This is a genomic window from Streptomyces sp. NPDC001415, assembly GCF_053597395.1.
In genome coordinates this window covers 1-56,441 of record NZ_JBSFIE010000015.1, presented here as the reverse complement: position 1 = coordinate 56,441, position 56,441 = coordinate 1, and the positions used below count along the sequence as shown (strand labels likewise).

Annotated in this window: 52 protein-coding genes and 3 pseudogenes (1 of these 55 running past the window's edge); 39 read left to right on the top strand and 16 right to left on the bottom strand. The window is 70.9% G+C overall.

The genetic code is table 11. The annotated features are described in order from the left end of the window. From infC to ACWC2B_RS21050, 10 genes are all read left to right on the top strand, one after another. Positions 1-204, top strand: the final stretch of a protein-coding gene (gene infC, locus ACWC2B_RS21095) for a translation initiation factor IF-3 (RefSeq protein ID WP_438296929.1). The gene continues 489 nt to the left of window position 1, outside the view; the window shows 204 of its 693 coding nt (coding positions 490-693); the start codon falls outside the window, past its left edge; it ends in the stop codon at positions 202-204. Positions 205-307: 103 nt separating this feature from the next. Further along, entirely contained in the window at positions 308-502 is a 195-nt protein-coding gene (rpmI, locus tag ACWC2B_RS21090; protein WP_053723558.1) for a 50S ribosomal protein L35, read from the top strand. Between the two features lie 104 nt (positions 503-606). Then, positions 607-990, top strand: coding sequence for a 50S ribosomal protein L20 (rplT, locus tag ACWC2B_RS21085; protein WP_003970214.1), 384 nt, complete (start codon positions 607-609; stop codon positions 988-990). A 159-nt stretch (positions 991-1,149) separates the two neighbouring features. After that, entirely contained in the window at positions 1,150-2,004 is an 855-nt protein-coding gene (locus ACWC2B_RS21080) for a TrmH family RNA methyltransferase (protein WP_450718920.1), read from the top strand. Positions 2,005-2,070: 66 nt separating this feature from the next. Next, complete coding sequence (locus tag ACWC2B_RS21075) at positions 2,071-3,183, top strand: ATP-binding protein (RefSeq protein ID WP_450718708.1); 1,113 nt, start codon at positions 2,071-2,073, stop codon at positions 3,181-3,183. A 148-nt stretch (positions 3,184-3,331) separates the two neighbouring features. Continuing rightward, a complete protein-coding gene (pheS, locus tag ACWC2B_RS21070) occupies positions 3,332-4,453 on the top strand; it encodes a phenylalanine--tRNA ligase subunit alpha (protein ID WP_450718706.1) in 1,122 nt (373 codons plus the stop codon). Next, positions 4,453-6,981 carry a phenylalanine--tRNA ligase subunit beta gene (pheT, locus tag ACWC2B_RS21065; RefSeq protein WP_450718704.1) on the top strand — a complete coding sequence of 843 codons (2,529 nt, stop codon included), beginning with the start codon at positions 4,453-4,455 and terminating at the stop codon, positions 6,979-6,981. Before pheS ends, pheT begins: the two co-directional genes overlap by 1 nt. 243 nt (positions 6,982-7,224) lie before the next feature. Next, positions 7,225-8,298, top strand: a complete 1,074-nt coding sequence (locus ACWC2B_RS21060) for a PP2C family protein-serine/threonine phosphatase (protein ID WP_450718702.1) — start codon at positions 7,225-7,227, stop codon at positions 8,296-8,298. 249 nt (positions 8,299-8,547) lie between these two features. Then, positions 8,548-9,885: a transcriptional regulator gene (locus ACWC2B_RS21055; RefSeq protein ID WP_450718700.1), complete on the top strand. Its 1,338-nt coding sequence runs from the start codon at positions 8,548-8,550 to the stop codon at positions 9,883-9,885. Positions 9,886-9,936: 51 nt separating this feature from the next. Then, entirely contained in the window at positions 9,937-10,473 is a 537-nt protein-coding gene (locus ACWC2B_RS21050) for an NUDIX domain-containing protein (RefSeq protein ID WP_450718698.1), read from the top strand. 12 nt (positions 10,474-10,485) lie between these two features. Here the strand turns inward: ACWC2B_RS21050 and ACWC2B_RS21045 are convergent, their stop codons facing one another. Both ACWC2B_RS21045 and ACWC2B_RS21040 read right to left on the bottom strand, forming a co-directional pair. Then, positions 10,486-10,743, bottom strand: a complete 258-nt coding sequence (locus ACWC2B_RS21045) for a hypothetical protein (protein WP_450718696.1) — start codon at positions 10,741-10,743, stop codon at positions 10,486-10,488. Between the two features lie 192 nt (positions 10,744-10,935). After that, positions 10,936-11,796, bottom strand: coding sequence for a 3-hydroxybutyryl-CoA dehydrogenase (locus tag ACWC2B_RS21040; protein ID WP_450718694.1), 861 nt, complete (start codon positions 11,794-11,796; stop codon positions 10,936-10,938). Positions 11,797-11,959: 163 nt separating this feature from the next. Here ACWC2B_RS21040 and ACWC2B_RS21035 point away from each other — a divergent pair, with 163 nt between their 5' ends. Beyond that, positions 11,960-13,219: a glycoside hydrolase family 10 protein gene (locus tag ACWC2B_RS21035; protein WP_450718692.1), complete on the top strand. Its 1,260-nt coding sequence runs from the start codon at positions 11,960-11,962 to the stop codon at positions 13,217-13,219. Between the two features lie 19 nt (positions 13,220-13,238). Here ACWC2B_RS21035 and ACWC2B_RS21030 read toward each other — a convergent pair whose 3' ends face one another. Further along, on the bottom strand, positions 13,239-13,433 hold the full coding sequence (locus tag ACWC2B_RS21030) for a DUF1918 domain-containing protein (protein ID WP_450718690.1): 195 nt from the start codon (positions 13,431-13,433) through the stop codon (positions 13,239-13,241). A gap of 52 nt (positions 13,434-13,485) precedes the next feature. Next, on the bottom strand, positions 13,486-14,418 hold the full coding sequence (locus tag ACWC2B_RS21025; protein WP_450718688.1) for a DMT family transporter: 933 nt from the start codon (positions 14,416-14,418) through the stop codon (positions 13,486-13,488). On the opposite strand from ACWC2B_RS21025, the gene ACWC2B_RS21020 reads away from it, so the two are divergent. From ACWC2B_RS21020 to ACWC2B_RS21005, 4 genes are all read left to right on the top strand, one after another. Further along, a complete protein-coding gene (locus ACWC2B_RS21020) occupies positions 14,417-15,850 on the top strand; it encodes an aminotransferase-like domain-containing protein (protein WP_450718686.1) in 1,434 nt (477 codons plus the stop codon). The two genes, ACWC2B_RS21025 and ACWC2B_RS21020, sit on opposite strands and share 2 nt — an antisense overlap. A 293-nt stretch (positions 15,851-16,143) precedes the next feature. Next, positions 16,144-16,746: a carbonic anhydrase gene (locus tag ACWC2B_RS21015; RefSeq protein WP_450718684.1), complete on the top strand. Its 603-nt coding sequence runs from the start codon at positions 16,144-16,146 to the stop codon at positions 16,744-16,746. Positions 16,747-16,951: 205 nt separating this feature from the next. Next, a complete protein-coding gene (locus tag ACWC2B_RS21010) occupies positions 16,952-18,460 on the top strand; it encodes a SulP family inorganic anion transporter (protein WP_450718682.1) in 1,509 nt (502 codons plus the stop codon). 129 nt (positions 18,461-18,589) lie between these two features. Beyond that, entirely contained in the window at positions 18,590-19,021 is a 432-nt protein-coding gene (locus ACWC2B_RS21005) for a GNAT family N-acetyltransferase (RefSeq protein ID WP_450718680.1), read from the top strand. Positions 19,022-19,102: 81 nt separating this feature from the next. Here the strand turns inward: ACWC2B_RS21005 and ACWC2B_RS21000 are convergent, their stop codons facing one another. Then, a complete protein-coding gene (locus ACWC2B_RS21000; RefSeq protein ID WP_450718678.1) occupies positions 19,103-19,660 on the bottom strand; it encodes a sugar O-acetyltransferase in 558 nt (185 codons plus the stop codon). A gap of 186 nt (positions 19,661-19,846) precedes the next feature. On the opposite strand from ACWC2B_RS21000, the gene ACWC2B_RS20995 reads away from it, so the two are divergent. Together ACWC2B_RS20995 and ACWC2B_RS20990 are read left to right on the top strand one after the other, a co-directional pair. Next, positions 19,847-20,212: a YciI family protein gene (locus tag ACWC2B_RS20995; protein ID WP_450718676.1), complete on the top strand. Its 366-nt coding sequence runs from the start codon at positions 19,847-19,849 to the stop codon at positions 20,210-20,212. Between the two features lie 13 nt (positions 20,213-20,225). Next, positions 20,226-20,694 (top strand): annotated as a pseudogene (locus tag ACWC2B_RS20990) (DUF6596 domain-containing protein); the annotation flags it as partial. Between the two features lie 69 nt (positions 20,695-20,763). On the opposite strand, the gene ACWC2B_RS20985 reads toward ACWC2B_RS20990, so the two are convergent. From ACWC2B_RS20985 to ACWC2B_RS20955, 7 genes and pseudogenes are all read right to left on the bottom strand, one after another. After that, on the bottom strand, positions 20,764-21,954 hold the full coding sequence (locus ACWC2B_RS20985) for an NAD(P)/FAD-dependent oxidoreductase (RefSeq protein ID WP_450718674.1): 1,191 nt from the start codon (positions 21,952-21,954) through the stop codon (positions 20,764-20,766). A gap of 129 nt (positions 21,955-22,083) precedes the next feature. Next, positions 22,084-23,028 carry an RNA polymerase sigma factor SigJ gene (sigJ, locus tag ACWC2B_RS20980; RefSeq protein WP_450718672.1) on the bottom strand — a complete coding sequence of 315 codons (945 nt, stop codon included), beginning with the start codon at positions 23,026-23,028 and terminating at the stop codon, positions 22,084-22,086. A 111-nt stretch (positions 23,029-23,139) separates the two neighbouring features. Further along, positions 23,140-23,583, bottom strand: a complete 444-nt coding sequence (locus ACWC2B_RS20975) for a nuclear transport factor 2 family protein (protein WP_450718670.1) — start codon at positions 23,581-23,583, stop codon at positions 23,140-23,142. Positions 23,584-23,745: 162 nt separating this feature from the next. Further along, positions 23,746-23,976, bottom strand: coding sequence for a hypothetical protein (locus ACWC2B_RS20970; protein WP_450718668.1), 231 nt, complete (start codon positions 23,974-23,976; stop codon positions 23,746-23,748). Next, the gene (locus tag ACWC2B_RS20965) at positions 23,973-24,521 is read right to left on the bottom strand and encodes a hypothetical protein (RefSeq protein WP_450718666.1); all 549 of its coding nucleotides are present in this window, start codon (positions 24,519-24,521) and stop codon (positions 23,973-23,975) included. The genes ACWC2B_RS20970 and ACWC2B_RS20965 overlap by 4 nt, the downstream gene beginning before the upstream one ends. Before the next feature lie 221 nt (positions 24,522-24,742). Then, positions 24,743-24,832: pseudogene (locus ACWC2B_RS20960) on the bottom strand (VOC family protein); the annotation flags it as partial. 713 nt (positions 24,833-25,545) lie between these two features. Continuing rightward, positions 25,546-26,661: an alpha/beta hydrolase gene (locus ACWC2B_RS20955; protein WP_450718664.1), complete on the bottom strand. Its 1,116-nt coding sequence runs from the start codon at positions 26,659-26,661 to the stop codon at positions 25,546-25,548. Positions 26,662-27,052: 391 nt separating this feature from the next. On the opposite strand from ACWC2B_RS20955, the gene ACWC2B_RS20950 reads away from it, so the two are divergent. The 9 genes from ACWC2B_RS20950 to ACWC2B_RS20910 all read left to right on the top strand — a co-directional run bounded on the left by ACWC2B_RS20950 (position 27,053) and on the right by ACWC2B_RS20910 (position 38,029). Further along, on the top strand, positions 27,053-27,895 hold the full coding sequence (locus ACWC2B_RS20950; RefSeq protein ID WP_450718662.1) for a TnsA-like heteromeric transposase endonuclease subunit: 843 nt from the start codon (positions 27,053-27,055) through the stop codon (positions 27,893-27,895). Next, positions 27,895-29,943, top strand: coding sequence for a transposase (locus ACWC2B_RS20945; protein ID WP_450718660.1), 2,049 nt, complete (start codon positions 27,895-27,897; stop codon positions 29,941-29,943). The genes ACWC2B_RS20950 and ACWC2B_RS20945 overlap by 1 nt, the downstream gene beginning before the upstream one ends. Before the next feature lie 53 nt (positions 29,944-29,996). Then, positions 29,997-31,214, top strand: coding sequence for a TniB family NTP-binding protein (locus tag ACWC2B_RS20940; protein ID WP_450718658.1), 1,218 nt, complete (start codon positions 29,997-29,999; stop codon positions 31,212-31,214). A gap of 8 nt (positions 31,215-31,222) precedes the next feature. Further along, complete coding sequence (locus ACWC2B_RS20935; protein ID WP_450718918.1) at positions 31,223-33,076, top strand: TniQ family protein; 1,854 nt, start codon at positions 31,223-31,225, stop codon at positions 33,074-33,076. A gap of 107 nt (positions 33,077-33,183) precedes the next feature. Beyond that, positions 33,184-34,215 carry an N-acetyl-gamma-glutamyl-phosphate reductase gene (gene argC / locus ACWC2B_RS20930; protein ID WP_450718916.1) on the top strand — a complete coding sequence of 344 codons (1,032 nt, stop codon included), beginning with the start codon at positions 33,184-33,186 and terminating at the stop codon, positions 34,213-34,215. Further along, the gene (gene argJ, locus ACWC2B_RS20925; RefSeq protein ID WP_450718656.1) at positions 34,212-35,369 is read left to right on the top strand and encodes a bifunctional glutamate N-acetyltransferase/amino-acid acetyltransferase ArgJ; all 1,158 of its coding nucleotides are present in this window, start codon (positions 34,212-34,214) and stop codon (positions 35,367-35,369) included. The genes argC and argJ overlap by 4 nt, the downstream gene beginning before the upstream one ends. Next, the gene (gene argB / locus ACWC2B_RS20920; RefSeq protein ID WP_450718654.1) at positions 35,366-36,286 is read left to right on the top strand and encodes an acetylglutamate kinase; all 921 of its coding nucleotides are present in this window, start codon (positions 35,366-35,368) and stop codon (positions 36,284-36,286) included. The genes argJ and argB overlap by 4 nt, the downstream gene beginning before the upstream one ends. A 35-nt stretch (positions 36,287-36,321) precedes the next feature. After that, on the top strand, positions 36,322-37,479 hold the full coding sequence (locus ACWC2B_RS20915; protein WP_450718914.1) for an acetylornithine transaminase: 1,158 nt from the start codon (positions 36,322-36,324) through the stop codon (positions 37,477-37,479). Between the two features lie 7 nt (positions 37,480-37,486). Next, complete coding sequence (locus ACWC2B_RS20910; protein ID WP_053723584.1) at positions 37,487-38,029, top strand: arginine repressor; 543 nt, start codon at positions 37,487-37,489, stop codon at positions 38,027-38,029. Between the two features lie 33 nt (positions 38,030-38,062). On the opposite strand, the gene ACWC2B_RS20905 is transcribed toward ACWC2B_RS20910, so the two are convergent. Beyond that, positions 38,063-38,752 carry a L,D-transpeptidase family protein gene (locus tag ACWC2B_RS20905; RefSeq protein WP_450718652.1) on the bottom strand — a complete coding sequence of 230 codons (690 nt, stop codon included), beginning with the start codon at positions 38,750-38,752 and terminating at the stop codon, positions 38,063-38,065. A gap of 275 nt (positions 38,753-39,027) precedes the next feature. Between ACWC2B_RS20905 and argH the strand changes: the two genes are divergently transcribed. From argH to ACWC2B_RS20890, 3 genes are all read left to right on the top strand, one after another. After that, positions 39,028-40,455 (top strand): argininosuccinate lyase, encoded by a 1,428-nt coding sequence (gene argH / locus ACWC2B_RS20900; RefSeq protein ID WP_450718650.1) that lies wholly within the window; start codon positions 39,028-39,030, stop codon positions 40,453-40,455. A gap of 70 nt (positions 40,456-40,525) precedes the next feature. Continuing rightward, the gene (locus tag ACWC2B_RS20895; protein WP_450718648.1) at positions 40,526-41,077 is read left to right on the top strand and encodes a TetR/AcrR family transcriptional regulator; all 552 of its coding nucleotides are present in this window, start codon (positions 40,526-40,528) and stop codon (positions 41,075-41,077) included. 38 nt (positions 41,078-41,115) lie between these two features. After that, positions 41,116-42,609, top strand: a complete 1,494-nt coding sequence (locus tag ACWC2B_RS20890; RefSeq protein WP_450718912.1) for an MFS transporter — start codon at positions 41,116-41,118, stop codon at positions 42,607-42,609. Positions 42,610-42,706: 97 nt separating this feature from the next. Here the strand turns inward: ACWC2B_RS20890 and ACWC2B_RS20885 are convergent. Next, positions 42,707-43,434 (bottom strand): annotated as a pseudogene (locus ACWC2B_RS20885) (lysophospholipid acyltransferase family protein). A gap of 210 nt (positions 43,435-43,644) precedes the next feature. Here ACWC2B_RS20885 and ACWC2B_RS20880 point away from each other — a divergent pair. The 3 genes from ACWC2B_RS20880 to ACWC2B_RS20870 all read left to right on the top strand — a co-directional run bounded on the left by ACWC2B_RS20880 (position 43,645) and on the right by ACWC2B_RS20870 (position 45,939). Continuing rightward, a complete protein-coding gene (locus tag ACWC2B_RS20880) occupies positions 43,645-44,805 on the top strand; it encodes a glycerophosphodiester phosphodiesterase (RefSeq protein ID WP_450718646.1) in 1,161 nt (386 codons plus the stop codon). A gap of 99 nt (positions 44,806-44,904) precedes the next feature. After that, on the top strand, positions 44,905-45,399 hold the full coding sequence (locus tag ACWC2B_RS20875; RefSeq protein WP_450718910.1) for a sigma-70 family RNA polymerase sigma factor: 495 nt from the start codon (positions 44,905-44,907) through the stop codon (positions 45,397-45,399). A 36-nt stretch (positions 45,400-45,435) separates the two neighbouring features. Beyond that, positions 45,436-45,939 carry a GNAT family N-acetyltransferase gene (locus ACWC2B_RS20870; RefSeq protein WP_450718908.1) on the top strand — a complete coding sequence of 168 codons (504 nt, stop codon included), beginning with the start codon at positions 45,436-45,438 and terminating at the stop codon, positions 45,937-45,939. Here the strand turns inward: ACWC2B_RS20870 and ACWC2B_RS20865 are convergent. Beyond that, positions 45,936-46,352 carry a hypothetical protein gene (locus ACWC2B_RS20865; RefSeq protein ID WP_450718644.1) on the bottom strand — a complete coding sequence of 139 codons (417 nt, stop codon included), beginning with the start codon at positions 46,350-46,352 and terminating at the stop codon, positions 45,936-45,938. The two genes, ACWC2B_RS20870 and ACWC2B_RS20865, sit on opposite strands and share 4 nt — an antisense overlap. 2 nt (positions 46,353-46,354) lie before the next feature. Beyond that, positions 46,355-46,714, bottom strand: a complete 360-nt coding sequence (locus tag ACWC2B_RS20860) for a hypothetical protein (protein WP_450718642.1) — start codon at positions 46,712-46,714, stop codon at positions 46,355-46,357. Positions 46,715-46,785: 71 nt separating this feature from the next. On the opposite strand from ACWC2B_RS20860, the gene ACWC2B_RS20855 reads away from it, so the two are divergent. The 7 genes from ACWC2B_RS20855 (at position 46,786) to cobT (ending at position 56,358) form a co-directional block, all read left to right on the top strand. Further along, positions 46,786-47,433: an HAD-IA family hydrolase gene (locus ACWC2B_RS20855; protein ID WP_450718640.1), complete on the top strand. Its 648-nt coding sequence runs from the start codon at positions 46,786-46,788 to the stop codon at positions 47,431-47,433. A 400-nt stretch (positions 47,434-47,833) separates the two neighbouring features. Further along, positions 47,834-48,886 carry a methionine ABC transporter ATP-binding protein gene (locus ACWC2B_RS20850; RefSeq protein ID WP_450718638.1) on the top strand — a complete coding sequence of 351 codons (1,053 nt, stop codon included), beginning with the start codon at positions 47,834-47,836 and terminating at the stop codon, positions 48,884-48,886. Next, a complete protein-coding gene (locus tag ACWC2B_RS20845) occupies positions 48,883-49,551 on the top strand; it encodes a methionine ABC transporter permease (RefSeq protein WP_450718636.1) in 669 nt (222 codons plus the stop codon). Before ACWC2B_RS20850 ends, ACWC2B_RS20845 begins: the two co-directional genes overlap by 4 nt. Before the next feature lie 69 nt (positions 49,552-49,620). Then, positions 49,621-50,484, top strand: a complete 864-nt coding sequence (locus tag ACWC2B_RS20840) for a MetQ/NlpA family ABC transporter substrate-binding protein (RefSeq protein WP_450718634.1) — start codon at positions 49,621-49,623, stop codon at positions 50,482-50,484. A gap of 184 nt (positions 50,485-50,668) precedes the next feature. Then, complete coding sequence (locus tag ACWC2B_RS20835; RefSeq protein ID WP_450718906.1) at positions 50,669-51,325, top strand: GNAT family N-acetyltransferase; 657 nt, start codon at positions 50,669-50,671, stop codon at positions 51,323-51,325. 103 nt (positions 51,326-51,428) lie between these two features. Further along, positions 51,429-52,643 carry a precorrin-6y C5,15-methyltransferase (decarboxylating) subunit CbiE gene (cbiE, locus tag ACWC2B_RS20830; RefSeq protein WP_450718632.1) on the top strand — a complete coding sequence of 405 codons (1,215 nt, stop codon included), beginning with the start codon at positions 51,429-51,431 and terminating at the stop codon, positions 52,641-52,643. 340 nt (positions 52,644-52,983) lie between these two features. Further along, a complete protein-coding gene (cobT, locus tag ACWC2B_RS20825) occupies positions 52,984-56,358 on the top strand; it encodes a nicotinate-nucleotide--dimethylbenzimidazole phosphoribosyltransferase (RefSeq protein WP_450718630.1) in 3,375 nt (1,124 codons plus the stop codon). Positions 56,359-56,441 lie beyond the last annotated feature (83 nt).

The following is a 56,441-nucleotide window of genomic DNA, read 5'->3' as shown; positions in this document are numbered from 1 at the left end:
CAGGACGGCCGAAACATGATCATGGTTCTCGGTCCGCACAAGAAGAAGACCGAGGCGATGGCCGAAGCCCGTGAGGCCCAGGCGGCCCGCAAGGCGGAGCGCCAGGGCCAGTCGGCCCAGACGGAGGAGTCCGCCGAGGACGAGACCGTCGCCGAGGCGCCCGTCGCCGAAGCCGTGGCCGAGGAGCACCCCGCCGAGGCCTGATTCCGGGACAGCCCGTTCCGGACATCAACCGATACATATGACGCTCCCGAGCGCCGGTCCCCGGACCGGCTGGGAGCGCCACTGACGAGGAGATAACGGCGCTATGCCGAAGAACAAGTCGCACAGCGGTGCCAGCAAGCGCTTCAAGATCACCGGCTCCGGCAAGGTGCTCCGTGAGCGCGCCGGCAAGCGCCACCTGCTCGAGCACAAGTCGTCCAAGAAGACCCGCTCGCTGACGGGCACGGTCGTCCTGGCTCCGGCCGACGCCAAGAAGGTCAAGAAGCTTCTCGGCAAGTGACGTTCCTCCGCCTCCGGTTTCCGGAGGCGGAACGTCGAGACCGGGACCTATTCGATTTCGGGTCGTGTGAGTCCAACCACGGCCCCGCTACAAGGAGTTAACAAGTGGCACGCGTCAAGCGGGCAGTAAACGCCCACAAGAAGCGCCGGGCAATCCTCGAGGCGGCCTCCGGCTACCGCGGTCAGCGTTCGCGCCTGTACCGCAAGGCCAAGGAGCAGGTCACCCACTCGCTGGTCTACAACTACAACGACCGCAAGAAGCGCAAGGGCGACTTCCGTCAGCTGTGGATCCAGCGCATCAACGCCGCTGCCCGCCAGAACGGCATGACGTACAACCGCCTCATCCAGGGTCTGAAGGCCGCCAACATCGAGGTGGACCGCAAGATCCTGGCCGAGCTCGCGGTCAACGACGCCAACGCGTTCGCCGCGCTCGTCGAGGTGGCCCAGAAGGCCCTCCCGAGCGACGTCAACGCCCCGAAGGCCGCGTAAGCGCCTGACGGCTTGTTGAACCGGACCGGACCCGCAGGCCAACGGCCTGCGGGTCCGGGTGCGTTGCGGGGGCTTTTCCGGGGGCGCGGCCCCCGTCCCCCCGCTTCCGGGGGCTGCGCCCCCAGGCCCCCACTCCCTTCGTAGAGAGACCGCGTGTACATGCCCACCCCCGAGCTGATCTCCCCGCGCTCCCCCCGCGTCGCCGCCGCCCGCCGGCTCGCCCGGCGCAACTTCCGGGGCAAGGAACGCCGGTTCATCGCCGAGGGACCGCAGGCCGTGCGCGAGGCCGTCGAGCACCGCAGCGACGGCGAGCCCACCCTCGTCGAGCTGTTCACCACCGTCGAGGCCGCCGAGCGGTACGCCGACATCGTGTCCGCCGCCCTCGACGCGGGCGCCCGCGTCCACTACGCCGACGACGAGGTGCTCGCCGAGGTCTCCCAGACCGTCACCCCGCAGGGCCTGGTCGGCGTCTGCCGCTTCCTGGACTCCCCGTTCCAGGAGATCCTCGACGCGAAGCCCAAGCTGGTCGCCGTGCTCGCGCACGTCCGCGACCCCGGGAACGCCGGCACCGTACTGCGCTGCGCGGACGCCGCGGGCGCCGACGCGGTCGTCCTCACCGACGCCTCCGTCGACCTCTACAACCCCAAGTCCGTTCGCGCGTCGGTCGGTTCGCTCTTCCACCTGCCGGTCGCCGTGGGCGTCCCCGTCGAGCAGGCCGTCCAGGGCCTGCGCGACGCGGGCGTACGCATCCTGGCGGCCGACGGCGCGGGCGAGGACGACCTCGACGCGGAGCTCGACGCCGGCACCATGGGCGGGCCCACCGCGTGGATCTTCGGCAACGAGGCCTGGGGCCTGCCCGAGGAGACCCGCGCACTCGCGGACGCCGTGGTGCGCGTGCCCATCCACGGCAAGGCCGAAAGCCTCAACCTCGCCACCGCCGCCGCCGTGTGCCTCTACGCCTCCGCCCGTGCGCAGCGTGCTGCCGGAGGGTGCCGCTCCGTCACCTCGTACTAGTAGTGTTGCGGGCTCGGGGGCCCACTCAGCGCTTCGGAGAGGTGGGATAGGGGGATGGCTGTCGGCATGAGCAGCTTCGGCAACAGCACCGCGCTGTGCCCGTCCGGCCGTCCTGATGTCCTCGGCTTCGACCCCGACGACCTGCCCGACGGCATCGTGGTCGCCGACGACAAGGGGCAGGTGATCTGCTTCAACGCCGCCGCCGTCAGGATCACGGCGGTCGCGAAGCACGAGGCGCTCGGCTTCCCGCTGGAGCAGGCGCTGCCCCTGGAGGACCTCAAGGGCCGCCGCTGGTGGCAGCTCACCGATCCCTACGGCGGCCTCGCCATCCGGGTCGGCCAGCCCGAACGCAATCTGCTGCTGCCCGGCGGCCGCGAAGTGCTGGTCTCCGCACGCTACGTACGCGAGCACCCGACCGGGCCGGTGCGCCGGGTCGTGGTCAGCCTGCGCTCCACCGAGGCCCGGCGGCGCACCGAACGCTCGCACGCCGAGCTCATCGCCACCGTCGCCCACGAGCTGCGCTCGCCACTGACCTCGGTCAAGGGCTTCACCGCGACGCTGCTCGCCAAGTGGGAGCGGTTCACGGACGACCAGAAGCGGCTCATGCTGGAGACCGTCGACGCCGACGCCAACCGCGTCACCCGGCTCATCGCCGAACTCCTCGACATCTCGCGCATCGACTCGGGCCGGCTCGAAGTGCGCCGCCAGCCGGTCGACATCCCGGCCGCCGTCGGCCGCCACCTCCAGGCCCATGTCGCCTCCGGACAGTCCCCGGACCGCTTCCTGGTCCGCATCCAGCGGCCGCTGCCCGATCTGTGGGCGGATCCGGACAAGATCGACCAGGTGCTCGGCAATCTGCTGGAAAACGCGGTGCGCCACGGCGAGGGAACCGTCACCATTGAGGTGGCACCAGCGCCCGTCCGCATCGACGAGCACGACGAGAAGGGAACGGCCGTCACCGTGAGCGACGAAGGCCCCGGCATCCCCGAGGAGTCGATGGGCCGTGTCTTCACCCGCTTCTGGCGGGGGAGCAAGCGCGGCGGGACCGGGCTCGGCCTGTACATCGTCAAGGGCATCGTCGAGGCGCACGGCGGCACCATCACAGTGGGCCGCGGCCCCGGCGGCGGCGCCCAGTTCCGATTTATCCTGCCCGTCGCGGCTCCGGCGTATCTCCAGTAGATCGCCCTCCGAGCCGCCCACGGGCGCAACCGCATTCCCGCACCCCGTTAGACTCGACCTTTGGCGCGTTTGTGTCCGCGCGCTATCGCGGTATCGCTGTCGCGGTCGCGGGGACCCCCAGCCAAGCCAATCGGAAGCACGGGAAGAGATGTCGGCACCCAATAAGTCGTACGACCCTGTTGAGGTCGAGGCGCTGAAACCGGAAGAGATCGAGCGCATGCGGGACGAGGCGCTCGCCGCCTTCGCGGCCGCCGGTGACCTCGAAGCGCTCGCCCAGGCGAAGACCGCGCACACCGGTGGCACCTCGCCCCTCTCGCTCGCCAACCGCGAGATCGGCGCGCTGCCGCCGCAGGCCAAGGCCGCGGCCGGCAAGCTCGTGGGCATGGCCCGCGGCGCCGTGAACAAGGCCCTGGCCGCACGCCAGGCCGAGCTGGAGGACGAGCGGGACGCCCGGGTCCTGGTCGAGGAGGCCGTGGATGTCACGCTGCCCCACGACCGCGTACCGGCCGGCGCCCGCCACCCGCTGACCACGCTCTCCGAGCGCATCGAGGACGTCTTCGTGGCCATGGGCTACGAGGTCGCCGAGGGCCCCGAGGCCGAGGCCGAGTGGTTCACCTTCGACGCGCTCAACATCGGCCCGGACCACCCGGCGCGCACCGAGCACGACACGTTCTTCGTGCAGGGCCCCGAAGGCTCCGCGAACTCGGGCGTCGTGCTGCGCACCCACACCTCGCCCGTGCAGATCCGCTCGATGCTCGACCGCGAGCCTCCGGTGTACGTGATCTGCCCCGGCCGGGTGTACCGCACCGACGAACTGGACGCCACGCACAGCCCGGTGTTCCACCAGGTCGAGCTGCTCGCCGTGGACGAGGGCCTCACCATGGCCGACCTCAAGGGCACCCTCGACCACATGGTCAAGGCGCTGTTCGGCGAGGACATGAAGACGCGGCTCCGGCCGAACTTCTTCCCCTTCACCGAGCCGTCCGCCGAGATGGACATGGTCTGCTACGTCTGCCGCGGCGAGTCCGTCGGCAACCCGGACCGGCCCTGCCGCACCTGCTCCAGCGAGGGCTGGATCGAGCTCGGCGGCTGCGGCATGGTCAACCCGAAGGTGCTCACCGCCTGCGGTGTGGACCCCGAGAAGTACAGCGGATTCGCCTTCGGCTTCGGCATCGAACGGATGCTGATGTTCCGCCACAACGTCGAAGACATGCGAGACATGGTCGAGGGTGACGTCCGGTTCACCCGGCCGTTCGGGATGGAGATCTGATGCGGGTCCCGCTTTCCTGGCTGCGGGAGTACGTCGACCTCCCCGCCACCGAGACCGGCCGCGACGTGCAGGCCAAGCTCGTCGACGCCGGCCTTGAGGTCGAGACCGTCGAGCAGCTCGGCGCCGGGCTCAAGGGCCCGCTCGTCGTCGGCAAGGTCCTCACCATCGAGGAGCTGGAGGGCTTCAAGAAGCCCATCCGCTTCTGCACCGTCGACGTCGGCCAGGCCAACGGCACCGGTGAGCCCCAGGAGATCGTCTGCGGCGCCCGCAACTTCGCGGTCGGCGACAAGGTCGTCGTGGTGCTGCCCGGCGCGGTCCTGCCCGGCGACTTCGCGATCGCCGCGCGCAAGACGTACGGCAAGACGTCGCACGGCATGATCTGCTCCAGCGACGAGCTCGGCATGGGCCCGGACACCACCGGCGGCATCATCGTGCTGCCGCCGGAGCACGAGGTCGGCACCGACGCCATCGCGCTGCTCGAACTCGTCGACGAGGTCCTCGACATCGCGGTCACCGCCAACCGCGGCGACTGCCTGTCGATGCGCGGCGTCGCCCGTGAGACCGCCATCGCCTACGGGCTGCCGCTGCGCGACCCGGCGCTGCTCGACGTGCCCGCGCCCAACTCGTACGGCTACCCGGTGAAGATCGCCGACCCGATCGGCTGCGACCGCTTCACCGCGCGTACCGTGACCGGTCTCGACCCCGAGGCCCGCTCCCCGATCTGGCTGCAGCGCAGGCTGCAGAAGGCCGGGATGCGCCCGATCTCGCTCGCCGTCGACATCACCAACTACGTGATGATCGAGCTCGGCCAGCCGCTGCACGCCTACGACCGCACCCTGGTCGACGGCCCCATCGGCGTGCGCCGCGCCGAGCCGGGCGAGCTGCTCACCACCCTCGACGGCACCAAGCGCAAGCTGGACGCCGCCGACCTCGTCATCACCGACAACCGGGGCCCCATCGGCCTCGCCGGGGTGATGGGCGGAGCCAACACCGAGATCGCCGACTCCGTCACGAACCCCGAGACCGGCGAGGTCAGGGGCACCACCGAGGTCGTCATCGAGGCCGCGCACTTCGACGCGGTCGCCATCGCCCGCACCGCGCGCCGCCACAAGCTGACCTCCGAGGCGTCCAAGCGCTTCGAGCGCGGCGTCGACCCGCAGGCCGCGGCCGCCGCCGCCCAGCGGACCGTCGACCTGCTCGTGCTGCTCGCCGGCGGCACGGCCGAGGCCGGCGTCACCGAGATCGTCTCGCCGTCCGCGCCGCGCACGATCGCCATGCACGCGGACCACCCGGACCGCGTCGCGGGCATCGAGTACGGCCGCGAGACCGTCGTACGCCGCCTCCAGGAGGTCGGCTGCGACGCGTACGGGCAGGACGAGCTCGTCGTCACCGTGCCGTCCTGGCGCCCCGACCTCACCGAGCCGAACGACCTGGCCGAAGAGGTCATCCGTCTGGAGGGCTACGCCAACCTGCCCTCCACGCTGCCCAAGCCGCCCGCCGGGCGCGGTCTGACGGAGCGTCAGCGTCTGCACCGCAGGGTCGGCCGTGCGCTCGCCGGGGCCGGGTTCACCGAGGCGCCGAGCTACCCGTTCGTCGCCGAGTCGGTCTTCGACCAGCTGGGTCTGGACGCCGAGGACCCCAACCGCGGCGTCGTGAAGCTGGTCAACCCGCTCAGCGACGAGGAGCCGGCGCTGCGCACGACGCTCCTGCCGGGTCTCCTCGCCACGCTGCGCCGCAACGTCGGCCGCGGCAGCCACGACCTGGCGCTGTTCGAGACGGGCCTGGTCTTCCATCCGTCGGCGAACCCGGGCGTCGCCGCCCGGCTGCCCGTCGACCGCCGTCCCACCGACGAGGAGATCGCCGCCCTCAACGCCGTGCTGCCCGTTCAGCCGCGCCACGTGGGCGTCGTCATCGCCGGTGCGCGCGAGCAGGCCGGCTGGTGGGGCAAGGGCCGCCCGGCCGACTGGGCCGACGCGATCGAGGCCGCCCGGACCGTGGCCCGCGAGGCGGGGCTCGAACTCGCCGTGGACCAGGGCCAGTACGGCCCCTGGCACCCGGGCCGCTGCGCCGAGCTGTATGTGTTCCCCGAGGGTGTGAAGACCCTCGTCGGGTACGCCGGTGAGCTGCACCCGCGCGTCGTCAAGGCGTTCGGTCTGCCCGCCCGCAGCTGCGCGATGGAACTCGACCTCGATGTCATCGAGCGGGCCGGAGAGGGCGCCGTGCAGGCGCCGAGCATCTCCACCTTCCCGGTGGCGACCCAGGACGTGGCGCTCGTGGTCGACGCCCACGTCCCGGCCGCGGCCGTGGAGAACGCGCTGCGCATCGGCGCCGGTGAACTCCTCGAATCCATCCGGCTGTTCGACGTCTACAGCGGCGAGCAGACCGGCGAGGGCAAGAAGTCGCTGGCCTACGCGCTGCGGTTCCGTGCCGCCGACCGCACCCTGACCGTCGAGGAGGCCTCGGCCGCCCGCGACGCGGCGGTCGCTCACGCGGCCGAGTACACGGGTGCGGTGCTGCGCGGGGCCTAGCCTGCGCGAGAACGCACCGAGCGAGAACGCACCGAGAGGGGCGCACCGGGGCTTCCGGTGCGCCCCTCTTGTCGTCCACCAACGTGCCCTTCCCGCTTCACTCGTTCGGGTGGGAAGTCCGGTTGATCTGCGCAGCAGGGCACGGGCGGTCGAAAGAATCAGTCCGGCCGTGCGGGCCGGTGCGGCTTCCGGCCCTGCGGTCCGGATGCACATGCAGGGCGCAGGCCTAGGGGGGCCGACGGCATGATCCGTACAACGGGATGGACCTCGGCCTGCGCGGCCGCACTCCGCTCCCGCCGGGCCGTCGGCCTCGCCCTCGGCCTGCCGTCCTGCTGGCTCGTCCTGGTCATCACCTGGCAGCTGGCCTGTCCGCTGGCCCGCGAGGACCGCATGGGCCTGCGGATCGCGACGTGCCTCGCCTTCCTGATCGCCGTGGTGTGGCTGGCCAACGGCGTACGGACCACGGCGGAACGGGAGTTGCGGCGGATCCGGCACATCGCCGAGGTCGCCCAACGGGTGCTCCTGAGGCCACTGCCCTCGCGGCTCGACGGGATCGCGTTCGCCGCGGGACAGCTCTCCGTGAGCCGCGGCGCGTCGATCGGCGGCGACCTCTACGAGGCGATGTCGACGCCGTACGGGGTGCGCGTCGTGATGGGCGACGTACGCGGCCACGGGCTGGGCGCGATCGGCGCGGTCGCTGCCGTCCTCGGCAGCTTCCGCGAGGCCGCCTACGACGAGCCCCAACTGGCGGGCGTACTGAGGAGGTTGGACCGCGCCCTCGCCCGGCATCTGCGTGAGCGCTGCCGGGCCGAGCACCCCGCGTCCGGCTGCGGTGAGCCGGACAGTCCGCTCGCCGAGGAGTTCGTCACCGTACTGCTCCTGGAGATCCGCCCGGGCGGCGATGTGTACGCCCTCAACTGCGGCCACCCCTGGCCCTACCGGCTCTGCCACGGCGCCGAGCCGCTCACGCCCGGCGACCCGATGCCGCCGCTGGGGCCCTTCCCGCTCCCCGCCGAACCGCCCCTGATGCGCTGCACCCGGCTGCTGCCCGGCGAGGCGCTGTGCCTGTACACCGATGGCGCCGAGGACGCGCGGGACGCCGCCGGACGGTTCTTCGCGCTGCGCGAGGCCCTCGCCGCCGCGGCCCGCACCTCGCCGGTGTCGCCGGCCGCGGTGGTCGAGCAGGTGCAGCGCGCGCTGCTGCGCCACACCGGCGGACGGCTCTCGGACGACGTGGCCCTCCTGGTGCTGCGCAACGACCGGGTCCGGGTGCCCGTACAGCCAACGAGCAGCGAGGCGGCCCGTGTTCACCGCTGACGATGGGGCGCCGTCGCCCTGCCGGGAGTGCCGGGCAGCGCGGACAGGGCGGACGGCGCCGGGAGCGGGCCGCCGCACTGTACGAGGGGGAGCCGGCGGCCCGGTCGCCTCAAGGAGAGGCGTTCCAGAGTCAACCCACTGGGGGCCGCCCTGGGCAGAGAGCGCGGCGCATAAATGCGGGTACTCGCTTCACACCCCGTGTGAACCGGGCTCGTCTACGCTGACTTCACCGAGCCAACGGAGGGCCCCATGCAGCCCAATACCCTGCTCGACGCCCTGGTGGACGAGGCGGGGATCTCACACGCCGGGCTCGCCGCCCGGGTGAACCTGGCCGGCCGGTCCAGAGGCCTCGCACTCAGATACGAACACACCGCGGTGGCAAGGTGGTTGAAGGGCCAGCGGCCGCGCGGCCAGGTGCCGAACCTGATCTGCGAGGTACTCGCGAGCCGGCTGCACCGCCGGGTCACCCTCGACGACATCGGGCTCGGCGTGCCGGGCCTGCCGGCCTCGCACGGCTCGCCGCTCGCCGGATTCGTCGAGCGGGCCACCGCCCTGTGGCGCTCGGACGAACAGCAGCGCACGCACATACTCGACGCCCCGGCCGTCACCGGCACCCCGGCCGTCATGCCCGTATGGGAGTGGGAGAACCCGCCGGAGGACACTGATGTATCCCGCAACGGGCAGACGGCGGTGGGCGAGTCGGACATCGAGATGCTGCGTTCGGCGCGCGAGCACTACGAGCTGATGTACCGCAAGGCGGGCGGCATCGCGACCCGCTCGCGCATCGTCGGCTTCCTCAACGCGGAGACCGCCCCCTTACTGCGCGGCGGCTACACCGACGCCACCGGGCGCCAACTGCACCGCGCCACCGGCGGGTTGGTGGCCATCGCCGGAATCTGCGCGTACGACTCCAACGCCCAGGGCCTCGCCCAGCGCTACTTCCATCAGGCGCTGCGGCTGGCAAAGGCCAGTGGGGACAGGGGACTTGGCGCCTATGTCATCGCGCTGCTCGTCAACCAGTCGCTGTTCATGCGGGACTACCGCCAGGCGGTCGCCTTCGCGGAGGCGGCCCTGCGGGCGGCGGGCGGTCGGCTGAGCCCCGCGCTCGCGGCCGATCTGCACGCCATGCAGGCCAAGGCGTACGCGCATCTGGGGGACGGGCAGAGCGCGCTGTCCTCGATCACGAGCGCCGAGTCGGCGGCCGGGCGGATCAGGCCGGGCCAGGAGCCGGCCGAGACCGGCTACGTCCAGCCGGGCCTTGTCAATGTCCAGGTGGCCGAGGCCCTGCTCAGCCTCGGCGATCTGACGGCCGCGCGCGAACAGGCCGCGCTCGCGGCCGACGAGCCCTGCCACGACAGGGGCAGGGTGCACCGCCTTGCGATGCTCGCGCAGATCGAGCTGCGGCAGGGCGACGCGGACCGGGCCGTGGCTACCGCGGTCGAAATGGCGGAGCGGGCCCGGGGGATGGAGTCGCAGCGATTGCGTGACCGGCTGCGCATGGTGCGCGAGCACCTGGTCGAGAGCGGTTGCGCCGGCGCCGACGAAGCCGCCGAGCTGATCGACGGGGCACTTCGCGTTCCCCTGTGACCGTCAGCCTGCTGCGATATTGCCATCTACTTGTCGGAAGGTGGCAGAAACGTGCAGTGGACGAACCTGAGCGAACAAACTGTGTATGAGAATCGCTGGTTTCGGGTCAACCTCGCGGACGTAGAGCTTCCGGACGGGCGGCACCTGGACCACTTCCTGATCAGGCTGCGGCCGGTCGCCGTCGCGACCGTCGTCAACGCCGCCAACGAGGTGCTGCTGCTCTGGCGGCACCGCTTCATCACCGACAGCTGGGGCTGGGAACTGGCCGCCGGCGTCGTCGAGGACGGCGAGGACATCGCGGCCGCCGCCGCCCGCGAAATGGAGGAGGAGACCGGCTGGCGGCCCGGGCCGCTCAAACCGCTGCTCACCGTCGAGCCCGCCAACGGGCTGATCGACGCCCGGCACCATCTGTTCTGGTCCGAGTCGGCCGAGTACATCGGCCACCCCGAGGACGACTTCGAGTCGTCCCGCCGCGAGTGGATACCCCTCAAGCTGGTGCCCGACATGGTCGCCCGGGGGGAGGTCCCGGCCGCCAACATGGCGGCCGGACTCCTACTCCTGCACCACATGCGGCTCGCCGACGGCTAGCCGCCGGAACGTCTAGTGACCGAGGGCCTGCCACACGGCGAGCGAGAGTGCGCCGACGGCGGTCAGCACGGTGAGGGCGGGGAGCGGCCACCTCAGGTGTTCGAGGGCCGCCACCCGTCCCACCGCGTCGGTCAGATCGCGCTCCGTCTGCTCGGCCCGGTGGGCGAGCAGCGCGAGCTGGCCGTCCAGACGGGTCATGCCGACGTCCAGGCGGAGTCGTAACTCCACCAGTTCGTCGACGGTGGTCGAAGGTCCCGGGTCGGTGGACACGGCGTGGCTCCTTAGTCCTGTTCCGGACGTGCCATTGATGTGCTGGCTCAGAGTCAACTCGCCGTGTTCCAGGGGCGGGAGAGTGTGCGATGGGCATATGCGGGCTCGTGCCGCACACCCGGTGTGCGCGGCACGAGCCCGGCCCACGCCTTTCAGACGTACACCCGCGTATACAGATGTACGCCGTTTTACTCAGGCGTACGAGTAGAAACCGGACCCGGTCTTACGGCCGAGGCGGCCGGCGTCCACCATCCGCTGGAGCAGCGGGGGAGCGGCGTACAGCGGCTCCTTGAACTCGTCGTACATCGAGTCCGCGACCGAGGCGACCGTGTCCAGGCCGATCAGGTCGGAGAGCTTGAGGGGGCCCATCGGGTGGGCGCAGCCGAGCTCCATGCCGTTGTCGATGTCCTCGCGGCTCGCGATGCCCGACTCGAACATCCGGATCGCCGAGAGCAGATACGGGATGAGCAGCGCGTTGACCACGAAGCCCGAGCGGTCCTGGGCGCGGATGGCGTGCTTGCCGAGCACCTTCTCGACCAGGACCTGCGCCCGGCTGATCGTGCCCTCGGAGGTGGTGAGCGCGGGAATCAGCTCGACCAGCTTCTGCACCGGGGCCGGGTTGAAGAAGTGGATGCCGATGACCTGGTCGGGGCGCGAGGTGGCGACCGCGAGCTTCACCAGCGGGATGGAGGAGGTGTTGGAGGCCAAGATCGCGTCCGGGCGGGTCACCACCTGGTCGAGGACCTGGAAGATCTCGGTCTTGACCTGCTCGTTCTCCACGACGGCCTCGATCACGAGGTCGCGGTCGGCGAACTCGCCGAGGTCGGTGGTGAAGCTGAGCCGGGCGAGCGTCGCGTCGCGCTCCTCCTCGGTGATCTTGCCGCGTTCGGCGGCCTTCGAGAGGGAGTTGTGCAGCCGGGTGCGGCCGATCTCCAGGGCCTCGCCGGTGGTCTCGGCGACCATGACGCCCAGGCCGCTGCGGGCGCACACCTCCGCGATGCCCGCGCCCATCTGGCCACAGCCCACAATTCCGACGCGTTCGATGTCGGTCACATCGTGCCTTTCGCTCTACTGCAGTCCCCGGCAGGTCCCCCGTGTGATTCCGGCGCCCGCCTTCGGCCCCTGACGTTACTCCGGACGCGCGGGTGCATGAGGGGCCGGGGCGGGCATGCTGTCCGGTACACCTGGGCCACGGGACCTATGTGAGGGGTGCGACGTGGGGCGAATCACGCGGCGGGGCTTCGTTACGGGCACGGCCGGGGCGCTGAGCGGGCTGATCACGGCGGGCGGCGCGGCCGCCGCGGACCGGGACGGGGCACTCGAACAGGCGGTACGGACGGTGGCGGGCCGGGGCCGACGCCGGGACTTCCGCGGCGTGTGGGTGGCGACCGTGACCAACCGGGACTGGCCCTCCAGACCGGGCCTGCCCGCCGAGGCCCAGCGCGCCGAACTCCTCGCCCACCTGGACAAGGCGGTCGAGCGGCGGCTGAACACGGTGGTCCTCCAGGTCCGCCCGACCGCGGACGCGCTCTGGCCGTCCCCGTACGAGCCCTGGTCGCAGTGGCTCACCGGGACACAGGGCCAGGACCCCGGCTGGGATCCGCTGGGCACCGCCGTCCACGAGGCGCACCGGCGCGGCCTCGAACTGCACGCCTGGTTCAACCCGTACCGGATCGCCAACCACACCGACCTGTCGCGCCTCGTCCCGACGCACCCGGCCCGCGTCCACCCCGACTGGGCCGTCCCGTACGGCGGGAAGCTCTACTACAACCCGGGCATGCCCGAGGTCCGCCGGTTCGTCGAGGACGCCATGCTGGACGCGGTACGCCGCTACGGCATCGACGGCGTGCACTGGGACGACTACTTCTACCCCTATCCGGTGGCGGGTGAGACCTTCGACGACGACGAGGCGTACGAGCGGTACGGCGACGGCTTCCCGGACCGCGCTGCCTGGCGGCGGAACAACATCGATCTGCTGGTGCGCGAGACGGCCGCCCGGATCAAGAGGATCAATCGCCGACTGGCCTTCGGCATCAGCCCGTTCGGGGTGTGGCGCAACAAGGCGAGCGACCCGCGGGGCTCGGCCACCACGGCCGGCGTCCAGACCTACGACGACCTGCACGCCGACACCCGCACCTGGGTGCGCGAGGGCTGGCTCGACTACATCTGCCCGCAGGTCTACTGGAACATCGGCTTCACCGCCGCCGACTACGCCGTCCTGGTGCCCTGGTGGGACGCGGTCGCCCGGGGCACCGGCGTCGACCTGTACATCGGCGAGGCCCTGTACAAGGCGGGCGACCCGGCGCAGCCCGCCGCCTGGCAGGACCCGGCGGAACTGTCCCGCCATCTGACCCTGGCCGGGCGGTACGCCTCGGTCCGCGGCCACTGCTTCTTCGCGGCGAAGGAGGTCACCGAGGACCGCATCGGGGCCATGGCCCGCGTCGTCGCCGACCACTACCCGCGCCGGACCCGCTGAGGGCCCGTGGCCTACTGGCCTACGCGTCCTCGGTGATGTGCCGCACCACCGTGTCGGGGCCCGGTGACATCAGGGTTTCGTGTCCGTCCTCGAACCGCACGCGGTACGGGGGAGTGCCGTCGGGTCCCAGAACTTCGATGACCTCGGCCGTCCGGTCCTGCTGTCCGACGATCCTGCCGTGTACGAGGAGTCGGTCGCCCACCATTGCTCGCATGCGGCCAGTCTAGGACGGCTCCGGCAAGTTGGCAGGGCCCGGAACCTGTGTCTCAGGACCGGGCCCGCTGGGTCACCGCGATGCACACCAGGACGCCCACCGCGGCGAGCGGGGCCGCCGGGGACAGGCGCTCGCCGAGCAGCAGCACCGACCAGAGAAGGGTGAGCAGCGGCTGGGCCAACTGGAGCTGGCTCGCCTTGGGCACACCGATGGCGGCGAGGCCCCGGTACCAGACGTAGAGGCCGAAGAAGTTGGACCCCGCGGCCAGCCACAGCAGCCCGGTCACACCGTGCGCGGTGAGCCGCCAGGGCTCGTACGCCAGCGCCACCGCGGCCCCCACCAGCGCGAACGGCAGGCACAGCACCAGCGCCCAGCCGACCACGTGCCACCCCGGCATGACCGAGGCGAGCCTGCCGCCCTCGACATACGCGGCCGCGCACACCAGCAGCGCCGCGAACAGGTACACGTCCCCGGCGGACAGCGCCCCGCCGCTCTGCTGCACGGTGAACGCGGCCACTACCGCGGCCCCGGCCAGCGCGGCCGCCCAGAACGCGCGCGAGGGCCGCCGCCCGGTGCGCACCGCGCCCAGCGCCGCCGTGGCCAGTGGCAGCAGTCCGATCACCACGGCGGCGTGCGAGGTCGTCGAGGTCTGCAGGGCGATCGTGGTGAGCAGCGGGAACCCGATCAGCGAGCCGCCCGCCACCACCGCGAGGCCCGGCCAGTGCGCCCGGTCGGGGAACGACACCCGCTGCCCCAGCAGCAGCGCACCCGCGATCAGCGCGGACAGCGCGATCCGCAGGGACACGAGCGTCCAGGGCCCGAAGCTTTCCAGGCCCCAGGCCGTGCCCGGGAAGGTGAGCGAGAAGGAGACCACGCCGAGCGCGGCGAGCATCGCCCCGCGCGGCAGAACGGAACCGGAGCGGGAACTGTCGTCCGCGCCGACCGCTATCGTCGTCTGAGTAGTAGCGCTATCCTGTGCTGTCATGCATGAGCGTAGCAGTGTGGATGAACTGGCGAAATCCCTTCGCGATGAGCTCAACCGCTACTCGGTGGGTGGAAAGCTGCCGTCCAGCCGGGCGCTGGTCGAGCGCTATCGGGTCTCCCCGGTCACGGTGTCCCGCGCGCTCGCCCAGCTCGTCGCCGAGGGCCTGGTCGTCACCCGCCCCGGTGCGGGCGCCTACCGCGCCGAGCCGCGCACGGTCACCGCCCGCACCGGCGACACCTCCTGGCAGGAGGTCGCGCTCAGCGCCGACGGCGCCACCGACCCGGCCCCGCGTGCGGTCGACGCCGCCGGCGTGCTTGCCACCCTCAACGTCCCGCCGACCGGCGTCATCGACCTCAGCGGCGGCTACCTCGACCCGGGCCTGCGGCCCGAGCGGGCCATGGCCGCCGCCCTCGGCCGGGCCGGCCGCCGCCCCGGCGCCTGGAGCCGCCCGCCCGTCGACGGGCTCACCGAACTGCGCGAATGGTTCGCCCGGGAGATCGGCGGCACCGTCACCGCCGCCGACGTGCTCGTCACCGCGGGCGGCCAGACCGCCCTGACCACCGCCCTGCGCGCGCTCGCCGCGCCCGGCGCACCCGTCCTCGTCGAATCGCCCACTTATCCCGGCATGCTGGCGATCGCCCGCGCCTCAGGCCTGCGACCCGTCCCGGTCCCCGTCGACCCGGACGGTATCCGCCCCGAACTCCTCTCCCGTGCCTTCGCCGCCACCGGCGCCCGCGTTCTCGTCTGCCAGCCCCTCTTCCAGAACCCGACCGGCGCCCTCCTCGCCCCGGACCGCGGCCGCGAAGTGGTCCGCATCGCCCATTCCTTCGGCGCGTTCGTCGTCGAGGACGACTTCGCCCGCCGGCTCGCCCACGAGGACGCGGGCCCGCTGCCCGCCCCGCTAGCCGCCGACGACCCCGACGGCGTCGTCGTCCACGTCTCCTCCCTCACCAAGGTGACCTCGCCCAGCCTCAGGGTCGGTGCGCTCGCCGCCCGCGGGCCCGTACTGGAACGCCTGCGCGCCATCCAGGTCGTCGACTCGTTCTTCGTGCCGCGTCCCCTGCAGGAGGCCGCGCTCGAACTCGTCGGCTCCCCGGCCTGGAGCCGCCATCTGCGCGCCGTATCAGGCGAGTTGACCGCGCGCCGGGAAACCCTGGCCGCCGCCGTCCTGCACCACCTGCCCCAACTCGGCCTGCCCCACGTCCCGTCCGGCGGCTACCACCTCTGGCTCCGCCTGCCTGACGGCACCCCCGAAACCGCCGTCCTGTCCGCGGCGCTGCGCGCGGGAGTCGCCGTCGCCCCCGGCCGCCCCTACTTCAGCGCCGAACCCCCGGCCGGCCACATCCGCCTCGGCTTCGCGGGCGTGACGGGGCGTGCGGAGATCACCGAAGCGGTACACAGGCTGCGCGCCGCCTTGGAATGTGTCGGCTAGTCGAACGAACGGACCCCCGCCGCATACAAGCGCGGGGCGGTAACAAGAAGTTAACGCGACCGACACAACTTCCGCCCGGGCATCTCTTTTGCCTGGAACATACCCGTGTTTTACTGATTGTTGACGCAGCAACAGGTCACCAGGGGGTCACCGACGGTCAGCGACGCGGCTTCGCCGTGTCCGGCTCCTGGACAACTCCCCCGACCGAGCGGCCTGTTCAGACGGTCCCCCCACCCGACAAGACCGCCCGCTCCCGCCGTCCTCGGCGAGGAGGCAGAAGGAGGCCTTCCCTCATGGATCCGTTCATCGACCGTGCCCGCACCTTTCCCCAGCGCGTCGGCCAGCAAGGCCGCGCACTGGACGGCCTCGCCACCGGTCAGTCACCCCGCGCGCTCTTCATCACCTGCTCCGACTCCCGGGTCGTACCCGCTCTGATCACCGGATCCGACCCCGGTGATCTCTTCGAACTGCGCACCGCGGGCAACATGGTTCCGGCGTACCGCGCGGACTCCGCCTCCGGCGAGACCGCCACCATCGAATACGCCGTGGACGTCCTCGGCGTGCGGGACATCGTGGTGTGCGGCCACTCGCACTGCGGGGCGGTCGGCGCGGTGGTCCGCGACGACGACCTCAGCGTCGTGCCCGCCGTCCGTTCCTGGCTGAGCAACGCCGACCGCAACGTCCTGCGCGCCGACGGGACGGACGTCTTCGACCCGACCGTGGCCGGACCGGTCCAGCGCCATGTCCTCGCCCAGCTTGAGCAGTTGCGCGAATACCCGGGAGTCGCCCGGAGACTGCTCGACGGCCGGGTCCGCCTCCACGGCTGGTTCTACGAGGTCCACACCGGACTGGTACTCGCGCACCGCTCCGACTCCGGGCTCTTCCTGCCGCTGTGACCAGCGGGGTGACCCCTGTCGTGACCCTGTAGCGAGCCCTGCCGTGACTCCGTGGCGAGTCCCGTCTTGACCCCTCGTGGGGCCCCGCCCCGACTCCGTAGCGAGTGTGGCTCTGACTCCGTAGCGAGTGCCGTCCGTCGTGTCTCCCGTCGCGAGTCCGGCCCGGCTCCTGCCCGCCGTCCGTACCCAGCCATCAGAGGACCTCATGATCCGTCGTCCCGCCCTTCGGTCCGCCTCCGACCATCTCCCCGCACCGCCGCGGGCCGCCACCCTGCGGGCGGACCTGGCCGCCTCGCTCGTCGTCTTCCTGGTCGCCTTGCCGCTCTGCGTCGGCGTGGCCGTCGCCTCCGGCGCCCCGGCCGAACTCGGCCTGCTCACCGGCATCGTCGGCGGTCTGCTCACCGGGCTGCTGCCGGGCAGCAGCCTCCAGGTGTCCGGCCCCGCGGCGGGGCTGACCGTCCTGGTGTTCGCCGCCGTGCAGGAGCACGGGCTCGCCACTCTCGGCGTGATCACCGCCGCTGCCGGACTTCTCCAGATCGCCATGGGCGCCCTGCGGCTCGGGCGGCTCTTCCGCGCGATCTCCGTCGCGGTCGTCCAGGGCATGCTGGCGGGCATAGGCCTCGTGCTGATCGCCGGTCAGCTCTACGCGCTGGCCGACATCAAGGCCCCCCGGAGCGGGCTCGACAAGCTCGCCGGCCTGCCGCGCCTGCTCGCCGACACCGCGGCTTCGCCGCAGGCGCTCACCGCGGCCGCCGTCGGCATCGGCACCATAGCCGTCCTGGTGCTCTGGCCCAGGCTGCCCGCCAAGGTCCGCCTGATACCCGCGCCGCTGGCCGCCGTCGCCGCCGCGACCGTGGCCACCGCGCTGTTCGACCTCTCCGTGGCCAAGGTCAAGGTCTCCGGACTGGCCGGGGTGATCGACCTGCCGGGCACCGCGGAACTGTCGGCGCTCGGCAGCGTCGGCGTCCTCGGCACGGTCGTCGCGTTCGCGCTGATCGCCTCCGCCGAGAGCCTGTTCAGCGCCGCCGCGGTTGACCGCCTGCACGACGGCCCGCGTACCCACTACGACCGCGAACTGTTCGCCCAGGGCGTCGGCAACACCGTTTGCGGTGTGCTCGGCGCCCTCCCGATGACCGCCGTCATTGTCCGCAGCGCGGCCAACGTCCAGGCCGGCGCCCGCACCAAGGCCTCCCGCGTGCTGCACGGCCTCTGGCTGCTGCTGTTCGCCGCGCTGTTCCCCGCCGCCCTCTCGGTGATCCCGCTCGCCGCGCTGGCCGGCGTCCTGGTGCACGCCGGGGCCAAACTCGTGCCGGTCAAGGCGCTCGTGCCGCTGTGGCGGGCACACCGCGGAGAGGCCGTGATCCTGGCGGTGACCGCGGGGGCCGTCGTGGTGGCCAACCTCTTCGAGGGCGTGCTGCTCGGCCTGCTGCTCTCCGTCCTGAAGAGCGCCTGGGACACCTCTCACCTGCACGTGGACGTCGAGGAACGCGCCGACGGGACGTTCGGTGTGACGCTGGGCGGCAACGCCACCTTCCTCCGCCTGCCCCGTCTCCTCGACACCCTGGAGCAGTTGCCCGCCGGCCGGATCGTCCACCTGGACCTGACCGGCCTGCGCCACCTCGACCACGCCTGCCGCAGCGCGTTGGAGGACTGGGAGGAGCGCCACAACCGGGGAGGCGAGGCCGCCGTCGTCCGCGCCCCGGCGGCCGTCTGACCGAAGAGCGGCGCTTGCCGGAGCGAGGGGGGCGCGCCGGCAGGCGCGGGTGTCAGGTGCCGCAGCCGACGGCGAGCCGGCGTGGCATCCGCCACTGACAATCGGCCCGCCGCCTGCCAGGCTCCCCGCATGAGTGACGTGATCTTCCGCGAGTACGCGATCTCCAGCGACCCGGCGCGCATCGATGCAGCCCGCGTCCACCACTGGCTCTCCACGGACGCGTACTGGGCGCTCGGCCGCAGCCGCGAGAAGCAGGACGCCGCCATCGCTGGGTCCATCAACTTCGGTGCGTACGAAGGGAGTTCGGGCCGACAGGTCGCGTACGCGCGGGTCGTCACCGACCATGCCACCTTCGCCTGGCTCTGCGATGTGTACGTCGATCCCGCCGTACGCGGCAAGGGGCTCGGCACGGCGCTGGTGGCCGCCGTGCGCGACCACCTGGAGCCGCACGGCCTGCGCCGCATCCTGCTGGCCACGGCGGACGCCCACGGCGTCTACGAGAAGATCGGCTTCCGCACTCTGGAAACCCCGGGCAAGTGGATGGCGCTCGGCTTGCAATAGGCCCCCCATCGCCTCGGCGCGGCGGAGCTGAGGCGGCCGGGTCCTCTTCCGCTTCCGGCCGGCCGGCTCAGACGCAGGCTCTCAGGGCAGCTCGCGTACGACCCGGGCCGGGTTGCCGACCGCGAGCACGTTCGGCGGCAGGTCCTTCGTGACGACGGCGCCCGCGCCCACCACCGTGTTCGTGCCGATCGTCACCCCGGGGCACACGATCACGCCGCCGCCCAGCCACACGTTGTCCCCGATGCTCACGGGCAGGGCCCTCTCCCAGCCCGCCCGCCGCCGCTCGGCGTCCAACTCGTGGGCAGGGGTGAGGAGTTGGACGTTCGGACCGATCTGGACATCGGCGCCGACGGTGATCCGGCCGGTGTCGAGGAAGACACCGCCGAAGTTCACGAACGTGCCGGCGCCGATGCTGATGTTGTAGCCGAAGTCGCACTGAAAGGGGGCTCTGATGCGTACGGACCCGCCGACCGAGCCCAGCAGCTCCGCGAGGATCTTGTGCCGGTCGGCGGACGGGGCGGTGGTGGCCGCGTTGTAGGCGGCGCAGAGCGCGACGCGGCGCTCGGTGTCGGCGCGGAGTTCGGGGTCGTCCGGGATGTACCACTCACCGGCCAGCATCAGCCGCTTGTTCTCACCCACGGGGTGTCCTCCCAGCTCGGTTGCCCGGAACCGGAACCGTACGACATCCGCCGGGAGGGCCGAGGGTGCGGGGCACGCGGAAGAAATATCGGCGCGTGTCCGTGTTCCGTGTCGATCCGGCCCGTCCCCGTTCGTATAGATGGTGAAGGCCGCCCCGCCGGGGCGCCACCGTCCGAGGAGAACGTGATGACGAACGCGCGGTACTACCTGCTCAGCGTGGTCCAGCCGGCCGAGGGAACGCCGCCCGCGCCCGACGAGATGGCGCGGATCACGGCGAACCTGGACGTCTTCCACCAGGAGCTGAAGGACGCCGGGGCCTGGGTCTTCGCCGGGGGACTCGCCGCTCCCGGCACCGCCACGGTCCTCCGCGCGAAGGGCAGCGACGTGCTCACCACCGATGGCCCGTACATCGAGAGCAAGGAGTACCTCGGCGGGCTGTGCATCGTGAAGGCGCCGGACCTCGACGCCGCCCTGGAATGGGGCCGCAAGGCGCTGCACGCGACGACGCTGCCCATCGAGGTGCGGCCGTTCCACGGCGAAGTCGAAGAGTGATGCGGGACGAGTGATGCGAGAAGAGTCCGACGGTTCGGGAGGCCGCCCGGGGGGCGCCGCGATCGAGCGGGCCTTCCGGGCGGAGTACGGCCGCGCGGTGGCCGTACTGGTCCGCGTCCTCGGGGACATCGACCTCGCGGAGGAGGCGGTGCAGGACGCGTTCGCGACGGCGGTGGCCCGGTGGCCGAAGGACGGGCTGCCGCCGAGTCCGGCCGGCTGGATCATCACCACCGCCCGCAACCGCGCCGTGGACCGCCTGCGCAGGGAGGCGACCCGCGCCGACCGGCAGGCCGAGGCCGTCCGGCGGGCCGAGTTGTACGCCGCCGACGAACCCGCCGAGGAGGGCGGAGGCGGTGCGCCTGGGCCGCCTGCTCGTCGAGCTCATGCCGGACGAGCCGGAGGCCCTCGGTCTGCTCGCGCTCATGCTGCTCACCGAGTCGCGCCGGGCCGCCCGCGCGACCCCGGCCGGAGAACGCGGTCCGGAAGAGGGCCTTTCGCTGTGCGGGCGCGCGTGCCGCTCAAGCCGGTGCCTGGGTGTCTGGCGGTGGCGGTCAAGCCGGTGCCTCGACCGCCGGGTCCACCCCGACGGGCTCGTGCACGACGCGGCGGCGCCGGGCCATCCCGAGCAGCGGGTTGGCGACGCCCCACGCCGCGCCCTTGCAGATCAGCTCCTTGTAGAAGGCGGCGAGCCGCCCCGTAAGGGCCGCCCGCACGGCGCGGTCGTCGGCGGTGACGTACTGGATCAGGCCCTCCTCGCGGCCCAGCGAGATGCATTGGTTGAAGTAGCGCAGCGGCATGTTCGGGAGCTTTCCGCCGGTCAGGCGTGCCGCGATGGCGTCGGCGGCCTGCCATGCCATGGGGGTGCCCGAGGCGCACGACATCCGCAGCGGCTTGTCGCCGGGGCCCATCGCCATGGCCGCGTCGCCGATGGCGTACACCTGCGGGTGCGAGACCGAGCGCATGGTGGCATCGACGACGATCTGGCCCGTCCCGGTGACCTCCAGGGTGGTGGCCCGCGCGATCGGGTGGACGGCGAATCCGGTGGTCCACACGGTGACCGCGGCCGGAAACGTACCGTCGGCGGTGATGACCCGGTCTGCCTCGACGCCGGTCACGGCGGTGTGCTCGTGCACGGTGATGCCGAGCCCGCCGAAGACCTTCCGCAGGTGACGGCGGCCCTTGGGCGAGAGCCAGTCGCCGAGGCCGCCGCGGGCGGCGAGGGCGACATCGAGGTCGGGGCGGGCCTCGGCGATCTCGGTCGCCGCCTCAATCCCGGTCAGGCCTCCGCCGACGACGACCACGGACTGCCCGGCGTCCAGGCCGGCCAGGCGCTCGCGCAGCCGCAGCGCCCCGGGGCGGCTCGCGATCTGATGGGCGTGCTCGGCGGCACCGGGAACACCCTGGTCGTTCCACTCGCTGCCGAGGGCGTACACGAGGGTGTCGTACGACAGCTCCTCGGCACCGTCGGCGGCGGTGACGGCGACGGTCCTGCGGTCGGCATCGACCGCGGTGACCTGCGCGAGCTTCACTTCGACGCCGGTTCCCGCGAACATCTCGGCGAAAGGCCGGGGCCTGAGGTACTGGCCGGCCGCGAGCTGGTGCAACCGGACGCGCTCGACGAAGTCGGGCTCGGCGTTGACGAGAGTGACGGCGACCTCTTCGCGGTACAGCCGCCTGGCGAGGCGCCCGGCGGCGATGGCTCCGCTGTATCCGGCTCCGAGGACGATGATGCGGTGCTGCATATCCCTGCTCCTGTCTCGCGCGGTTTCACCCCTTGAACCGGGCAGGCCGCCGTTTCCTGACAGGAGTGGTATGTGAAGCGGGTCACACGCGCATCGGGTGAAGGGGGGAGAAGCAGAAGAGGCTGAGAATCAGAAGGCGTTGAACAGGGGCTCCCCGTGTTCGGTCGCCGTCCACAGCTCGGTGGCGCGTTGGAGCTTGTCGGGGTTGACCTGGTTGCGGACGGCCGCGATGCCCTCGTCGGTGACTTCCAGGCACATGATGCCGACGACCCGGCGGTCGACGACCATCACCGCGGCGGGGCCGCCGTTGGCGGTCGTGGCGTACACCTCGGCCGTCCCGCCGATCAGGGCACGCTTGGCCTTGCCGGGCTTGAACAGGCCCCGCAGGAACTTCGCGACCGCGAGAGCACCCTCGAACGCCTTCGCGCGGGCCGGGACCTTCCCGCCGCCGTCGCCGACCGAGATGGCGTCCTGCGTGAGCAGCCGCACGAGCGGCTCGGTCCGGCCGCTGGTGGCGGCCGCGAGGAACTCGTCGACGATCCGCCGCGCGGCCCCCTCGTCGATCTCGGTACGAGCCTTGCCCTCCGCGATGTGCTTCTTGGCGCGGTGGAAGATCTGCTGGCCGGCCGCCTCGCCGATGTCGAGGATCTCGGCGATCTCCCGGTGCGAGTAGGCGAACGCCTCCCGCAGGACGTACACCGCCCGCTCGTTGGGGGAGAGGCGCTCCAGCAGAGTGAGGACCGCGTACGAGACCGACTCGCGCTGCTCGGCGGTGTCGGCGGGCCCGAGCATCGGGTCCCCTTCGAGCAGCGGCTCGGGAAGCCACTGACCCACATAGGTCTCGCGCCGCGCGCGGGCCGAGGTGAGCTGGTTGAGGCACAGATTGGTGAGCACCTTGGTCAGCCAGGCCTCGGGGACCTCGATGTGCTCGACCCCGGAGGCCTGCCACCGCAGAAACGTCTCCTGCACGGCATCCTCGGCCTCGCTCGCGGAGCCGAGCAGCCGGTAGGCGAGGGCCTCCAGGCGGGGCCTCGAAGCCTCGAACCGGTCGACGTCACTCATGGTCAGGGCCATGGCCGGGATCCTAGCTGGCGTGCCTCGGCGTGACGTGGCGGGCGTCGGGTCGGCGGGCTCCGCGCAGTATGCGCCGCAGGCGGTGTGCGGGCGACCGCCCGCGGGGCGGCCTCAGTCCATCAACTCCGGCGCGAAGTAGTCCCGTAGCCGAGCGATCTTCCCGTCGCGGATGCGGAAGATCTGCACGAGCGAGACGGTCGCGTCGGCTCCACCCTCGCGTCCGGCTCCGCCTCCGTCCCTGTCCCCGTCCCCGTCGAAGACGGTGTCGATCTCGGCGATGAACACGTCGGGGTCGGCGGTGGTGTGCAGCGTGTATCCGGACTTCTCAAGGTTCGGGGTGCGGCCGCCCTTCCCCTGGCGCTCGTAGTACGCCGCCATCGTGCGACGGATCTCCTCGCGGCCCACCAACCTGCGGGGGAAGGCGGCTCCGGCAGGCATGAGCGGCGCTTCGAAGACGCCGTCCGCGGTGAAGAGCTCGGCAAAGGCATCGGCGTTCCGGGTCATGGCACCGGCGTAGACGCAACTCTGGAAGATCTCTTGCGGTGTTCGGGACACGGTGAACTCCCTCGGCTCGGGCACGGAAGGCCACATCATCACGGGTGCCGCTCCCGGGGAGGTGAATTCCGGGAACGATCACGTTTCCGTGGTCCAACTGCCTTGCTGAATAGGTCAGTCGGGGCACCGCGGCACTCAAGGGGCGGCTGAGGCGCGCGGACCTCAGCGTCGGCAGGCGGTCGCGTTGGCCCCCGCTGCGGGGAGAGTGCGGAACAGCTCGCGTACGAGGGCAAGTTGGGCGCTGCGGACATCGATCCCGTGGCGCAGCCGGATGCCGCCCTCGCTCTGCTCGATGAGCGGGCTGGTGTGGCGCAGTGGGCGCGCCCTCTCGTGGCCGGAATTCGCGCCGCGTCGGCCGCCGACCCGGAGCTGCGGACGGCGCACCTCGCTCAAGGAGCCGGCTGGTGCCATCGCGGTGGCCAGGTCTGGTCGTGCGAGAGGGCGACACCTGGAATTCCCAGGCTGTGCCGCGCATGCCGGTGGTATTCGTCGCGGGCCTCCCGGTACTGCGAGAAGGCGGTCGACCAGTCCTGCGGTGAGGCGCCCTCGTCCGCGGACAGGGCCACGAGATGCCAGACGCGGTGGTTCAGGGCGCGGATCGCCGTCAGCGTGTCCGAGTCGGTGAGCAGGCGGACTCCTTCCAGAAGGGAGCTGCGCCGTTCCTCGGCGTCCTGGAGGAGAGCCAGGTTGGCTTCCGTCGGCTGAAGCGGCTTCGCGTCGGGAGTCAGGCCCCTGTGTGCGGCAAGGCGGTGCGCCAGGGTCACGATCGCCTTGATCGCTTGCGCGTAGTCGGCGTAGGCGATGAGGCGCCGCTCGTCCCAGCGTGCCGCCGTCTGGCGCTGCCAGCGCGTGCGTTCGGCGAGTGCGCTCACCGCGTACGAGGCCGCCGCACCGACCAACACGCCTATCAGCGCCGGTAGTTGAATGCCATCTGCCACTCGTTCATCCCGCCTGTGTCGGAGCCCGCTGAACAGGCTCAGTGTTGTTTCGCTGGAGCGCCCGGACGAGCGGGCGTTGGCAACTCCGGTTCCGTATGCGCTGAGCCCGTACGCAGGCAGGTTGCGACCCTGGCCCCGGGGCGCCGGCCGGGCGCAGAAACTCGTGGCCCTCCGGGGTGTCCAGGCACCTCCACGGGACGTCACCCGGGCCGACGTGGACGGGCGTCGTATCCGAGCGCTCCCGCCCAGAACCGGCCGACCGCCGAGTCATCCAGAGCCCCTACGTTCACCTGAACGGGTCGCAGCGCCATGCCGGTGACCCTATGCACTCGGCAACGACATCTGGTAGATCTCGCCGCCAAGGAATGATCAACTCGCTCTCAGCAGTGGCCTCATGGCGCGGAGCAGTGCCGCCGAGGAGCGTTTGGCCCTACCGTTACGGGCAGGGGTCGGCAGTCGGTGGGGGCGTTCATGGGCGGAAGCGAGTGGGCCGGAGAGAACGTATCCGCCTGGGCTTGGGGCTGGGACGCGCTGGTCGCCCTCGGCACACTGCTGCTCGCCGCGGGCACAGGCATCCTCGCCCTGTTCACGGCCCGCCTCGCCACCCGTACCAGCGAGCTCGCCCAGGAGAGCGCGGCCGATCTTCGGGCCCAGTGGCGCCCGTTCCTGCTCCCGGCCGGGGACGTGGACTCGTATCAGCACGGCTCGACGCCGGCCACCCAGCCCCGCCCCCCAAGTGCGGCCTGGGATCCGGGTGTCACCTACAGCGACGGGAACAGGGAGACCAGGGAGTTCTCTGTCCGGATCCGCAACGCGGGCCGTGGCCCCGCCCTGCACGTGCGCGCCCAACTGGAACTTGCCGGCGTCACCGGGAGCTTCAGCCCACAGAGCCGGGCGCTGGGGGCCCTGAGTACAGGTGACGTACAGGTACTGAGCTTCCGCATCCCGCAGTTCGAGGAGTCGGCGCAGCTCCTCCTCGATTACCGGGACTTGGCAGACGTTCCCTATGCGACCTCGTGCACCATCACGGTGGATCACAACCCGCCGCGTTTCTACGACGTACGCACCTGGGAGAACCACTCAGTAACGACCCTGGGTGACGCGGGCTATCCGCAGCCCGGGCTGCGTGATGTGTCCCCGCACGGCGCCTCAGCCGATGAACCGCACGTCCGGGTGGAGCGGTGAGGGGCCGTACAGGAGCGGCTGGTGGCGGCCGCGTAGATGCTGGTCGAAGAAGGCGGTGAGGTAGGCCCGTCGGCTCGCGGTGAACCGCGCCGGGTCCGACGGTACCGGTCATCCGGGACGGCAGCCCCTGCGGGAGTGTGAGCCGCTCGGCGAGGCCCGGGAGGAGCGTCTGGTAGTCGGTGAAGGAGTTGTGCTCGGCCGCCTCCGTCCACAGATCGCGCTTCCAGGCGGTGGAGTTCCGCCACATCGCCCGCCAGGACGGGGATGGGTGTGGCAGCCTGCCGGACGGGACGTCGAGCCACGCCCCCATCTGCAGGAATGGCCGGTCCAGCCCGGTGCGGGCGACCGGCAGCAGCAGTTCGGGGTCGGCCCAGTCGTAGCCGAGCGGCCCGTCGAGGTTGACCCGGGCGCGGATGCGGCGGTCCACGCGCATCGCCTCGGCGGTCGTCATCCCGCCGAGCGAATGCCCGAACATGCCGGTGCGCGCGAGGTCCAGGGCCTCCCCGAGACCGCGTGGCAGCGGCCGGTTCCCGGCGTCGGGGTTACCGCCACGGGCGAGCACGGCGAGCTGGTCGAGGACGAACGGAATGTCGGCGACCCTGACCTCCAGCGCCGCCCTGGACCGGTCGGCCACCGCCTTGATGGCGCCGAGCCCGGGCGCGGGCCCGATGACGCGGCCGTCCGGAAACCCGACCGCGTGCGCCTCGTGGACGGGGTCGACAGTGACCACCACATAGCCGTGGCTCGCCAGCTCCTCCACGGCGGTGGTGTCGAGCGTGCGCTCGTTGTACATGCCCGGCGAGTACAGCACCACGGGCCGCCGCACGGCCCTGGACGCCGCGGCCACTCCAACGCAGGCGTGGGTACCGAATCCGGCCCAGTCGATCGCCCCCGGGGCGACCTCTAGGATCTTCGCCGCGCCCGCCCCGAAGAGCGCGGCCGCGCCCGCACGCATGTAGGAGGCCCGAGACCCGTCTTCCGCCTTCCGCCCCGGCGCGGTCGGCCGGATACCAGACGCTCACCAGGAGCTCCCGAGCCGCGTCGCCCGCCCACCAGGGGCCACGGCGTGTCCGGTGACGCGATCCTGGTCGCGCCCCCGGCCCGGGTCCATGGGGGGCAGCCGGCTGGTGTCCGGCGCCCAACAGACCTGGGCGGCGTGAAGTCGGCGGCCCCGGCCTCCGCGGCCCTGGCCCACTGTGACTGAGCAGCCGATCTGGCCCTTTAGCGCTTGGGTTGGCCCGGCTGAGCGTTGTGGTTGGCCCGCAGGGTAGCGACCACGCCGCTGCACTGCGCGGTCTTCGTACAAAGCCATACATAAGGCAGGGCGGCCGCACTGTGCTGGAGACATGAAGGTTTCCGTCTGTACGCCGGACATCGATCCCTGCCCGGTGTGGTCGCATAGTTGTTCTCTGGAGGATCTCGCCGCCCCGTACGCCATCGATCCAGCAGTGGGGACGGGGCTGGATCTGGGGCCGGGCTGGACCCGGCGGTGGACGGCGCGGTGGAAGACCGAGCGGGCAGAGGTGATCTGCCCGGTCCGGGAGCTCGCCGGTGTCCCAGCGATCGCCTCGGTGCCGGTACGTGGGTTTGCCTGGCGGGCGGGGCAGCGGCATCGTCCTGGGCTGCAGTACTTGCTGGCCACGGGACGGATGCATGGTTTCGAGAGCCTGGCCGAGCGGAATCTGCTGCTCGCCCTGGACTTCATCGGCACCTTGACGGAGGTGTTGTCGCAGCCGTTCAAGCTGACGTTCACCACCGCTGCGGGAAACGAGGACCACACCCCGGATTTCCTGGTGCTCCTGCCCGAGACGGCTCTGCTGATCGACGTCCGGCCCGCACATCTGGTCAAGAACAAGGACCTGGTGAAGTTCGCCGCGACGGAGCAGGCGGCTGCTGCGGTGGGATGGCACTACTTGGTGGCGGCCGGCTGGCGCCGCCAGGTGCTGACCGGTCTTAACGCGCTGTCCGCCCGGCGGCGTCCGATGTCCGACCGGCTCGGCCTGCAGGGTGAACTCCTGGACCTGGTCCGGGAACACCCGCGGCGGTTCGGCGAGCTGGTGGAGGAGACCTCGTTGCCGGCGGTGGCCCGCGCGCATGCCGTTCACCTGCTCTGGCACGGCCGTCTGGCGATGGATCTGGCGCTGCCGCTGGACGATGCCGCGTGGATCTACCCGGTGGGGAGGCCGTGATGGACGGCGGGCAGCAACGGCCTCGGAGTGAGGATCTTGAAGAGCACAATCTGACCCGGGCCCGGATCAGGATGGAGCATCTGCTGGAGGCCGAGACGGGCTACCGCAGCGGCAGCCCTGCATGGGCCCGGCCGGATGAACCCAGGCCCGGCTACGACCCGGAGCGGACCACACTGACCGAGCGCCGACGGGCGAAGGCGGCCGAGTTGAAGGATCTCGACCGCCAGGAGGCCAAGCATCTGGGGCTGGAGTGGATCAGTGAACGCACGCTGAAACGCATGGCCGCCCAGTACGACGAGCACGGGGTGATGGGCCTGGCGGACGGGAGGTGGATGCCGCCGCTTCGGGGCCGCTGGTCCATCAGCGAGGAGGTCGCCGAGGCGATCCGGGCCGTTCACGCTGAGTCGTTGCACCGCTCGAAGGTAAGCATGAAGACGAAGGAGCGGATGATCCACCAGTACGTGCGGGAGAAGTTCGAGGCCGAGGGCGCCGCGGTGGATGTTCCGCACTACACGACGCTGGCGAAGGTCTGGAAGGAGTGGTTCGGCTCCGAGAGGGCCCGGCAGCGCTACATCCGCTCCGCTGCCGCGGTGGAGACGGGGAAGACGAAGGTGGTGATCCTCCGGCCGGGACAGGTCGTTGCGCTCGACACCACACCACTTCCGGTGAAAGTCCTCGACGATGTCTTCGGCGAACCGATCTCCGTCCATCTCACTCTTGCCCTGGACGCCTATTCGCATTCCCTGGTCGCCTTCCGTCTCACCCCAGTGTCGGACTCCTCGGTGGAGGTGGCGATGCTGCTGCGGGATGTGTTGCTGCCGCTGCCGATGCGCCCGGACTGGGGCGAGGAGTTGGAGTGGCCCTACCCCGGTGTCCCGGCCGCGCTGGTGGCCGAGTTCGCCGGATATCAGGTGGCCGGGCTGCCATTCTTCGCGCCGGAGACGGTGACCAGCGATCACGGCAGCGTCTACAAGAACCATCAAATCGTCCAGGTCGCACGCACGTTGAAGATGGAACTGCTACCTGCTCGCGCCATGCGGCCTCAGGACAAGGCCGCCTGCGAACGTGCATTCGCGGGAATCCAGTCGCTGCTGCTGGAACTACTGCTCGGCTACCGGGGCGTCGACGTTGCTGATCGCGGAGTGGACCCTGAAGGGGACGCGGTCTGGACGCTGGCGGAAATGGAGCACCTATTGGCAACCTGGGTTGTCGCAGTGTGGCAAAACCGGAGACTTGATCAGTACTCGCCTGCTTGGGACCCTGGCGGGCGACACAGTCCGAACACACTCTTCGCCGCCGCTGCTGCCCGCGACGGGATCAGTCTGGAGATCCCTGAGCCGAGTCTCTACTACGAGCTTCTGCCCACACACTTCGTGAAGATCGACCGCCGTCGCGGGGTGAAGATCGGCGGACTCTGGTACGGCGGCACCGACCCGATTCTGGATCCCTATCGCGGCCAGCGCTCCGGCCGCAGCGGACGGCACGAGGGCAAGTGGGCTATCAGTCGCGATCCGAGGGATTGCCGCGAGGTCTACTTCGAGGACCCCGAGCACCCGGGGCTCTGGCATGCCCTTAGCTGGAACGGCCTGCCGCCCGGAGACGACGTCCCGGCCTTCTCCGATACCCGCGTACGCGAAGTGCTGCGCGAAGCGGCCCGCGCTGGCCTCAAGCCGCGCGGCGATGGTGAACTGCTGCCCGTGCTGCTGAAGTTGGTGGCCGCACGCACGCCGGTTACGGCATGGCCCACTCAGATGACCGCCCAGCAGAAGAGCGAACGGGCCCGTGAGCTGGCACGAGCCCGCGCTGCCGCGTCCGACCGGGCGTCGGTCCCGTTGAGCACTCTTCCTCCTCCCGCCCCACCATTTGAGCTGGCCGCCGCCACTCGGCGAGCCGTTACTGCAGACCGGCAGCGGCGCCGCGAGGCCGCTGTCTCGCAGCCGTCGACGGCGCCGCCTCTGCTGGGTGAGTCCCTGCGGGCCCGCAGCCTGTTCCTGCTACCCGACGAGGACGTCGACCAGGCCGATGAGCCGGGGTCGGGGACCACATGAGTCCTCTGGGTGACGGAGCTTCTGTCCCGTTCGTCCTGCCGGGGTCTCCGCCGATGCGGGATACGGTCGACGGCTGGGAGCGCTGGCGCAGCACCCGCCACGACTTCGTGCCCGCACCTCGGCTGAGTCCGGCTGAATGGCGACTGCTGAGCCCGAGGAAGAAGACGCTGCACGACCTGCACCGCGCGGCTACGCACGCCAATCTCCCCCTGCTGCAGACCCCGATGACCAAATCCGTCACCAAGCTGCTGCACGGACGGGTCATGACCAATGCGCTCAAACACAAGCCGACCACCCGGGCCGGAGTCATGGTCACGGGCGGGGGATACCAGGGCAAGACAGAGACGGGATGCGAGATCCTGGCGACGTTCGAGGACACCTGGCTGGAACTGCGGCGCCACCTCAATCCGGATGCCGTTGCCGGAGCCCGCGACCTGCACATTCCTGTCGCCTACGTGCAAACCCCGGTGACGGCGAAGCCGAAGAGCCTTTGCAAGGCCATCCTGAACTTCTACGGCGCCCCGATCCACCCGCGCATGGACCTTCCCGAGCTGATCCGGCAGGTCGCTGCTTCCTTGCACGACCATGGAACGAGGGCGCTTCTACTGGACGACATTACGAGACTCCGACTTCATCGAGCCGACGATCAGGACACGCTCGACCTGATCCGGGCTTTCATGAGCATGCACGTCACCCTCGTCCTCATCGGAGTGGACATCCCCGGCTCGGGCCTGCTCCGAGAAGGCCGGCATGATCCCCACACAGGCCAGGTGATCTTCCCTTCCTCCCGGCAGGCCAAGGTTCACGGACTAGAGGCGACACAGACAGAGCGGCGCTTTGACCTCGTTGAACTTGATCATTTCCGCTACGACACCGACGAACAGATCACCGCCTGGATCGACCACCTCACCGGCATCGAAGCCCAGATCAGACTTATGGATGCTCCCTCGGGCATGCTTACCGAGGGACGCATGCCCGAGTACCTCTTCGAGCGCACCAACGGCGTGGTCGGCCTGCTGGAACGGCTGATCGAGGACGGCTGCCAGGAAGCCATCGATTCGACTGAGGAATGTTTGACCGAGTCCCTTCTCGAAGGCATCGCCATCACCGTCGATGGGGACAGTGCCCGCGATCCCGAAGCTGGAGAAATCCCCGCTGTTCCGTCGATCAAGAGCGGACCTGCCGTCGACTCTCGCTCGGACAAACGTAAGCGCCCCAGAAATACCGTGCTCGACGATCACGGCCCGGCGGCCGCGAACACCGGAAGTTGAATACGCCGGTGCCTTGCCTTCCCCGGAGCCTTGATCCGTTGCCTGAAGAGTCTCTGCCCGGTTACTTGTTGAGGCTGTCTTTCCGGCTCGACCTGGCCCCCGGCGAGCTCGGGCGCGCCATTGGGCTGGTGTCCGCCAGCGGCGGCTATCTCCCCCGCCGACTCGTTCTGGATTTGCCCGGTCTGTCAATCAAGGAGTTCACCCAAGCTACCCGGCTGTCCCGCGATGAGGCCAGGCTCCTAACTCTGAGCACGTGGCGTCGCAACTATCCCCCGATCCAGCGCTGGCTGCCGCCGCTGCACGGCCAATCCCCACAGATCGACAAATGGATTCTGGGGGGACTCGATCGATACTGTCCCCAGTGCCTGGCTGGCGACGACAGCCCAATCCAGCGCGAATACGGCGGTCCCTGGAAGAAGGAATGGCACCTTGGAATCGGCTTCGCCTGTCCACAGCACGAGTGCTTTCTCGGCCACCACTGTCCGCGGGGCGGGCAGCCACCGGACTACGACCGAGCACCAAGGCTGATCCCCTTCGAAGGCTTTCGCGGCCTCCACCCCACCGCATGCCGCTATCCGTTACCCGCTACCGCGCGAAGACTCAGACGACCTCCTTGCAGGGCCCCGCTCGACCAGGCTCCGGCCCCTGCCGTGCGTCCTACCCCCCGACTGCTGGCATTGCAACATCATCTTCTCAGCCTCCTCAAAACCCGTGACGCCGATGACGAAGTTCGCGAGTACTTCAGCGACCTGCATCTACTCGCCGCATTGATCACTATCTCGTGGCCCGATAGCAGGCGCCGAATCGCCTCCATATTCGCCCCGGTTGTCGACATCGAGGCCGATGCCCGAAGGGTCCTTGGTGGCATCCGAGTCCACGACGCTTCTCCCGTCGACCCCATTGCCTGCGGTGCGATTCTCGACGCTGCCCACTCCTTGCTACAGATCGACAGTCTTCGTGATGCCCTCGCCGAATTCTTCGATTCGACCTTTGCCGGCACCCCGGCTCGCGCGGGATGGGCCCAGATCTTTACCAAGTACGAAAAATCCTGCTCACAGCATTTGCGTAGTGCCGCAGCACCCCTTATCCGCACCTACTCCCCCTCTCCCGGGTGGACTGCCCCCCGCTCTATCGGCTACAGGGCCGAAAACATTCCAGCCCATCTGGAGCCGGACTGGTATGCCCGCCACTTCCAGAAACTCGACGGCCCAACCGACCACAAGATCCTCCGACGGATCGCAGCCATCCAACTCGTCCAGTGGACCACTCAAGCGTCAATCTCCGAAGCCGCCCGCTACCTCGGCGTCGAAGCCGAGCAGGCTCTCTGCACCGAAAACAACACTCACATCTGGATGAAATCCACCCGCGAAGTGCAGGACTTTAAAATCGCCCTCAGCGGCCTCGCCGCAGAACTCAGCAGCCAGGCCGACGGACTCATCAACTATCAGTACCGCCGAGAAGCCCTCCGTGGCTGGTCCCTTGCCCCCAGGACCTGGCAGGAACTGACCAGCCGACTGGAGCCTCCGCACGGCAAGCAACCCGTCCTCGACGACCGCAAGCGCCAGGACGCGTCCGTGTTCATCTGGGTCCTCGTCACGCGTGGTGAGCACCTGTTCGCCCCTCGCCCCATCGAGGCCGAGCAACCGCTGGACATCCAGCAGGACTGGGCACGGCGCCGGAACACCACATGGTTCCAACTCACCCGCCCGGATCCGATGCGTCACTACGCTGACCTGCGGAAGGCACTCACCGATTACGCTCGCCAGCTTGCCGCAGACATCGAAGCCCGGACCGTTCCCACTCGGGAGACCAGGACCGAGCGGGCCAACATCAACGCTCAGCCGGGCCAACTCAAGCGCTAAAGGGCCAGATCGGCTGCTCAGTCACACCCACCCACCACCACCCCGAGCAACTCTTTGCATAAAACTGCATGACTGCGTATAGTCATGCCATCACCGAGGAGGAATCGATGGCGGCGGTACGTGCGGCAGTGGCAGGGGCCAGTGGGTATGCGGGCGGGGAGCTGCTCCGGCTGCTGCTCGGGCATCCCGGGGTCGAGATCGGGGCGCTGACCGCGAACTCCAACGCCGGGCAGCTGCTCGGTTCGCTTCAGCCGCATCTCGTTCCGCTGGCCGGGCGCACCCTTGAGCCGACTACTGCCGAGGTGCTCGCCGGGCACGATGTCGTGTTTCTGGCGCTGCCGCACGGGCAGTCCGCGGCCGTGGCCGAGCAGCTCGGGCCGGATGTCCTCGTCGTCGACATGGGGGCCGACTTCCGGCTCCGGGACGCCGCGGACTGGGAGAGGTTCTACGGCTCGGCGCACGCCGGATCCTGGCCGTACGGGCTGCCCGAACTCCCGGGTGCACGCGCCGAGTTGAGGTCCACGCGGCGGATCGCCGTGCCCGGCTGCTACCCGACCGCCGTCTCCCTCGCGCTCTTCCCCGCGTACCAGAACGGTCTCGTGGAGAGCGACGCCGTGATCGTCGCCGCCACCGGCACCTCCGGCGCGGGCAAGGCGCTCAAGCCGCACCTCCTCGGCAGCGAGGTCATGGGCTCGATGTCCCCGTACGGGGTCGGCGGCGGGCACCGGCACACCCCCGAGATGATCCAGAACCTGAGCGCCGTGGCCGGCGAGGACGTCACCGTGTCCTTCACGCCCACCCTCGCGCCCATGTCCCGCGGCATCCTCGCCACCTGTTCCGCGAAGGCGAAGGACGGCGTGAGCGCCGAGAGCGTACGGGCCGCGTACGAGAAGGCCTTCGCGGACGAGCCGTTCGTGCACCTGCTCCCCGCGGGGCAGTGGCCGGCCACCGCCTCCGTGTACGGGTCCAACTCCGTTCAGGTGCAGGTGGCTTACGACGAGAGCGCCGGGCGCGTCATCGCCATCAGCGCCATCGACAACCTCACGAAGGGCACCGCCGGCGGCGCGGTGCAGAGCATGAACATCGCCCTCGGACTCGACGAGTCCACCGGCCTTTCCACGATTGGAGTTGCGCCGTGAGCGTGACCGCAGCGCAGGGATTCACGGCGGCGGGCATCGCCGCCGGGATCAAGCAGAACGGCAACCCGGACCTGGCCCTCGTGGTCAACACCGGGCCCCGCCGCGCCGCCGCGGGCGTCTTCACCTCCAACCGCGTCAAGGCCGCCCCGGTCCTGTGGTCCGAGCAGGTCCTCAAGGGCGGCGAGGTGAGCGCCGTCATCCTCAACTCCGGTGGCGCCAACGCCTGTACGGGCCCCAAAGGCTTCCAGGACACCCACGCCACCGCCGAGAAGGTCGCCGAGGTGCTCGACGGGCACAGCGCGGGCGAGGTCGCCGTCGCGTCCACCGGGCTCATCGGCGTGCTGCTCCCGATGGACAAGCTCCTGCCCGGCATCGAGCGGGCGGCCGCCGAACTCTCCCCGCACGGCGGCGAAAAGGCCGCCATCGCCATCAAGACCACCGACACCGTGCACAAGACCAGCGTGGTCACCAAGGACGGCTGGACCGTCGGCGGCATGGCCAAGGGTGCCGGCATGCTCGCCCCCGGGCTCGCCACCATGCTGGTCGTGCTCACCACCGACGCCGACCTCGACGCCGCCACGCTCGACAAGGCGCTGCGCGACGCGACGCGGCAGACCTTCGACCGGGTCGACTCCGACGGTTGCATGTCCACCAATGACACCGTGCTGCTGCTCGCCTCCGGTGCTTCTCAAATCACCCCGGAATACGGTGAGTTCGCCGAGGCCGTACGGACCGTCTGCGACGATCTCGCGCGCCAGCTCATCGGTGACGCCGAGGGTGCGTCCAAGGACATCCGCATCGAGGTGATCAACGCCGCGAGCGAGGACGACGCCGTCGAGGTCGGGCGGTCCATCGCGCGGAACAACCTGCTCAAGTGCGCGATCCACGGCGAGGACCCCAACTGGGGCCGGGTGCTTTCCGCGATCGGCACGACGAAGGCCGCTTTTGACCCGGACCGGCTGAACGTCGCCATCAACGACGTCTGGGTCTGCAGGAACGGCTCGGTCGGCGAGGACCGCGACCTCGTCGACATGCGCTACCGGGAGGTCAGGATCACCGCCGACCTCTCCGCCGGCACCACCGAGCCCGTCGTCATCTGGGCCAACGACCTCACCGCCGACTACGTCCACGAGAACAGCGCGTACAGCTCATGAGCACTCGCAAACACACCGCACTGCCCAAGGCGCAGATCCTCATCGAGGCGCTGCCCTGGCTGACCCGGCACCACGGCAAGACCGTCGTGATCAAGTTCGGCGGCAACGCCATGGTCGACGAGGAGCTGAAAGCCGCCTTCGCCCAGGACGTGGTGTTCCTGCGGCAGTCCGGCCTCAAGCCGGTCGTCGTGCACGGCGGCGGACCGCAGATCAGCGCCCAGCTCGACAAGCAGGGCCTGGTCAGCGAGTTCAAGGCGGGCCTCAGGGTCACCACGCCCGAGGCCATGGACGTGGTCCGGATGGTGCTCGCGGGGCAGGTGCAGCGCGAGCTCGTCGGGCTGCTCAACCAGCACGGGCCGCTCGCCGTCGGTATGACCGGCGAGGACGCCCACACCATCACCGCCACCCAGCACCGCCCCGAGATCGACGGGGAACTGGTCGACATCGGACGGGTCGGCCAGATCACCGCGATCGACCCGGGCGCCATCCAGGCGCTCCTGGACGACGGCCGCATCCCGGTCATCTCCTCGATCGCCCGCTCCCAGGACGACGGACATGTCTACAACGTCAATGCTGATACGGCGGCTGCGGCACTCGCTGCTGCGCTGGGTGCCGAGACCCTGATGGTCCTCACCGACGTCGAGGGCCTCTACGAGGACTGGCCCAACAGCGACGACGTCATCAGCAAGCTGACGGCCAGTCAGCTGGAGAAGCTGCTGCCCGAGCTCTCCAGCGGCATGGTCCCCAAGATGGAGGGCTGCCTGTTCGCGGTGCGCAACGGGGTCAACACCGCGCGCGTGATCGACGGACGGGTCCAGCACTCGATCCTGCTGGAAATCTTCACCGACGAGGGCATCGGCACCATGGTCGTGCCCGACGGACCACACGCAAGCGACGGACACGGGGGAGCGCGGTGACCAACCAGGAGCTCGCACAGCGCTGGCAGCACGTCATGACGGACAACTACGGCACGCCGAGGCTCTCGCTCGTACGCGGCGCGGGCGCGACGGTCTGGGACGCGGACGGCACCGCGTACACGGACTTCGTGGGCGGCATCGCGGTCAACGCGCTCGGCCACGCCCACCCGGCGGTCGTGCAGGCCGTGACCCGGCAGATCGCCTCGCTCGGCCATGTCTCGAACCTGTTCGTGGCGGAGCCGCCGGTGGCGCTCGCCGAACGCCTCGTCCAGCTCTTCGGCCGGCCCGGACGCGTGTACTTCTGCAATTCGGGTGCCGAGGCCAACGAAGCCGCCTTCAAGATCGGCCGCCTCACCGGGCGCACCCACATGGTCGCCACCGACGGCGGCTTCCACGGCCGGACCATGGGCGCGCTCGCGCTCACCGGCCAGGAGGGCAAGCGGACGCCGTTCCTGCCGCTGCCCGGCGAGGTCACGCACGTGCCGTTCGGGGACGTCGAGGCGCTGCGGGCGGCCGTCACCGAGGAGACCGCCTTCGTCATCATCGAGCCCATCCAGGGCGAGATCGGCGTGGTCGTCCCGCCGGCCGGCTACCTCAAGGCCGCCCGGGAGATCACCCGCGCCACCGGCACGCTGCTCGTCCTGGACGAGGTGCAGACCGGCATCGGGCGGACCGGCACCTGGTTCGAGTACCAGCGGCACGAGGGCGTCGACCCGGACATCGTGACGCTGGCCAAGGGCCTCGGCGGCGGACTGCCCATCGGCGCGACGGTCGCCTTCGGCGCCGCGGCCGAGCTGCTCAAGCCCGGGATGCACGGCACCACCTTCGGCGGGAACCCGGTCGCCTGCGCCGCCGGACTCGCCGTCATCGACACCCTGTCCGCCGACGGGGCGCTCGACCGGGTCAAGCGGACCGGCGAGAAGCTGCGCGGCGGAATCGAGGCGCTTGGGCACCCGTTGGTCTCCCATGTCCGCGGTGCGGGGCTGCTGCTGGGTATCGTGCTCAACGAGCCCCTCGCACCTCAGGTGCAGCTGGCGGCTCAGGACGCCGGCTTCCTGGTCAACGCGCCCGCCCCCGATGTCGTACGGCTCATGCCGCCACTCATCATCGGTGACGCGGAGACGGACGCGTTCCTCCAGGCCCTGCCCGGCGTTCTCGACGCAGTCAACGGGGACGGACGATCCGGAGAATGAGACGACGATGACCGACGAGGCGCAGGACTTCGAGCCGGGCGGCCCCGCCGTACCGCAGACCCGCACCGCCCGCCACCGCCGGATCGTGGACATCCTCAACCGGCAGCCGGTGCGGTCCCAGAGCCAGCTCGCCAAGCTCCTCGCGGACGACGGGCTGAGCGTCACCCAGGCGACGCTCTCCCGCGACCTCGACGAGCTCGGCGCGGTGAAGATCCGCAACACCGGCGGCGAGCTGATCTACGCGGTGCCCAGCGAGGGCGGTTTCCGCACGCCGAAGGCGCCCCTCGGCGAGTCGGCGAAGGAGGAGCGGATGCGCAGGCTGTCCGCGGAACTCCTCATCTCCGCCGAGGCATCCGCCAATCTGGTGGTCCTTCGCACCCCGCCCGGCGCCGCCCAGTTCCTCGCCTCGGCCATCGACCAGGCCGAACTGCACGACATCCTCGGCACCATCGCGGGTGACGACACGCTCATGCTGATCAGTCGCGACCCGTCGGGCGGCCAGGCGCTGGCCGACCACCTGCTGCGCCTCGCGCAGAACGACCACCGCTGACGGGGCCCCAACCGCCGCCCGCGGCAAGGGGGTTCAGTAACGAGTGATCGCGGTCGGCCCGCTCGCCGTGCCGATCGCGATGTGCGGGCGCCGCACGGGTTTCACCCACCTCAGCACCCGGTCCATCGCCTCGGCGGGCACCGACACGCAACCGGCCGTCGCGCCGCGCCCGTTGACGTGCAGAAAGATCCCGGCGCCCCGGCCGCGTACCGGCCGCCCGTAGTTGAAGCCGATGACGAGCGCCCGGGCGTACTGGCTCGCGTACGCGGTCAGATGCTCCGACTCGCTCGCCCGGCAGTCCCGGGGCAGGCCCTCCACCCAGCGGTTGTATCTGCGGGACTCGTTGTCCTGGCACCACCAGGACTGATCCGTCGCGCGCCGGTAGGGATAGTGCATGCCGTGCGGCGCGGGCGCGACGCCGAAGGCGTACGGCAGTGGGAACAGGCCGGTCGGCGTGGTGTCGGTGCCCTGGACCCGCGAGTCGCCCTCCACCAGGCCCTTCGCGCCGAACCTGGCGGGCGCCGAGCCCACGGCCACCCAGTGCCCGCGCCGCCGGTCCCACCAGGTGAGCGTGCCCGTGGTGGCCCCGGCGGAAGGCGCCTCGGCGGTCAGGAGCTGACTGCCGCCCCCGGCGTACGCCAGCCGCTCGGCCAGCGGCCCGGGGTGTGCGGGCACGGCGAGCGGGACCAGCAGGGACGCGATGAGCAGGGCGGCGGTGCGCATGCTCCGGACCGTATGCTCAGCCGCCGCCCCCCGCTGCCCGAACCGGCGCGAGTTGCTCCGTACGCGCGATGAGCGTTGCCCGGCTGCCGCGGGCCGGCGTGGTGCGCGCGTTGACAGAACATACGGTGCACTGCATAGTTATGCCTATCGCCGGGATCGTCGAGATCGCCGACAGGCGCGACTTCACGTGAGTGTGACCCGTTATACGGCCGCCTCCCCGTTCCTCCGCGGCGGGGAGGCGGTGGCACATCCATCCCTTCTGAGGAGCTTGAGCTGTGAGCAGCAACAACGGTGACGTCCGGCTCTGGGGCGCCCGGTTCGCCGACGGTCCCGCCGAGGCGCTGGCGAACCTGTCCGCGTCGGTCCACTTCGACTGGCGGCTCGCCCCGTACGACCTCGCGGGCTCCCGCGCGCACGCCCGCGTGCTCCACAAGGCGGGCCTGCTCACCGCCGACGAGCTCCAGCGGATGATCGTCGGCCTGGACCAGCTCGAAGCCGACGTCGCCGACGGCTCGTTCGTCGGCACCATCGCCGACGAGGACTGCCACACGGCCCTGGAGCGCGGCCTCCTGGAGCGCCTCGGCCCCGAGCTCGGCGGCAAGCTGCGCGCCGGCCGGTCCCGCAACGACCAGATCGCCACGCTCTTCCGGATGTACCTGCGCGACCACGCCCGGACCATCGGCGGCCTGATCGCCGAGCTCCAGGACGCCCTGGTCGGCCTCGCCGAGGCGCACGCGGACGTCGCCATGCCCGGCCGTACGCACCTCCAGCACGCCCAGCCGGTGCTCTTCGCCCATCACATGCTGGCCCACGTCCAGTCGTTGTCCCGGGACGCCGAACGGCTGCGCCAGTGGGACACCCGTACCGCCGTATCGCCTTACGGATCGGGCGCGTTGGCGGGTTCTTCGCTCGGGCTCGACCCGGAGGCGGTCGCCGCCGACCTCGGCTTCGAGCACGGCTCGGTGGGCAACTCGATCGACGGTACGGCCTCGCGGGACTTCGTCGCCGAGTTCGCCTTCATCACCGCGATGATCGGCGTCAACCTGTCGCGGATCGCGGAGGAGATCATCATCTGGAACACGAAGGAGTTCTCCTTCGTGACCCTGCACGACGCCTTCTCGACCGGCTCGTCGATCATGCCGCAGAAGAAGAACCCGGACATCGCCGAGCTGGCGCGGGGCAAGTCCGGCCGCCTCATCGGCAACCTCACCGGCCTGATGGCGACGCTGAAGGCGCTGCCGCTCGCGTACAACCGGGACCTCCAGGAGGACAAGGAGCCGGTCTTCGACTCCTGCGACCAGCTGGAGGTGCTGCTGCCCGCCTTCACCGGGATGATGGCCACGCTCACCGTCAACCGGGAGCGGATGGAGGAACTCGCCCCGGCCGGCTTCTCGCTCGCCACCGACATCGCCGAGTGGTTGGTCAAGCAGGGTGTGCCGTTCCGGGTCGCGCACGAGGTCGCGGGCGGTTGCGTCAAGGAGTGCGAGGCGCACGGAATCGAGCTGGACCAGCTCACCGACGAGCAGTTCGCGAAGATCTCCGAGCATCTGACCCCCGAGGTCCGTACGGTCCTCAACGTCAAGGGCGCGCTCGCCTCCCGCAACGGCCGCGGTGGTACGGCCCCCTCGGCGGTGGCCGCCCAACTCGCCGAGATCAAGGCCGACTTGACGGCCCAGCACGCCTGGGCGGCCGCGAAGAAGTAGGTCCGGCGGGGGCATCCGCACCCATGGCCCGAGTGAGACGTTGGTGTCTCGATCGGGCTATGGTTGTCTCATGACCGTGGATCGAGACCAGGTGCTCCGCACCGCCGCCGCCCTCCTCACCCGCAAGGCCACCGCCACCATGGACGAGGTGGCCCGCGCGGCCGGAATCGGCCGGGCCACCCTCCATCGTCACTTCGCCGGACGGGAGGCCCTGGTCAGAGCCCTCGAAGAGCTCGGCATCCGGGAGCTGGAGGGCGCCCTGGACAAGGCCAGGCTCGACGAGGGCGCCGCCTCGGACGCGCTGCGCCGCATGGTCGCCGAGGTCGAGCCCGTCGCGGGCCTGCTCGCCTTCCTGGTCACCGAGAACCAGCTCTTCGAGGGCGAGCAGATGAACGCGGGCTGGGCCCGCATCGACGCCCGCGTCTCCGCGCTCTTCCGGCGCGGCCAGGAGCAGGGCGAGTTCCGCATCGACCTCACCCCGGCCTGGCTCACCGAGGCCCTGTACGGGCTGATCGGCGCGGGCGCCTGGGCCGTGCAGGACGGCCGGGTCGCCGCCAAGGACTTCCAGTACATGATCGCCGAGTTGCTGCTCGGCGGCGTACGGCGGAGCGTGGAGAAGTGACCGCAACCCAATCTCCGGAGCACCACGCCGTCGGCCGGATGGGCCGCTGGCTCGCGCTCGCGGTCCTGGTCCTCGCCGTGTTGCTCGTGGCCGTCGACGCCACCGTGCTCGGCCTCGCCACGCCCTTCCTCAGCGAGGACCTCAAGCCGTCCGGCACCCAGCTGCTGTGGATCGGCGACGTCTACTCGTTCATCATCGCCGGACTCCTCGTCTCCATGGGCAGCCTCGGCGACCGCATCGGCCGCAAGAAGCTGCTGCTCCTGGGTGCGGTGGCGTTCGGCGCGGTGTCCGTGCTCAACGCGTACGCGTCGAGCCCCGAGATGATGATCCTGGCCCGGGCGTTGCTCGGCGTCGCGGGCGCGACCCTCATGCCGTCCACGCTCGCCCTGATCCGCAACATCTTCCACGACCCCAGGGAGCGCAGCCTCGCCGTCGGCATCTGGGGCGCCGCCGCCTCCGCGGGCGCGGCGGTCGGCCCGGTCGTCGGCGGGTTCCTCCTGGAGAACTTCTGGTGGGGCTCGGTCTTCCTCATCAACCTGCCGGTGATGGCCGTCCTGGTGCTGGTCGGCATCAAACTGCTCCCCGAGTCGCGCGACCCGAACCCGGGCCCCTGGGACCTCGTCAGCGTCGGGCTCTCACTGGTCGGCATGGTCGCCGTGGTGTATGCGGTGAAGGAGGCCGCGGTCCACGGGTTCCGCTGGGACATCGCGGTGTCGGCGGTGCTCGGCATCGCGGCCCTCGTCTGGTTCGTACGCCGCCAGCGCACCCTGGATTCGCCCCTCCTGGACATCCGGCTCTTCCACCACCGCGGCTTCTCGGGAGCGGTCCTGGCCGACCTGCTGACCATCCTCGGCCTGTCGGGCCTGGTGTTCTTCCTCTCCCAGTTCCTCCAACTGGTCCAGGGCCGTTCGCCGTTGGAGGCCGGGCTCATCGAACTGCCCGCCGCGGTCGGTGCGGTGGGAGCGGGACTCGCGGCCGGCACGATCGCCCGCCGGGCCTCCGTACGCAGCGCGGTCTCCGGCGGTCTCGCGGCGGTCGCTCTCGCCCTGGCCGCCTGTGTGGCGCTCGGCGCGGACACGAGGGTGGTGTCCCTGGGCATCGCGCTGTTCGTGGGCGGCCTCGGCGCGGGCCTCGCCTTCACGGTGACGGCCGACGTCATCCTCTCCAGCGTCCCCAAGGAGCAGGCGGGCGCGGCGTCGGCGGTCTCCGAGACCGCGTACGAACTGGGCGCGGCCCTCGGGATCGCCCTGCTCGGCTCGGTGGTGACCGGGATCTACCGCGGCTTCGAGGCCCCGCCGGGCGTCCCCGCGAACGTGGCGGCCCAGGCCCACGACTCGCTCGGCGGCGCGGTGGAGGCGGCGGTGCAGCTGCCCCCGGCTCAGGCGGAGGCGATGCTGTCCGCGGCGAAGGACGCGTTCACGTCCGGCTTCCAGACGGCGGCGGCGGTGGGGGCGGGGGTACTGTTCGCCACGGCGATCGCGGCGTGGTTCCTCCTGCGCGGCCAGAGCTTGGCGGAAGCCGCCGAACACTGAGCCCCCTGGTGCCGCCGGGGCTCGGCCCCACCCCCTGATCCCGCAGTTCCCCGCGCCCCTGGCGGGGTTGATGCAAGCAACCCTGGGGCGAAGGCGGCTACGCAGCCTTCGCCTTGGTCGCGTACATGTCCACGTACTCCTGCCCCGACAGCCGCATGACCTCCGCCATCACCGAGTCCGTGACGGCGCGCAGCACGTACCGGTCCCGGTCCATGCCCTCGTAACGCGAGAACTCCATCGGCTCGCCGAACCGGACCGTCACCTTGCCGGGGCGCGGCATGCCCGCACCGCCCGGCTGGAGCTTGTCCGTGCCGACCATCGCGAACGGCACGACCGGCGCGCCCGTCATCAGGGTGAGCCGCGCGACGCCCGTGCGACCCCGGTACAGGCGGCCGTCGGGGGAGCGGGTGCCCTCCGGGTAGATGCCGAACATCTGGCCGTTCTCCAGGACGCGGCGGCCCGTCATCAGCGCGGCCACACCGCCGTTGGCACCGTCCCGGTCGACCGGGATCATGCCGACCCCGGTGAAGAACCACGCCATGAGGCGGCCCTTGAGCCCCTTGCCCGTGACGTACTCGTCCTTGCCGATGAAGGACACCTGCCGGTCGCACACGATGGGCAGCACGATCGAGTCGATGAACGTCACGTGGTTTCCGGCGAGGATCACTGGACCGGTGCCCGGGATGTTCTCGGCGCCTTCCACCTGTGGGCGGAACATCAGGCGCATGATCGGTCCGAGCACTGCCTTGATGAGCGCGAAGCGGGACAACGGGCCCTCCGGGGTCGTCTGGGTGGGGATGGGATGTCTGTGCAGGTGAGGACGATACTCGCGGGTCACCTCTGATCGCACATCGGGTTCACGAAGTGGATACGCACATTTGACATGTGTTTGGGTCGAGTTCGGCCCGCGTTCGTCTCCGGGTACCCACAAAACATCCCGCATTTCAGCTCCGTCCGCCTACGCTCGTCCCCTCGCTTTGACAGGTGCGGGACATGCGGAAAACGCCAGTGGGAACAGCTGACTGAGGAGTGTTCATGAGCGAAGGCGAGCGGATGAGCCCCGGGCGGCGCACCGTCCTGGGTGCGGCGGGCGCGGCCGTTCTCGGCACCGCGGCCACCGGGCTCGCGGGGGCGCCGGCTTCGGCCGCGCAGCGCCACGGCCAAGGCCCGGCCGCCTACCGGGACCTGCCCGTTCCGTACGTCATCGGACACCGCGGCACCGCCGGATACCGGCCCGAGCACACGCTCGGCTCCTACCAGCACGCCCTCGACCTCGGCGCCCATGTCATCGAGCAGGACCTGGTCCCCACCAAGGACGGGCACCTGGTATGCCGCCACGAGAACGACATCTCGGCCACGACGAACGTCTCCGACCACCCCGAGTTCGCCTCCCGCAAGGCGACCAAGACCGTCGACGGGGTCGCGATCACGGGCTGGTTCACCGAGGACTTCACGCTCGCCGAGCTGAAGACGCTGCGCGCCAAGGAGCGCATACCGGGCAACCGTCAGCACAACACGCTGTACGACGGCCGCTGGGACGTACCCACCTTCGAGGAAGTCCTGCGCTGGGCGCAGGAGCAGGGCCGGCGCCTCGGCCGCCGGATCTGGCTGCACTCCGAGACCAAGCACCCCACCTACTTCCGCGGCATCGGGCTGCCCCTGGAGGACCGGGTCGCGGCCCTCCTGCGCCGCTACGGGCGCCACCGCGCGGACTCCCCGCAGTTCCTCGAATCCTTCGAGCCCAGCAGCATCCAGCGCCTGGCGAAGCTGGTCGACACACCCTCGGTGGTGCTGCTCTCCAACGCGGGAACCAAGCCCTGGGACTTCGTGGTGAGCGGCGACCCGCGCACCGTCGACGACCTGGTCGAGCCGGCCGGCCTGGAGTGGATCGCCTCCTACGCCCAGGGCATCGGCCCCACCCTCGACCTGATCATCCCCAAGGACGCCGCGGGGAAGCTGACCCGGCCGACCACTCTCGTCCGCGACGCCCACGCGCAGGGCCTGATCCTGCACCCCTACACGATGCGCAACGAGAACACCTTCCTGCCCGCCGACTTCCGGCGCGGCACCGACCCGAACGCCTACGGGGACGCCTTCGGGGCATTCAAGACGTACTTCGCGACAGGTATTGACGCGGTGTTCTCCGACAACGCGGACACCGCGCTGCTCGCCGCGGCCGACTTCCGCAAGCACTGACGCGTCTCCCCTTTCACCCGCGTACACGTTTCACCCACGTACGAGTGAGAAGTGCCCGTCGCGGAAACCGGCCTCCGCGGCGGGCGCGTCCAGCCCGGCATGGATCTCGTCACAGAGCTCAGCCCGCTCCTCGCCGCCGAGGCCGCCGCCGAGGCACCCGGCACCGGGATGGATGCCGCCGACCTCGAACAGGCCGTCTGGCTGAGGCTGTTGGAGCAGCACCCGGCGGACCCCGTGCACTGGGTGCGCACCGCCGTGCGGGCCGAGGCGCGCCGCGCCCGCCGGCTCCGGCGCCAGGAGCGGCCGTACGGCAGCTCGCCCGCCACCGACCCGGACCCGGGGCCCGAACTCGCCGCCATCACCGCCGAGCGGCGCCGCATCCTGCACGCGGCGATCGGCCGCACTCCGGGCAACTGCCCTCGCCTGCTTGCCGCGCTGCTCTCGCCCAAGGACCCCACCTACCGGGAAATCGCAGGGGAGTTGGATATCTCACAGGGCAGTCTGGGGCCGATGCGTTCCCGTTGCCTGGGATGCCTGCGCAGAATGCTGGCGGCGGAGGTTGCCGCTCCTGAACTCGGGGGAAAGGAGCGGTAGACAATCGGGGACCAGTTGAGCGAGAGGCATGCACACATGGGCATGAGCGTGACCATCTCTGCGGCCGGCGCACAGGATGCCGAGCAGATACTGAAGTTGCAGTACCTCTGCTACCAGAGTGAGGCCGAGCTCTACGGCGACTACTCGATCGAACCCCTGACGCAGACCCTTGAGGGCCTGCGGGCCGAACTCTCCTCGGGATACGCCCTGGTGGCCCGGCTCGGCGACGAGGTCGTCGCCTCGGTGCGGGGCCAGGTGGACGCGTCCGGCACCGGCCGCATCGGCAAGCTGATCGTCCATCCCCGCATGCAGGGACACGGCCTGGGCGGCCGCCTCCTGAACGCCATCGAGGCCCACTTCGCGGCGGAACTGGCCGCGAAGCGGTTCCGGTTGTTCACTGGTCATCGCAGCGAGTCGAATCTGCGGCTGTACCTTCGGCACGGGTACGCGGCTGTCGGCAGGGAGCCGGTCAGTGCGAGGCTTTCCCTCATCACCCTTGAGAAGGATGCGGCGGCTCAGGAGTTCGCTGCGAGCGCCTAGCGCTTCGCGCGCCTCAGCCACAGCATTCCGAGGATCGGCAGGATCACCGGGATGAAGAGGTAGCCCATTCCGTAGTCCGACCACACCGTCGCGTCGGGGAAGGCGGAGGCGTCCGCCAGGGTCCAGGTGCCGACGATCAGGACGAAGAGGAGTTCCGCCGCGCAGCACACCAGGGCTGCCCGGCGGGCCTTCTCGCCGCCGCGCACCAGCGAGTACGTGATGAAGCCGTACACGCAGGCCGCGATCGCGGACAGGACGTACGCCAACGGCGCCTTGCCGAAGTCCAGGGCCGTCTGGACGATCGAGCGGGACGCGGCGGCCACGGTGAACACCCCGTAGAACCAGACAAGCACCCGGCCGGGCCCGGAGCCGAGCTTGTCGGCGGGCGTGGTGTCAGTGGCGGACTCGGTCACGGTCAGCCTCCCCAGATGTCGTAGAGACGCACTTCGAGCACCGCGAGGACCACCGCGCCGGCCGAGACCGTCACCGAGCCCCACTTGGTCCGCTCGGAGAGCGAGAGGAACCCGGCGGCCGGTACGGCCGCGAACGCGCCCGCCAGATAGGCGAGGAAGATCGCGACACCCTGCTCGGGCCTCTCGCCGCGGCCGAGCTGCACGAGCCCGATCACCAGCTGCGCCAGCGCGAGGACGGTGACCACGGCCATGCCGATGAAGTGCCAGTCCTTGGTGGGCTGGTCCCGGTATGCGGCGAATCCGCACCAGGCTGCGAGGGCGAGGGCCGCGGCGGCGACCGCGACCGTCAGGGCGTCGAGCATGGGGTCGAGGGTATTACGGGCCGAAAGGCCCGATGCGCTCGACCCCACCCCCGCACGTAGGGTCGGGAGGCATGAAGATCCATGCCGAAGCCCTCCTGTTCGACAACGACGGAACGCTCGTCTCCTCCCTGGAGTCCGTCACCCGCTGCTGGACGAGATGGGCCCAGGAGTACGGGATCACCGCCGAGGACTTCGCGCGGGTGGAGCTGCACGGCCGCCCGGCCGTCGAGATCGTGGCCGACCTGCTGCCCGACGACGTCGTACCCGAGGCTCTCGCCCGCATCGAGCAGCTGGAGGTCGAGGACGTCGCCGGGGGAGTGGTGCTGCTGCCCGGCACCGCCGCCCTTCTCGCCTCGCTCCCGGCGGACCGCTGGGCCGTGGTCACCTCGGCCACCCGCAGGCTGGGCGAGGCCCGGCTCACCGAGGCCGGAATCCAGCCCAAGAACCTGATATCCGCCGACGACATCACCCGGGGCAAGCCCGACCCCGAGCCCTTCCTGCTCGCGGCGGCCCGGCTCGGCGTGGATCCGGCACGCTGCGTGGTGTTCGAGGACGCCCCGGCGGGGCTCGCCGCCGGCCGCGCGGCGGGCATGACGACCGTGGCCTTGACCACAACGCACCGCGCCGACGAGCTCGTCGCCGACGTGGTCGTGAAGGACCTCTCGGCCGTGTCCGCGCAGGCCACGGCCGGTGGGGTGGAGATCACCACGGCGGAGTGAGCCCGTCCATAGGGCAGTCCAAGGATGTCCGGTATTCGGACATCCTTGATCTGTTTCTGATCGCTTCTGCTTTACTTGCCCACATGACCACGACGAGCAGCCGCACCCTTGCGACCGAGGCGATGATGACGCTCGGTGCTCGTTGTATGTGTCGAATGTGCGCCTTCTGAGGGCCCCCGCCTGAGCCTCGCGCCCCGAAGCGAGACGCCCCCAAGGTCTTGATGACCAGGGTGGGCCCCCTGGCCGCGCCGCCCGATTCCGTAACAAACCCATGGATTCGGCCTGCCCCCGCGCACACCGTGCCCCCGGTATCCACCGATGAGGCCGAGCCGCGCCCCGAACACGTTTGCCCCGTGCCGGCATACCCCGCGCCGCGCACTCGACAGTGACGGAACTCCCTGTGATCACCACAACGGGCCTGACCAAGGTCTACCAGTCGCGCGGACGAGATATCACCGCGCTCGACGGCGTCGACCTGCACGTCCGCGAGGGCGAGGTGTACGGCGTCATCGGCCAGAGCGGCGCCGGAAAGTCCTCCCTCATCCGCTGCGTCAACCTCCTGGAGCGCCCCACCTCCGGCACGGTGACCGTCGACGGCGTCGACCTCACCGCACTCGCCGGCCGCGGCCGGCGGGCCGGCAAGGACCTGCGCCGGGCCCGCTCCCGCATCGGCATGGTCTTCCAGCACTTCAACCTGCTGTCCTCGCGCACCGTGCAGGACAACATCGAGCTGCCCCTGGAGATCCTCGGCGTCTCCGGCAAGGAGCGCTCCCGCAAGGCCCTCGAACTGCTCGACCTGGTAGGCCTCGCCGACAAGGCCAAGGCCTACCCGGCCCAGCTCTCCGGCGGCCAGAAGCAGCGCGTCGGCATCGCCCGCGCCCTGGCCGGCGACCCCAAGGTGCTGCTCTCCGACGAGGCGACCAGCGCGCTCGACCCCGAGACGACGCGCTCCATCCTCCAGCTCCTTCGCGACCTCAACCAGCAGCTCGGCCTCACCGTCCTGCTCATCACGCACGAGATGGACGTCGTCAAGACGATCTGCGACTCGGCCGCGCTGATGAAGAAGGGACGGATCATCGAGTCCGGCACCGTCAGCGAACTGCTCGCCACCCCCGGCTCCGAGCTCGCCGCCGAACTGTTCCCGGTGACCGGCGAGGCCACCGGCCCCGAACGCACCGTCATCGACGTCACCTTCCACGGCGAGGCCGCCACCCAGCCGGTCATCTCCCAGCTGGCGCGGACCTACAACATCGACATATCGATCCTGGGTGCCGCCATGGACACCGTCGCCGGCAAGCAGATCGGCCGGATGCGGATCGAACTGCCCGGCGCATACGAGGAGAACGTCGTCCCGGTCGGCTTCCTGCGCGAGCAGGGCCTCCAGGTGGACGTGGTGGACGACAGCGTGATCGACAGCCAGGTGCTCGACCTGGTCGAGGAAGGTGCCAAGTGAGCTGGTCGGAGATGCAGCCGCTGTTGTCGCAGGGAACGTACGACAGCTTCTACATGGTGCTGTGGGCGACCGTCGTGACCATCGGGCTCGGGCTGCCGCTCGGTGTGCTGCTCGTCCTCACCGACAAGGGCGGGCTGCTCCAGAACCGTCCGGTGAACAAGGTCGTCGGCGTGATCGTGAACATCGGCCGCTCGCTGCCCTTCATCATCCTGCTGATCGCCCTGATCCCCTTCACCACCTGGGCCGTCGGCACCTTCATCGGCCCCAGCGCCATGATCGTGCCGCTCTCCATCGGCGCCATCCCGTTCTTCGCGCGGCTCGTGGAGACCTCCGTCCGAGAGGTCGACCACGGGCTCGTCGAGGCCGTCCAGTCCATGGGCGGCGGCATCCCCACCATCGTGTGGAAGGTGCTGCTCCCGCAGGCGCTGCCCTCCCTCGTCTCCGCGATCACCACCACCGTGATCACCCTGGTCAGCTACTCCGCGCTGGCCGGCGCGGTCGGCGGCGGCGGCCTCGGCTCGGTCGCCATCACCTACGGCTACCAGCGCTTCGAGACCAACTTCATGCTCATCACGGTGGCCGTCCTGATCGTCATCGTCACCGTGATCCAGCTGCTCGGCGACGGTGTCGTGCGCCTGCTCGCCCGCCGCGGCCGGACCTCCTGAACTTCTCTCCCCAGGGCCCGAACTCCTTGTCCGGGCGTCGCACCGCACCACCGGAAAGAGGCACTTTTCGTGCGTAAGAACACCAAGATCACCGCTGCCGCCCTCGCCACCGCCGCGCTCGCCGTCGGCCTCACCGCCTGTGGCTCCTCCTCCGACCCGAAGCCGGCCGGCAAGGCCGACGGCGCCAAGGCCGACGAGTCCAAGGCGCTGGTCGTCGCCGCGTCCCCGACGCCGCACGCCGACATCCTCAAGTTCGTCAAGGACAACCTGGCGGCCAAGGCCGGACTCAAGCTGGAGGTGAAGGAGTTCACGGACTACGTCCTGCCCAACACCGCCACCGAGCAGGGCCAGGTCGACGCCAACTTCTTCCAGCACAAGCCGTACCTGGACGACTTCAACAAGAAGAACGGCACCCACGTCGTGCCCGTCGTCAACGTGGAGCTGGAGCCGCTCGGCCTCTACTCCCACAAGGTCAAGTCGCTGAAGGACATCGCCTCCGGCCAGACGGTCGCCGTCCCCAACGACACCACCAACGAGGGCCGCGCCCTCCAACTCCTCGCCTCCAACGGCCTGATCACGCTGAAGGACGGCGTGGGCTCCGGTGCCAAACTCTCCGACATCAAGGACAGCAAGGGCCTGAAGTTCAAGGAGCTGGAGGCCGCCACGCTGCCCCGCGCCCTGGACCAGGTCGACGCCGCGGTCATCAACGGCAACTACGCCATCGAGGCCGACCTGAAGCCGGCCAAGGACGCCCTCGCCCTGGAGAAGGCGGACGGCAACCCGTACGCCAACTTCCTCGCCGTCAAGCAGGGCAACGAGAACGACCCGCGCATCCAGAAGCTCGCCAAGCTCCTGAACTCCGACGAGGTCAAGAAGTTCATCAACGACAAGTACGCGGGCTCCGTCGTCCCCGCGTTCGGCCCCGCCAAGTAGCCCTCCCGGCACGGCAGTACGAAGGTCCCGGACACCGCACGAGGTGTCCGGGACCTTCGTCGCAACGCCCACCCGGCCATGCGCGCCGAGGGCCCGATGCTGCATGCTGTGCCTTTACGGTCCTTATAGGTTGACGGGCCACGGAGGTTCCAGGGCCTTCGCGGTCCCCACGGCGGTCCACGGCATGGAGCGGCACATGACTACCCCCTTTCCGGTGTTCCCGGACATCTCCATCAGCACGGACCGCCTGGTGCTGCGCCCCTTCGAGGATGCCGACAGCCCCGCACTCATCGAGATGATGAACGACGAGCAGGTCGTCGCCTGGACCTCGGTGCCCCACCCCTACACGGCCCGCGACGCCGAGGACTGGATCCGCCACTTCGCGCCCCGCGAGCGCTCCGAGGGCCGAGGAATCGTTCTGGCGGTCACCGAATTCCTCACCCAGCGCCTCGTCGGCATCATCCACCTCCAGAACACCAACTGGCGCACCCTGGCCACCGAGGTCGGCTACGTCGTGGCGCCCTGGGCGCGCGGCGAGGGCTACGCCACCGAGGCCGTGCTCGCCGCCGCCCAATGGCTGTTCAGGGACCAGCGGTTCGAGCGCCTCGAACTGCGCACGGCCGCCGACAACACCGCCTCCCAGCAGGTCGCCCAGAAGATCGGCTGCATCAGCGAGGGCGTGCTGCGCAACGCCTGGATAGCGCGGACCCAGACGGAGGACGGCGGCTGGACGGACATCCGCACCGACCTCATCGTGTGGAGCCTGCTCCCCGAGGACCTCGACGGCGTCGCCGACCAGCTCGCGGACGCCGGATACGCCTCCTTCACCGACTGGAACTGATGCCCGGCCACCGGCCGCATCGGAATTCCGGGGCTACCCTCACTGGTACCGGCAGCTGAGCCGGACCGCCCCGAGCTGCGACAACACCTGGAGACTGACCAAGATGGCCGACCGCGTCACGGTGATCGGCTGGGACGGCTCGCCCCTCACCCCCGCGGCCACCTCCGCCCTCTCCGCGGCCACTCTGGTGGCAGGCGCCGCCCACCACCTCGCACTCCCCGAAGTACCCGCGGGCGCCGAGCGCATCCGGCTCGGCAGCGTGAGCCTGGCCGCCCGCCGCATCGCAGGCCACCGCGGCAGCGCGGTCGTCCTCGCCGACGGCGACCCCGGCTTCTTCGGCGTCGTACGCACCCTCAGGGCCCCCGAGCACGGCCTGGAGGTCGAGGTCGTGCCCGCCGTGTCGTCCGTCGCGGCCGCCTTCGCACAGGCCGGGATGCCGTGGGACGACGCCCAAGTCGTCGTCGCCCACCCCCGCACCCTGCGCCGCGCCGTCAACGTCTGCCGCGCCCACCCCAAGGTCGCCGTCCTCACCTCGCCCGGCGCCGGACCCGCCGAACTCGCGCTGCTCCTCGACGGCGTCCACCGCACCTTCGTCATCTGCGAGGAGCTCGGCAGCGACCGCGAGCAGGTCACCGTCCTCACCTCCGAGAACGCCGCCGACCACGCCTGGCGCGACCCCAACGTCGTCATCGTCCTCGGCGGCGGCCCCGCGACCGAGGGCGACGGCTGGCTCGCAGGACCCGCCCCGGGCTACCCGTCCGCGCCGCGTGGCTGGGCGCTGCCCGCCCGGGAGTACGGCGCGGGGCTCGGCCCCGGCGAATCCACCGAACTGCGCGCCGCCCAACTCGCCCGGCTCGGCCCGCGCGTCGGCGACCTCGTCTGGGACATCGGCTGCGGCAGCGGCGCCCTGTCCGCCGAGGCGGCCCGGTTCGGCGCCGCCGTCATCGCCGTCGACGACAGTACGGACGCCTGCTCGCGCACCGAATCCACCGCCCGCCGCTTCGGAGTTCAGGTCCAGGTCGTCCGCGGCCGGGCCCCGCACGTCCTGGAGTCGCTGCCCGAACCCGACGTCGTACGCGTCGGAGGCGGGGGCGCCACCGTCGTGGAGGCGTGCGCCGACCGCAGGCCGGAGCGCATCGTGACGCACGCGGCCACCCGGGACGAGGCGGAGGCCGTGGGCGCCGCGCTGAGCGCCGGCGGATACGAGGTCGAGTGCGCGCTCATCCAATCGGTCGACCTCGACACGAGCGCCTGGTCGGAGCGCGAACGCTCGGTCGCCTTCCTGCTCTCCGGAAGGCGGAAAGAGAGATCCCTGTGACCCTTCCGGCGCGTCGCGGGGGGTAGGCTGGCCGATCGTTGTACCGCACCCGGCCGTTCGGCGTTCCTCTCGCCAAGGGCCGGAAACGGGGACCACTTTGGGACTCGATCGCGGTACGGCACATCCGGGGGACGCGCAACGTGGCGCAGCCCACACGGTCCGTGGCCGAGACTGACCGCCACGGCGGCGGAGGCCCGCGACAATGCATGGTGTCGTTGATGCCTGCGGGCCGTTCGCAACCGCGCGGCGCACACGTTCTGAGCGACGGTGCCTCACGCGTCCAGCGTGTGCGGCCCCGGGCGCAGGCCGAAGGAGCACTACAGATGGGCGAGGGGTACGCATGACTGACACCGGCCAGGTCCCGGGCGAGGGACTGCCGGAGAACGCAGGCATGGTGGAACAGCCGGGCGTCCCCGCTCCCGGTGCCTACACCTTCCTCGACCCCTCCGAGAACACCGCGGACGACGACGATCTGCTGCTGATGCCGGGCGCCCAGGGCGCCTGGATCGACCCGCAGTCCGCTCCCGCCCCCGCCATGGCCCAGGTGCCGCCCGCACCGGGCCAGGCCGAGCCCGGCGCGCACGAGACCGGCGGCCGCGACACCGGCTCCGTGGAGCTCGGCGGTGTACGCGCCCCGCAGGCGCCCGCGGGAGCGACCCCGCCGCCCCGCCGCCCGCTCCACCTCGGCCCGCAGGTGCCGGACGCCTCCGCCGGAGTCGTACGCTCCCTCGCCGACCGGGGCCCGGCCGGCACCCCCGTGAACCCGATGCCCGTGCGCACCCAGGGCCCGCCGACCGCCGGTCCCGAGTACCTGGACGTCCCGCGAGAGGAACCCGCGGCGCAGCTGTCGGCACCGCAGCTCGGGGAGCTTCCGCCGCAGCCCGGTATGGCATGGACGCCGCAGCAGCGAACAGCGCCCCACGAGTCACTCAACACACCCATGCCCCCTGCAGAAACGGTCGTCCCGGAGGAGTTCGCGGTCCAGGCGTCGGTTCCGGCCGTTCAGCCGCAGGCCGCCGAACACGCGGCACAGCCGGTCGCGCAGCCCGCCCTGCTCGTGGACCAGCTCGTCGCCCAGCAGGCGGTTCCGCAGATGGCCCAGCAGGCGGCCCAGCAGCCCGGACAGCCGCAGCCCGTGGGCCAGTTCGTGCCCGTCGAGGGCTCGGTGCCGACCGGCCCGCACCTCGCGCCCGCACCGGTGCAGCCCGTACCCGAAGCACCCGTACAGGAAGCGCCTGTTCCGGAAGCGCCGCGTGCTCAGGACGTGCCGCAGCCGGCGCCGGAGCCTGCCGCTCCCCCCGCGCAGCCCGTCGCTCCGGTCGCCGCCCAGCCGGAGCCGGCCGCGCCCGCCGAACCCGCCGCCCCGATCGCCGTCGAGCCCGTGGCCGCCGAAGCCCCGGCCGCCGAACCGGCCGTGGCGGAGCAGGCCCCGGCCGCGCCGGTCGCCGCCGAGCCGATCGCCGTCGAGCCGGTGGCGGCCGAGCCCATCGCGGCCGAACCCGTGCCCGCCGAGCCGGTGACCGTGGCCGCGCCCGTCGCCGAGGCTCCCCAGCCCGTGGTCGTGGCGCCCGTGCCCGCTCAGGCCGCAGCCCCCGAGGCCCAGCCGGTCGCCGTGGCGCAGCCCCAGGCGACCGCGCCCGTCGCCGCCCCCGCGCCGCAGCCCGCCGCCGAGGAGCAGGCGCCGCAGCAGGTGAGCGTGCCCGGGCCCGAGGCGCCCGCCGCCGTCGCGGCCGAGCCGGTCGCCGGTCAGGCCGTGGCGGCCGAGCCCGTGCTCGTACCGCGGCAGGAGCAGCCCGCGGCAGCCGAGGCCCAGGCCGCCGAACCGGCCCAGGAGACCCCCGAAGCGGTTCCGGCTGAGGCTCTTGAAGCCGAAGAGCCGCTCGAAGTGATCAGCGCGCCGCAGCCCGCCGAGGCCCCGGAAGCCGCTACGGAGCCCGCCGCCCCGGAGGAGCTCGCCGAGGTCTTCGAGGCCCCGGAACAGGCGCCCGCCGCCCCCGGCTACGACGACGCCGAGCGCGAGGCCGTGCTGCGCGTCATGCGCGAGCGCCGCGACATCCGCAACGGCTTCCGCGGCGACCCGATCCCGCACGAGGTGCTGCTCCGCGTCCTGGAGGCGGCCCACACCGCGCCCTCCGTCGGCCACTCCCAGCCCTGGGACTTCGTGGTCATCCGGTCCGCCGAGACCCGCCGCACCATGCACGAACTCGCCCAGCGCCAGCGCGAGGCGTACGCCAAGTCGCTGCCCAAGGGCCGGGCCAAGCAGTTCAAGGAACTGAAGATCGAGGCCATCCTCGACACCCCGGTGAACATCGTGGTCACCGCGGACCCGACCCGCGGCGGCCGGCACACCCTCGGCCGCTACACGCAGCCGCAGATGGCCCCGTACTCCTCCGCGCTCGCCGTCGAGAACCTGTGGCTCGCCGCCCGCGCCGAAGGCCTCGGCGTCGGCTGGGTCTCCTTCTTCGACGAGCGCGAGATGGTCCGCGCGCTCGGCCTGCCCGAGCACCTCGAAGTCGTCGCCTACCTCTGTGTCGGCTACGTCGACGAGTTCCCCGAGGAGCCCGAGCTGATGCAGGCGGGCTGGTCCAAGCGCCGCCCGCTGTCCTGGGTCGTCCACGAGGAGACGTACGGCCGCCGCGCGCTGCCCGGTGAGGACCCGCACGACCTCCTTGAGGAGACCGTCGCGGGCATCCGCCCCCTTGACGCGAAGGCGCTCGGCGAGGCCTGGGAGCGCCAGAAGCGGATGACCAAGCCCGCGGGCGCGCTCGGCATGCTGGAGATCATCTCCGCGCAGCTGTCCGGCCTCTCGCGCAAGTGCCCGCCGCCGATCCCGGAGCCGGCCGCCGTCGCGATCTTCGCCGGCGACCACGGCGTGCACGCCCAGGGCGTCACCCCCTGGCCCCAGGAAGTCACCGGCCAGATGGTCGCCAACTTCCTCGGCGGCGGCGCGGTCTGCAACGCCTTCGCCAACCAGGTGGGCGCCGAGGTCTGCGTCATCGACGTGGGCGTCGCCTCCGAACTCCCGGCCACGCCCGGCCTGTTGCCCCGGAAGGTACGCGCCGGCACGGCCGACATGACGACCGGCCCCGCGATGACCCGCGAGGAGGCGATCGCCGCCATCGAGGTCGGCATCGACACCGCCCGCGACCTGGTGGCGGCCGGGAACAAGGCGCTCCTCACGGGCGAGATGGGCATCGCCAACACCACCGTGTCGGCCGCCCTGATCTCCCTCTACACGGGCGTCGACCCGGCCGAGGTCACCGGCCGCGGCACCGGCATCAACGACGAGACGCACGCCCGCAAGGTCGACGTCGTACGCCGCGCCCTCGAACTCCACCAGCCGGACCCGGCCGACCCCATCGGCGTCCTCGCCGCGATCGGCGGCCTGGAGCACGCGGCTCTGGTCGGCTTCCTGCTCGGTGGCGCCTCGCTGCGTACGCCGGTGATCCTCGACGGCGTCAGCACCGGAGCCGCCGCCCTGGTCGCCCGCGCGATCGCCCCCGAGGTGCTCTCCGCCTGCATCGCGGGCCACCGCAGCGCCGAGCCCGGCCACGTGGCCGCCCTCAACAAGCTGGGCCTGCGCCCCCTGGTCGACCTGGACCTCCGCCTCGGCGAGGGCACCGGCGCCCTGCTCGCCCTCCCGGTGGTGCAGAGCGCGGCCCGGGCGATGCACGAGGTCGCGACGTTCGACTCGGCGGGCGTCACCGAGAAGTAGCCCGTACGCACGACGAGCGGGGGGGGGGGGGGGGGGGCCCCCCCCCCCCCCCCCCCCCCCCCCCCAAAACCAAAAAAACACAC

Coding starts and splice junctions, on each gene's coding strand:
- ACWC2B_RS21015 (WP_450718684.1), top strand. CDS start 16,144: ATGGATCCGTTCATCGACCGTGCCCGCACCTTTCCCCAGCGCGTCGGC.
- cbiE (WP_450718632.1), top strand. CDS start 51,429: ATGGCCGACCGCGTCACGGTGATCGGCTGGGACGGCTCGCCCCTCACC.
- ACWC2B_RS20915 (WP_450718914.1), top strand. CDS start 36,322: ATGACGGACAACTACGGCACGCCGAGGCTCTCGCTCGTACGCGGCGCG.
- ACWC2B_RS20890 (WP_450718912.1), top strand. CDS start 41,116: ATGGGCCGCTGGCTCGCGCTCGCGGTCCTGGTCCTCGCCGTGTTGCTC.
- argB (WP_450718654.1), top strand. CDS start 35,366: ATGAGCACTCGCAAACACACCGCACTGCCCAAGGCGCAGATCCTCATC.
- ACWC2B_RS20880 (WP_450718646.1), top strand. CDS start 43,645: ATGAGCGAAGGCGAGCGGATGAGCCCCGGGCGGCGCACCGTCCTGGGT.
- ACWC2B_RS20955 (WP_450718664.1), bottom strand. CDS start 26,661: ATGCGTGCGGGCGCGGCCGCGCTCTTCGGGGCGGGCGCGGCGAAGATC.
- ACWC2B_RS20870 (WP_450718908.1), top strand. CDS start 45,436: ATGGGCATGAGCGTGACCATCTCTGCGGCCGGCGCACAGGATGCCGAG.
- ACWC2B_RS20940 (WP_450718658.1), top strand. CDS start 29,997: ATGCGGGATACGGTCGACGGCTGGGAGCGCTGGCGCAGCACCCGCCAC.
- ACWC2B_RS20835 (WP_450718906.1), top strand. CDS start 50,669: ATGGAGCGGCACATGACTACCCCCTTTCCGGTGTTCCCGGACATCTCC.
- ACWC2B_RS20860 (WP_450718642.1), bottom strand. CDS start 46,714: ATGCTCGACGCCCTGACGGTCGCGGTCGCCGCCGCGGCCCTCGCCCTC.
- ACWC2B_RS20985 (WP_450718674.1), bottom strand. CDS start 21,954: ATGCAGCACCGCATCATCGTCCTCGGAGCCGGATACAGCGGAGCCATC.
- ACWC2B_RS20995 (WP_450718676.1), top strand. CDS start 19,847: ATGACGAACGCGCGGTACTACCTGCTCAGCGTGGTCCAGCCGGCCGAG.
- rpmI (WP_053723558.1), top strand. CDS start 308: ATGCCGAAGAACAAGTCGCACAGCGGTGCCAGCAAGCGCTTCAAGATC.
- ACWC2B_RS21030 (WP_450718690.1), bottom strand. CDS start 13,433: ATGCGAGCAATGGTGGGCGACCGACTCCTCGTACACGGCAGGATCGTC.
- ACWC2B_RS21010 (WP_450718682.1), top strand. CDS start 16,952: ATGATCCGTCGTCCCGCCCTTCGGTCCGCCTCCGACCATCTCCCCGCA.
- cobT (WP_450718630.1), top strand. CDS start 52,984: ATGACTGACACCGGCCAGGTCCCGGGCGAGGGACTGCCGGAGAACGCA.
- ACWC2B_RS20875 (WP_450718910.1), top strand. CDS start 44,905: ATGGATCTCGTCACAGAGCTCAGCCCGCTCCTCGCCGCCGAGGCCGCC.
- argC (WP_450718916.1), top strand. CDS start 33,184: ATGGCGGCGGTACGTGCGGCAGTGGCAGGGGCCAGTGGGTATGCGGGC.
- ACWC2B_RS21060 (WP_450718702.1), top strand. CDS start 7,225: ATGATCCGTACAACGGGATGGACCTCGGCCTGCGCGGCCGCACTCCGC.
- ACWC2B_RS20855 (WP_450718640.1), top strand. CDS start 46,786: ATGAAGATCCATGCCGAAGCCCTCCTGTTCGACAACGACGGAACGCTC.
- ACWC2B_RS20905 (WP_450718652.1), bottom strand. CDS start 38,752: ATGCGCACCGCCGCCCTGCTCATCGCGTCCCTGCTGGTCCCGCTCGCC.
- ACWC2B_RS20910 (WP_053723584.1), top strand. CDS start 37,487: ATGACCGACGAGGCGCAGGACTTCGAGCCGGGCGGCCCCGCCGTACCG.
- ACWC2B_RS20895 (WP_450718648.1), top strand. CDS start 40,526: ATGACCGTGGATCGAGACCAGGTGCTCCGCACCGCCGCCGCCCTCCTC.
- ACWC2B_RS20950 (WP_450718662.1), top strand. CDS start 27,053: ATGAAGGTTTCCGTCTGTACGCCGGACATCGATCCCTGCCCGGTGTGG.
- ACWC2B_RS21075 (WP_450718708.1), top strand. CDS start 2,071: ATGAGCAGCTTCGGCAACAGCACCGCGCTGTGCCCGTCCGGCCGTCCT.
- ACWC2B_RS21080 (WP_450718920.1), top strand. CDS start 1,150: ATGCCCACCCCCGAGCTGATCTCCCCGCGCTCCCCCCGCGTCGCCGCC.
- ACWC2B_RS21055 (WP_450718700.1), top strand. CDS start 8,548: ATGCAGCCCAATACCCTGCTCGACGCCCTGGTGGACGAGGCGGGGATC.
- pheT (WP_450718704.1), top strand. CDS start 4,453: ATGCGGGTCCCGCTTTCCTGGCTGCGGGAGTACGTCGACCTCCCCGCC.
- sigJ (WP_450718672.1), bottom strand. CDS start 23,028: ATGGCCCTGACCATGAGTGACGTCGACCGGTTCGAGGCTTCGAGGCCC.
- ACWC2B_RS21025 (WP_450718688.1), bottom strand. CDS start 14,418: ATGACAGCACAGGATAGCGCTACTACTCAGACGACGATAGCGGTCGGC.
- ACWC2B_RS21020 (WP_450718686.1), top strand. CDS start 14,417: ATGCATGAGCGTAGCAGTGTGGATGAACTGGCGAAATCCCTTCGCGAT.
- ACWC2B_RS20945 (WP_450718660.1), top strand. CDS start 27,895: ATGGACGGCGGGCAGCAACGGCCTCGGAGTGAGGATCTTGAAGAGCAC.
- pheS (WP_450718706.1), top strand. CDS start 3,332: ATGTCGGCACCCAATAAGTCGTACGACCCTGTTGAGGTCGAGGCGCTG.
- ACWC2B_RS21005 (WP_450718680.1), top strand. CDS start 18,590: ATGAGTGACGTGATCTTCCGCGAGTACGCGATCTCCAGCGACCCGGCG.